The sequence below is a fragment of the Massilia atriviolacea genome, from assembly GCF_003953935.1.
Classification (GTDB): Bacteria; Pseudomonadota; Gammaproteobacteria; order Burkholderiales; family Burkholderiaceae_D; genus Telluria_A; species Telluria_A atriviolacea.
This window is the reverse complement of sequence record NZ_RXLQ01000022.1, coordinates 1-57,124: the sequence shown is the minus strand read 5'-3', so window position 1 is coordinate 57,124 and position 57,124 is coordinate 1. Positions and strand designations below refer to the sequence as shown.

Genomic DNA, 57,124 nt, shown 5'->3' with positions numbered 1-57,124 from the left:
ATATTCATGCTCGAAGGAATGGTCGGGCCTTTCTTGTTGGAAGCATCCGCATACAGATAAGTGCGTGGCGACAAGCTGTATTCATAGCCGATCGACATTTGTTTAGTCTTTTGCATGCCCTGGTTCAAAGCGCCCTGGTTTTTCTGGCCATAACCGGCCAGGATTTTGCCCGCGCCCATCTTGTAATTGGCGCCGACCACCCAGGAACGGGCTTCTTCGCTATTAAAGAAGGTGTGGCCGCGGTCCTGCTGGGTGCGCGAAGCCATCAGTTTCAGGTCCGGCGTGGCCATCACATAGCCGGCGACCGACCACAGGCGCGATTCGACCGCATTGCGTTCGGCCGCCAGCATCAGCGAGCCGGACACGCCGGTGTAGGTGGCCGAGACCGAGTACGGATTGGCCGACGCTTCCGAACCGATCCGGTATTGCGGATTGGCGGCGGTGCCGCGGCCGACGATGGCCGACGAACCCGAGCTCGCTTCCTTGGTGCCGACGGTGGCATTGATCTGGAAGCCCTTGTACACGTTCGAGTTATAGAACAGGGCGTTGGAGAAACGGTTGGTCGAATTGCCGACCAGGCCCAGCGGATCCGAAGTGTAGCCGGCCACCATCAGGTCGGTCTGGAAACCGGCCGGGCTCGGCACGCCGTGGAAGGGCTCGAACAGGGTGCTGGTTTCCTGGAACGCGGTCAGGCCGCGTCCGATGCGCACCATGCCGAAGCCGCCTTGCAGGCCGACCCGGCTCTGGCCCTGGAACAGGGGACGCTGGATGCCGTTCGCGCCCTGCTCGATGGTGCCCGAGTCCGGTTCATAACGAATTTCGAGCTGGAACAGGGCTTTCAGGCCGCTGCCGAGGTCTTCCACGCCTTTGAAACCGAGGGTGTTATTTGCGCGCTTGCCGATGTTCAAGGATTGGTCGGTACGTTTGATCATGCCGGCATCGACCGTGCCGTAGATGACCACAGAAGATTGTGCTTGTGCAAAGCCGGCGGTGGCGCCGAGAACTGCCAGAGCAAGCAGGGATTTTTTCATGTACACGTCCTTAAAAAGTGAATCAGTCGAATCCGCAAGTGCCTTGAGTTTTCCCTCTTCTGAACACGCGGATTAAGAAACCTTGATTGCCTGGCCATGTCTTGCTGGCTGTCCTGATCGATTATGAGGGGTAGAATTGGTTGAAAGCCAATCATTCCAGCAGTGTTGTTGTATTTATGAAACGTTACTGCGTATTGATACAGGCAAGAACATGCGCTTGTCGATGAAATCGGTTCATGCGGAATCTCATCTGTAATAAATGACAAGCTTTGTGCAAAATCAAGGAAGTCGCCATCTGCGGCCATGACGCCGCCCACCTGACGTAGACTTTATGACGTCGGCTGCACCCGCATCAGCCAGGCAATTGTTGTATGTTTGCAACTCGACCGACGCCATGCGGTGTAGCAGGCCCGACGGACTTATCTCCTCCGGGGGCCCTCCAACAAGGTGATGGCAAAAATCATGGCAAACCGTGAAGAACTAGCGCTCATACGTGGCGCGCGCGCAGGCCGCGCCCAGGCCCAGCTCGAACTGGGCACCCTGTATCTGTTCGGCAGCGCGGGCTTGCCCAAAAGCTTGCCGACGGCGCTGCACTGGCTCGACCGTGCCGCCCAGCAAGGCTGTACCGGTGCGAGCCAGCTGATCGGCACCCACATTCCCTTCGACGTGGCGCTGCAGAGCCAGCGCCCGGTGGCGTGCTGGTTCGAGCAAGCCTACGACGAGGGCAACCCGCGCGCCGGCCTGGTGCTGGCCCAGCTGATCCTGGGCGGGCATGGCGGCGACACGCCCGGCCCGGAACGGCGCGACAAAGCTTTCGCCGCGCTGGAAGCGGGCGCGGCGGCCGGGCTGGCCGAGGCGCAGTGGCTGCTGGCGCAGCACCGGCGCCTGGCCGGGGCGCTGGCGGCGCCCGAGGCGCAGGACGCGTCCCCGCGCGCGCCGGTCCCGCCGGCCGGTGCGCCGCAGCGCCTGGCCGAGGCGCGCTGGCTGCAGCGTGGCGCCGACAATGCCGCGCCCCAAGTCCAGTTATCGGAACTCGACAGCGACTGGGAAGCGGGCCTCCTGCAAGCCTACGCCGCGCGCGCGCTGCCGCTGGCGCGGGCGCTGCTGCGCCAGCTGGGCACGACCCCGCGCGCCGCCAGCCAGCTCGGGGCGGCGGACGTGACGCTGCTGTCGCGCTGCGCGCGGGCGCTGGCGGCCGTGGCGCACGCCACGGCGGACGAGGCCGAGGCCGAGGCCGTGAGTGCCGAAAGCCGTCATTTCTTCGAACTGGCCGCCGCCGAGCACGATGCCCATGCCCAGTTCGCCGTGGGACTGTGGTGCGCGCGCATGCAGGTCGACGGCAAGCGCATTGCCGTGGGCGAAGGCTCGGCCAACTTCAAGAAAGCCATCCGCTGGCTGACCCTGGCCGGCAACCAGGGCCTGGCCGAAGCCTGGTACGCGCTGTCGCGCATCTACATCAAGCCCGAATTCTCCCAGCGCAATGTGCTCGACGCCCAGCGCTACCTGGAGCGCGCCGCCGAGATGGGCTACCGCGACGCCCAGCTCGAATGCGGCAACAGCGCCTGGCGCGCGCGCCGCGAGAATGAAAACAACGATGTGCGCGCCGTGTACTGGCTGCAAAAGGCGGCGCTGCAAGGCTGCCCGCTGGCGGCCACGGCCCTGCACAAGATCGCCCCGCGCTGCGACGGCGCGGCCTATACCGAAACCGGGTCCCTGGCCGCGTACGAGCTGGGCGGCGCCCACCCGCTGCTGGCCGCGCGCCTGGAGCTGGCCGCCCTGTTCGGGCTGACCCGCGCCGAAGCGCTCCTGCTCGATGTCACGGCGGCCGACCAGGGGCATTGCCTGGTGATCGATATCCGCGGCAGTTACGGGCGCAGCAAGCGGCGTCTGGTGGTGATCGATTCGATGCACGAACGGCACGCGCTGGACCGCATCGTGCGCCTGTTCGACGGCATCGATTGCGGCCCGACCGGGCCGGAGGGCAATTACCGGCAGCGCCTGTACCGGCTCAAGACCCTGGTGCCCGAGTCCGAGCAGGCGGAGCAGGGCGAGGTGGAGGCCTACGAAATGGCGGCATGACGGCAAGCCGACGTATGACAGCGCCGGCCCCATGCCGGCGCCCGGCTCAGAGCGCGATCTCGCCGTCGAACACCGTCACCGCCGGTCCGCTCAGCATCACCGGCTGTCCGTCGCCTTCCCAGGCGATCGACAGTTCGCCGCCGCGCGCACTGACGCGCACCGGCGAATCGAGCAGTCCGCGCCGGATCCCGGCCACCACGGCCGCGCAGGCGCCCGAACCGCAGGCCAGCGTTTCGCCGGCGCCGCGCTCGTACACGCGCAGCTTGATGTGCTGCCGGTCCAGCACCTGCATGAAGCCGGCATTGACCTTGTTCGGAAAGCGCGCATGCGCCTCGATCAGCGGCCCGGTTTCCAGCACCGGCGCCAGGTCGACGTCCTCGACCACCTGCACCGCGTGCGGATTGCCCATCGATACCACCGAGACGAACACGGTCTTGCCGCCCTGGTATTTGATCGGCAAGGGCCACAAGGTGTCCTTGCCCTCGGCCCAGCCGCCCAGCCCGGCCGCATCGAAGGGCACCTGGGCCGGTTCGAGCACCGGCGCCCCCATGTCCACCGTGATGCTGCCATCGGCTTCCAGGCGCGGGGTGATGATGCCCTTCATGGTTTCCACACGGATGCTCGACTGCGTGGTCAAGCCCTTGTCTGTGACAAACTTGACGAAGGCGCGCGCGCCATTGCCGCATTGCTCGACTTCGCCGCCATCGTTATTGAAAATGCGGTAACGGAAATCGCAGCCTTCGCCCTGCGCTTGTTCGACCACCAGGATCTGGTCGGCGCCGATCCCGAAACGCCGGTCCGCCAGGCGCTGCCACTGGGCGGGCGTCAGGTCGACCTGCTGGCTGATGGCGTCGACGACGATGAAATCGTTACCGGCGCCGTGCATCTTGGTAAATTTGAGTTTCATGGGTGTCAGTATAGTGCGGGAAGATTATTGTTTCAGGTAAGGCGACGGTTCGCCTGGCGGACGGGTCTTGAAGCGCTTGTGCGTCCAGAAATACTCGGCCGGCGCCTCGCGCACCCGGTCCTCGATGAAGGCGTTCATGCGGCGGGCCGACTCGGCCATGTCGTCGCCCGGATAATCCTCCCAGGCCGGATAGAAGCTCACCTTCCAGCCCGTGTAATTCGGCAAGAAGGTGGCCACCACCGGAATCACCTGGGCCCCGGTGGCCGCCGCGATGCGCCCGGGCGCCGTCAGGGTGGCGGCGGGAATCCCGAAAAACGGCACGAAGGCGGCATCCTTGTCGCCGAAATCCATGTCCGGCAGCATAAAGTAGGGCACATGCTCGCGCATGGCGCGGATGATCGGCTTGACCCCCTCCTTGCGCGAAAACAGTTGCACCGGACGGAAGCGCGAGCGGCCCTTGCGCAAGACCTCGTCGAACACCGCGTTTTTCTGCGGCACGTAAATCGAGCACAAACCGGTTTCCAGCATCACCGCCACGCCGGCCACGTCCAGGCTCACGAAGTGCGGGCACAGCAGGATGGTCGGCCGATCCGCGATCTGCGCCAGCGGCACGCCCGGCTCGACACGGATCAGGCGGCGCAGGCGCGCTTCCGGCGCCCACCAGAGGATGCCGCGCTCCCACACGCTGCGCGAATACGACTGGAAATGCTGGCGCGCCAGCACCACCCTTTGCGCTTCCGACAATTCCGGCATGCACATGCGCAGATTGGTCAGGGCGATATGGCGGCGCTTGCGCAAGACCAGGAACAGCAGGCTGCCGACGCCCGTGCCGACCCGTCCCAGCAGGGGCAGCGGCAACCAGTGCATCAGCCACATCAGGCCAAGCAGCAACTTCATGCGTCCACCTGCGCGTCCGGCGCTGGCACGCCGCCGGGCTGCTTGTAGCGGTTATAACTCCAGAAATACTGGGCCGGGCAGCGCGCGATCAGCTGCTCCATGGCGCGGTTGATGGTCGTCGCCTGCTCGGCGGCGGTGCCGGCAAGTTCCTGGCCGAAAGGCACGAAACGCACGATGAAGCCCTTGCCCCCCGGGCGCCGCTCGGCGTACACCAGGATGATCTCGGCATTGCCCAGCTGCGCCAGCTTGGCCGGCAAGGTCATGCTGTAGGCCGGGCGGCCGAAAAACGGCGCCCACACGCCTTCGCCCTCCTGCGGCACCTGGTCCGGCAGCACCCCGATCGGCTCGCCGCGCTTGAGGCACTTGGCCAGGATCCGCACGCCCGACAGGTTGGCCGGGGCCAGGTGCAGGTTGTGGCGCGCGCGGGCGCCCTCGATCAGCGGTTTCAGGGCCGCCTGCTTGGGCGGGCGGTACATCACGGTCAGCTTGGTGCGCAGCGCGATCTGCTGCGCCGTGATCTCGAAGCAACCCAGGTGCGGGGTGAGGAACATGATCCCGCGCCCGCTGTCGATGACCGACTGGACGTAGTCCCAGTTCTCGTCGGTGGCCATGCCTGCCACTTTTTCGGGCGGCGCGCACCACACGAAGGCCAGTTCGATGATCGACTTGCCGGACTCGGCGATGGCAGCCGACAGGTGCTGGCCGAAGCCGGCCGCGCGCAGGTTGGTGCGCATCAGCTTGCGGTAAGAAGGGGAGGCGAGGTACACGAACCAGCCCAGGCCGGCGCCCAGGACATGCAGGGCCGGCAAGGGCAGTGTCGATAAAAGACGGAAAAGGGGAACTAACATGGTTTTTGACTGTGGTTCAACAAACGGCTAGTTGCTTAGCCAAAATTTCTCAAGGAGCGTAAAATACCACGTATGCAGTATCCGCCGAGTTAATAGACAACTTGCGAAGCGGAATATAAATGTCGCTAAAGCGTCGCAGGCAACCCGGTTACTGCGACTTCAATACCACACAGTAACAGGAGCATTGCATGTCAAACGACTATCTCTTTACGTCCGAATCCGTCTCGGAAGGCCACCCCGACAAAGTTGCGGACCAGATTTCCGACGCCATCCTGGACGCCATCCTCGAGCAAGACCCGAAAGCGCGCGTGGCCGCCGAGACCCTGTGCAACACGGGCCTGGTGGTGCTGGCCGGTGAAATCACCACCCACGCCAACGTCGATTATATTCAGGTTGCGCGCGAAACCATCAAGCGCATCGGCTACGACAACACCGACTACGGCATCGACTACCGCGGCTGCGCCGTGATGGTCTGCTACGACAAGCAGTCGCCCGACATCGCCCAGGGCGTCGACGAAGGAGCCGGGCTCGACCTGGACCAGGGCGCCGGCGACCAGGGCCTGATGTTCGGCTACGCCTGCGACGAAACGGCCGAGCTGATGCCGGCCGCCATCCACTACGCGCACCGCCTGGTCGAGCGCCAGTCGCAGCTGCGCAAGGATGGCCGCCTGCCGTGGCTGCGTCCGGATGCCAAATCGCAAGTGACCCTGCGTTACGTCGACGGCCGTCCGGTTGGCGTCGACACCGTGGTGCTGTCAACCCAGCACGCGCCGGAAGTGACGCACGCGCAGATCGAAGAAGCGGTGATTGAAGAAATCATCAAGAAAGTCTTGCCGGCCGAGTGGCTCAACAACACGCGCTACCTGGTCAACCCGACCGGCCGCTTTGTTATTGGCGGTCCGCAAGGCGATTGCGGCCTGACCGGGCGCAAGATCATCGTCGACACCTACGGCGGCGCGGCGCCGCACGGCGGTGGTGCGTTTTCGGGCAAGGATCCCTCGAAAGTCGACCGTTCGGCGGCCTACGCGGCCCGCTACGTGGCCAAGAACGTGGTCGCGGCCGGGCTGGCGCGCCAGTGCCAGGTGCAGGTCAGCTATGCGATCGGGGTGGCCAAGCCGATCAACATCACGGTGTACACCGAAGGCACGGGCGTGATCTCGGACGAAAAAATCGCCGCCCTGGTGATGGAGCATTTCGACCTGCGTCCGAAAGGCATCGTCCAGATGCTCGACCTGCTGCGTCCGATTTATCAGAAGAGTGCGGCGTACGGCCACTTCGGCCGCGAAGAGCCCGAGTTCACCTGGGAGCGCACCGACAAAGTCGCCCTGCTGCGCGCCGAAGCCGGCCTCTCCTGACAGCGACAGCGTCGCAAACCGCCTGCCAGCGCGGTTTGCACCCCCAACCGGGGTCAGAGCTTTAATTAGAAATATTTCTAGTTAAAGCTCTGACCCCGGTCTCGTTTTTCACCGTTTCCTGGTACGGCAAGGGCGGAGACTGGACGATTTCTGTTAAAAGACGCAATAGTCCTGTCGATGTGGCGCCCAGTCTTTCGCCTGGAAGCGCGCCGCAACCGGGGTCAGAGCTTTTAATTGAAATGTTTCTAATTAAAGCTCTGACCCCGGTTGTAGGACATGCGGAGGGCGGCTGTCGGCGTTTGCCACGTCGGAGAAATTTGGCTGGCGCAACTGGGCGTTAGCGGCTACACTTCTCTGTTCCGAGGAGCGTTGCGACGAAATGCCCATTTCGCCAGGCTCGGAATTTCCACCGCAACCGCGCTCACGTTACTTTTTTCTAACTGAAAGGAGGGCGTGATGAACGCCGTACTCAAAACTTCGCAAGACTTCCATATCGCCGACATCTCCCTGGCCGCCTGGGGCGACAAGGAAATCAAGATCGCCGAAACCGAAATGCCCGGCCTGATGGCCATCCGCGAGGAATTCGCCGCGGCCCAGCCCCTCAAGGGCGCGCGCATCACCGGTTCGCTCCACATGACCATCCAGACCGCCGTGCTGATCCAGACCCTGGAAGCCCTCGGCGCCAAGGTGCGTTGGGCGTCGTGCAATATCTACTCGACCCAGGACCACGCCGCCGCCGCCATCGCCGCCGCCGGCACGCCGGTGTTCGCCGTCAAGGGCGAAACCCTGGACGAATACTGGGATTACACCCACCGCATCTTCGAGTGGCCAAGCGACGCCGGCCAGCCGGTGTATTCGAACATGATCCTCGACGATGGCGGCGACGCCACCCTGCTGCTGCACCTGGGCACGCGCGCCGAAACCGATCCCTCGGTGCTGGCCAACCCCGGTTCGGAAGAGGAAATCTGCCTGTTCAACTCGATCAAGAACCACCTGGCGAAAGACGCCACCTGGTACTCCAAGCGCCTGCCGCAGATCCTGGGCGTGACCGAGGAAACCACCACCGGCGTGCACCGCCTGTACCAGATGCACAAGGAAGGCAAGCTGGCTTTCCCGGCAATTAACGTCAACGATTCGGTCACCAAGTCGAAGTTCGACAATCTGTACGGTTGCCGCGAGTCGCTGGTCGACGGCATCAAGCGCGCCACCGACGTGATGATCGCCGGCAAGGTGGCCGTCATCGCCGGCTACGGCGACGTGGGCAAGGGCTCGGCCCAGGCCATGCGCGCGCTGTCGGCCCAGGTGTGGGTCACCGAAATCGATCCGATCTGCGCACTGCAGGCGGCGATGGAAGGCTACCGCGTCGTGACCATGGATTACGCCGCCGAACATGGCGATATCTTCGTCACTTGCACCGGCAACTATCACATCCTGACCGAACAGCACATGCTGGCCATGAAGGACCAGGCCATCGTCTGCAACATCGGCCACTTCGACAACGAGATCGATGTCGCATCCCTGAAGAAATATCAGTGGGAAAACATCAAGCCCCAGGTCGATCATGTGATCTTCCCAAGCGGCAAGCGCATCATCCTGCTGGCCGAAGGCCGCCTGGTCAACCTCGGCTGCGGCACCGGTCACCCGTCGTACGTGATGAGCTCCTCGTTCGCGAACCAGACCATCGCCCAGATCGAGCTGTTCGCCAACACCGACAAGTACCCGGTCGGCGTGTACGTGCTGCCGAAGCACCTGGACGAGAAAGTCGCGCGCCTGCAGCTCAAGAAGCTCAACGCGCAGCTGACCGTGCTGACCGACGAGCAGGCCGCCTACATCACCGTCAATAAAGAAGGCCCTTACAAGCCCGACCACTACCGCTATTAAGCGCTAGCGACGGCGCGCATCCGCAAGGAGCGCGCCGTTTTCTTATCGACGATGGCTTTTTTCCTATCCACCGGACTTCCGCTTCCCTTATGCGCTTACTTTTGACGTGGTTGATTAATGCAGCGGCGCTGTGCGCGCTGCCATTCCTGATGAGTTCGGTTCAAGTGACGAACATGGCGTCGGCCCTGATTGCCGCGCTCGTGCTCGGGCTGGTGAATACCCTGATTCGTCCGGTTCTGGTCCTGCTGACCCTGCCCGTAACCCTGCTGTCGATGGGCTTGTTTATCCTGGTGATCAATGCGCTGCTGTTCTGGGCAGTCTCGTCCTTGGTCGATGGATTCCAGGTCTCGGGTTTCTGGTCGGCCTTCGGCGCCGCCATCCTGTACAGCATCATTTCGTGGGCGCTGTCCACCTTACTCCTTAAAAAAGATGGCAACTCCTGACTTCAGCATCGAATTCTTCCCGCCCAAGACGCCCGAAGGGGCGGACAAGCTGCGCGTGGCGCGTGCCAAACTGGCGCTGCTGCAACCTAAATATTTCTCGGTCACCTTCGGCGCCGGCGGCAGCACGCAGCAGGGCACGCTCGACACCGTGGTCGAGATCCTCGGCGAGGGCCATGAGGCCGCTCCCCACCTGTCCTGCGTGGGCGCCTCGCGCGCGTCGATCCGGGCGATCCTGAAACAATTCCAGTCGCACGGCATCAAGCGCCTGGTGGCCTTGCGCGGCGACTTGCCGAGCGGCTACGGCGGCGCCGGCGAGCTGCGCTATGCCAGCGAGCTGGTCGAGTTCATCCGGGCCGAAACCGGCGACTGGTTCCATATCGAAGTGGCGGCCTATCCGGAAGTGCATCCGCAGGCGCGCTCGCCGCAGGACGACCTGCAGAACTTCGCGCGCAAGGTGCAGGCCGGCGCGAATGCCGCGATCACCCAGTATTTTTACAACGCCGACGCGTATTTCGCCTTCATGGACCAGACCCGCAAGCTGGGGATCGATATTCCCGTCGTCGCGGGGATCATGCCGATTACCAATTACACGCAGCTGTTGCGGTTTTCGGATATGTGCGGCGCGGAAATTCCACGCTGGGTGCGCCTGAAGTTGGCCAGTTTCGGCGACGATAGCGCCTCGATCAAGGCATTTGGCCTCGATGTGGTGACGCAGCTGTGCGAGCGCCTGCTCGCCGGCGGCGCGCCGGGCTTGCATTTTTACAGCATGAACCAGGCTGTGCCGACCACGGCCTTGTGGGAGCGCCTGAAGGCCGGCTGATGTCGACGCGCCGTCGTTTCCTGGCGAAACGACGGTCGACATCATGCTTCCGTCAGCACCCTGTCGAGCGCGACATCATGCGGCCCGCCGGCAAACGCCACCTGGTCCGCCGCATACGCCACCCCCACCGTATACGGTCTCGGCAGCGCCTCCAGCGTGCGGTCGTAATACCCGCCGCCATACCCGAGCCGGTAGCGCTCGGCGGTAAATCCCAGGCAGGGCACCAGCAGCAGCGCCGGCCGCTCGACCAGCCGCTGCCCGGCCGGCACCGCCACCCCCATGCGGTCGCTGACCATCGCCTCGCCCGGCACCCATTCCACGAAGGCCAGCGCCGTATCCGGCGCCACCACCAGCGGCAAGGCCAGCGCCACGCCGGCGCGCGCCAGTTCGAGGTAGAGCGGCTGCAGGTCGGGCTCGCCGCGCAGCGGCCAGTACACGCCTAGCGCTCGCGCGCCGGCCGCGTCCAGCCCACGCCACCAGGCCAGCACGCGCGCGCCGATGAGCGCGTCGCGGCGCGCCTTTTCCGCAGGGTCGAGGGCGCGCCGGGCCGCCTTCAGGCTGGCGCGCAAGCTTGCCTTGTCGGCAATATGTGCAATTGCATCATTTGAGTGCGCCGGTGCTGGCTGCGCGGCATGCCCGCATGGTATTCTAGGTTCGCCAGTCATGTGTTAAATGAAGTATCCATGGAGAGTCGCATTCAGATGTTCCTGCCGAAATTGTTTGCCTTCGCGATTGTCGCCGGAGCCTGCCTGATTCCCGCCTACGCCCAGGCGCCGGCGCCGCCCTACGACCCGCGCGCCGACGACGATACCTTCCTGCTGCTGCGCGAAGCCGCGCGCCAGGACGACGCCGCCAAGGCCAATGCCTACGCCTCGCGCCTGCAGAACTATCCGGTGCCGTCGTATGTCGATTATTATCGGCTCAAAACCCGCCTGCGGGTCGCCTCGAGCGACGAATTCCGCGATTTCCTCACGCGCTACCAGGGCCTGGCCATCGCCGACCGCCTGCGCAACGACTGGCTGCTGGAACTGGGCCGCGCGCGCGACTGGGCCAATTTCGACCAGCAATATCCGCTGTTCGTGCTCAACGACGACACCCAGGTCAAGTGCTACGCCCTGATGTCGCGCGTGGCGCGCGGCGAAAAAGTGGCCGACGACGCCCGTGCGCTGCTGGTCAATCCGCCCGGCTATGGCGACGCCTGCGGTTCCCTGATTTCCACCCTGGCCCAGAGCGGCCAGTTCGACGCCAACGACTTGCTGGCCCAATTGCGCCTGGCTGGCGAAAGCAAGGCCACCGGCCCGGCCAAGCGCATCGCTGCCCTGCTCGGCGTGTCCGAACTGCACGCCTCGCAGGCGGTCGACCTGCCGGCGCTGGCCATGGCGCGCGGCATCGGCGAGACCCGCGCCGACCACGAAATCTATCTGATGGCCGTCTCGCGCATGGCGCGCACCAGCCAGAACCTGGCCGTGGTGGCCCTGAACAAGAACGCGCCGCGCCTGTCGCCCCAGGAGCAGGCCATCGGCTGGGCCGGCATTGCGCACGCCGCTTCGCTCACGCTGGCCCCGGAAGCCTACGAGTACTGGCGCAAGAGCGCCGGCGCGCCGCTCACGGCCGAGCAGATTCAATGGAAGACCCGCATCGCCCTGCGCCGCGCCGACTGGAAAACCGTCAAGGCCAGCATCGAGGCGATGCCGGCCCCGATGCGCGCGCAACCGGTGTGGACCTACTGGCTGGGGCGCGCGCTGCAGGCCGAACACGGCGCGCACGAAGCGGCCGTGGCCCTGTACCAGCGCATCGCCGACCAGAACAGCTTCTACGGCCAGCTGGCGCTGGAGGAACTGGGCCAGCTGATTTCGATCCCGCCGCCGGGACCGGCCCTCACGCCCGAGGAAATGGCGCCCATGGCCAGCAATCCGGGCCTGCGCCGCGCGCTCAAGTTCTTCAGCCTGCGCCTGCGCCTGGAAGGCACGCGCGAGTGGAACTGGGAGCTGCGCAAATTCAGCGAACGCGAACTGCTGGCCGCGGCCGAATTCGCGCGCGCGAACCAGATCCTCGACCGCATGGTCAATACCTCGGACCGCACCCGCACCCAGTTCGACTACACCCAGCGCTTCCCGTCGCCGCACAACGACATCCTGCACCCGACCGCGCAGCAGCTCGGCCTGGACCGGGCCTGGGTGTATGGCCTGATCCGCCAGGAATCGCGCTTCATCATGGATGCGCAGTCGAGCGTGGGCGCGTCCGGCCTGATGCAGGTCATGCCCGCCACCGGCGCTTACGTGGCGCGCAAGATCGGCCTGGGCGACTACGTCAAGAACAAGCTGACCGACGTGCGCACCAACATCCTGCTCGGGGCTAACTACATGAGCATGGTGCTGGAAAACGCCGACGGCTCGCAGACCCTGGCCACGGCCGCCTACAACGCCGGACCGGGACGCATGCGCAACTGGCGCGGCAAGCTCGACGAGCCGATGGAAGGGGCCATTTTCGCCGAGTCGATCCCGTATATGGAAACCCGGATCTATGTCAAGAATGTGATGTCCAACGCGACCAACTATGCCGCGCTGTTCGAGAACAAGCCGCAGTCGCTCAAGGCGCGCCTTGGCAAAATCACGCCGCGCAGCGCCCAGGGCAACGACCTGCCCTGATGCGCCTGCGGGCCATCATTGAAGGGTGTGCACGATGAAAGACATGACGGTAGTGGTATTCGGCGGCTCCGGTTTCATCGGCAGCCATCTGGTGGCGCGCCTGTCGCAGGAGGGCGCGCGCGTGATCGTGCCGACCCGCCGCGCCGAACGCGCCAGGCACCTGATCTTCCTGCCGCGCGTGGAGGTGGCAGCCGCCGATGTGGGCGACGACGCCACTCTGCGCCGCCTGCTCGCCGGGGCCGACGCCGCCATCAACCTGGTGGGCGTGCTGCATTCGCGCCGCGGCCAGCCGTACGGGCCGGACTTCAAGCGCGCCCACGTCGACCTGCCGCGCCGCATCGTGGCCGCCTGCGCCGCCGGCGGCGTGGCGCGCTACCTGCACATGAGCGCCCTGGGCGCGGCCGCCGACGGCCCCTCGATGTACCAGCGCTCCAAGGCCGACGGCGAAGTCGCCGCGCGCGCCGAAGCCTCGGTGGCCGCCACGATTTTCCGGCCCTCGGTGGTGTTCGGCCCCGGCGACAGTTTTCTCAACACCTTCGCGCGCATGCAGAAGTGGCTGCCCTTCATCCCGCTGGCCGGCGCCGCCACCGACTTCCAGCCGATCTACGTGGGCGACGTGGCCGACGCGTTCGTCCACGCGCTGGGCGACCTGAAAACGCGCCAGCAGGTGTATGCGCTGGGCGGGCCGCAAATCTATTCGCTGGCCGAACTGGTGCGCCTGGCCGGCCGCTATGCCGGCCATCCGCGCCCGGTGTTCGGCATTCCCGACCCGCTGGCGCGCCTGCAGGCCCTGTTGTTCGAACTGCTGCCGGGCGAGCCGCTGATCAGCCGCGACAACCTCGACTCCATGCAGGTCGATAACGTGGTCGATCCGGCCATCCAGGCCACCACCGCCGCCGCCCTCGGCCTGCAACTGCGCGCGCTGGAAGCGGTGGCGCCGCGCTACCTGGCGCCGCACGAACGCTTCGACGACTACCGCGCCCGCGCGGGACGCTGAACGCGGCGCCCGCGCCGGGCCCCGATTTTTTACTTTTCTCCGGAACCGTCATCATGCAAACCACCGAACTCGATCCGACCCTGTCGCACACCCTGGACGAGGCCAGGAAGGCCGGCCTGACCCTCATCATCGGCAACAAGAACTATTCGTCCTGGTCGATGCGGCCGTGGGTGGCGGCCACCGCCTTCGGCATTCCCTTCAACGAAGTGCGCGTGCTGCTCGACCAGCCGGATACCTCGGCGCGCATCGCCGAGTATTCGGGCGCGGGCCGGGTGCCGGTGCTGGTGGCCGGCGAAATGACGATCTGGGACAGCCTGTCGATCTGCGAATACCTGGCCGAACAGTTCCCGGAAAAGCATATGTGGCCGCAGGATGTGGCGGCGCGCGCCATGGCGCGTTCGGTCACGGCCGAAATGCACAGCGGCTTTGCCGACCTGCGCAGCGCCATGTCGATGAATATCCGCATGAGCCTTCCCGGGCGCGGGCGCACCCCGGGCGCGCAGGGCGACATCGGCCGCATCAGCGAAATCTGGGAAGAGTGCCTGTCGCGCTTCGGCCACCACCAGTTCCTGTTCGGCGATTTTTCGATCGCCGACGCGTTTTTCGCGCCGGTGGTGATGCGCTTCAAGATCTACGGCGTGGCGCTGGCGCCGGCCCTGCAAGCCTACTGCGAGCGGGTCCAGGCCCACCCGGCGGTGGCGCGCTGGGTGCGCGAAGCGCTGGCCGAAACCGAAATCGCCGCGCATCACGACGAAGAAATCCGCGGCAAGCCATAATAGCGGTTTTGGCAAGATCATCTTCAGCATGAAAACATACATCGTCGGCGGCGCGGTGCGCGACGGCCTGCTCGGCCTCCCGGTCCAGGACCGCGACTGGATCGTGGTCGGCGCCACGCCCGAGGACATGCTGGCCGCAGGCTTTCGCCCGGTCGGCAAGGACTTCCCGGTCTTCCTGCATCCCGAGACGCAGGAAGAGTACGCGCTCGCGCGCACCGAGCGCAAGACCGCGCCCGGCTACCGCGGCTTCGTGTTCCACACCTCGCCCGATGTCACGCTCGAAGAAGACCTGGTGCGGCGCGACCTGACCATCAACGCCATCGCGCGCGATGCCGACGGCGGCATCACCGACCCGTTCGGCGGCCGGCGCGACCTGGAGGCGAAGGTCTTCCGCCACGTCTCCGGCGCCTTTGCCGAAGACCCGGTGCGGATCCTGCGCCTGGCGCGCTTCGCGGCGCGCTTTCCCGGCTTTACGGTGGCGCCCGAAACCATGGAACTGATGCGCAGCATGGTGGCGGCCGGCGAAGCCGACGCCCTGGTGGCCGAGCGCGTGTGGCAGGAAGTGGCGCGCGGCCTGATGGAGCAAAAGCCCTCGCGCATGCTGGCCGTGCTGCGCGCCTGCGGCGCGCTGGCGCGCATCGTGCCGGAACTCGATGCCCTGTGGGGCGTGCCGCAGCCGCCCCTGCACCATCCCGAAATCGACACCGGCGTGCACATGGAGATGGTGATCGACTACGCGGCCGAACGCGGCTTCGCGCTGCCGGTGCGCTTCGCCGCCCTGATGCACGACCTGGGCAAGGGCGCCACCCCGCCCGGGCGCTGGCCCAGCCACCACGGTCACGAGCAGCTCGGCCTGGCCCTGATCGACGCCGTCTGCGCGCGCCTGAAGGTGCCGGGCGACTGCCGCGACCTGGCCGTGATGACCGCGCGCGAGCACGGCAACATCGGGCGCGCCCGGGAACTGCGCGCCAATACCCTGGTCACCCTGTTCGAACGCTGCGACGCCTTTCGCAAACCGGCGCGCTTCGCGCAGATGCTGCTGGCGGCCGAATGCGATTTTCGCGGGCGCGGCGATGGCGGCAGCGGCGACGACTTCCGCACCCGGCCGTATCCGCAGGGCCCCTACCTGCTCGCGGCCCTGGACGCGGCGCGCGCGGTCAACGCCGGCGAGGTGGCGCTGCGCTGCGGCGAGAACAAACAGCAGATCGCGCATGCCGTGCATACGGCGCGCGTCTCGGCCGTCAAGGCGGCGCTGCGCCTGGGCGACGACCCTGCTCAGGCGGACGACAGGAAAGACCCGAATCCTGCTATTCTTTGATCCGATATTGGCATTGACAGGGAGAAACAGGATGCTGTCCACCTTGCGCCGGTCCTTTGCCGCGCTCGCCTGCTGCTGGGCAGGCGCCGCTGCGGCCCAGGCGCTTGTCAATGAGCCGATCCGGCCGCTCCCCGTCAAGACGGTGGGCGACCCGGCGCGCATCGCGCTCGGCGCGCGCCTGTTCACGGACCCGCGTTTTTCGCGCGACAACACGCACAGCTGCGCCAGCTGCCACCAGCTGCGGCGCGGCGGCACCGACGGCAAGGCCCTTTCCATCGGGCCGGACGGCAAACCGGCGCGCTTTAACACGCCGACCGTCTATAACAGCAGTTTCAACTTCCGCCAGACCTGGACCGGGGCCTACACCGGGGTCGAGCAGCTGCTCGACCATGTGATCGCCAAGCCGGCCGTCTTTGCCGACAACTGGGACGTGGTGGCGGCGCGCCTGACCCGCGACGAGCGGCTCGCGGCCCAGTTCAAGGACGTCTACGGCGACGCCCTGCGCCCGGCCTACGTGCGCGACGCGCTCGACCAGTATCTGCGCTCGCTGGTGACGCCCTCGCGCTTCGACCGCTACCTGCGCGGCGAGGCCGGCGCCATCACGGCCGAAGAAGAGCGCGGCTACCTGCGCTTCAAGAGCTTCGGCTGCGCGGCCTGCCACCAGGGCATCAATGTCGGCGGCAACCTGTTCCAGAAGCTGGGGGCGATGCGCGAAATGCCGGGGCTGGAAGCGAGCGGCGCCGACCTGGGCCGCTACCAGATCACCAAGCGCAATATCGACCGCTATGTGTTCCGCGTGCCGGGCCTGCGCAATGTGGCGTTGACGGCGCCGTACTTCCATGACGGTTCGGTCGAGACGCTCGAGCAGGCGGTCGAACTGATGTTCCGCTACCAGCTCGGGCGCACCGCCTCGCAGCAGGACAAGGAATTGATCGTGCGCTTCCTGCACACCCTGAGCGGCGACAAGCTGGTGCCGGGAACGCCGCCATGAGAAGCCTGCTCGGCTCCTGGCGCCGGGTCGCCTCGCTGCTGCTGCTGATCGCCCTGATGGTGGTGCTCGGCGTGCTGTTCAACCGCACCCAGGCTGTCGACCTGGAGGCGCAGAACCGGGTCATGCTCAACCTGCGCGAGCTGGAAAAGCTCGATTCGGAGTGGAACGTCAACATCCTGCGCTCGCACATCGGGCTCAGCACCAATTACGATCCGCTCTCGGCGCCGCTGCCGCGCATGCGCCAATTGCAGCTGCGCCTGGCCGCCGCCCTGCCGATGACCGGCAACCCCAAGGCCGAGGATGCGCTCGAAGAGGTCAGGCGCGCGCTGGTGAAGAAGGAAGAACTGGTCGAACAGTTCAAGACCCAGAATGCGATCCTGCGCAATTCGCTGATCTTTTTCCCGCCCGCGATCACCGACCTGAAAACCGAACTGAACGGCATCGAAGGGGCGATCGTCCCGGGCCGCACGGTGCTGGCGCTCGATACCGCCCTGAACAGCCTGCTGAGCGACATCCTGCGCTATAACCTGGCGCCGTCGCCGGCGCTGGCGGCCCAGATCGAACGCACGATCGCCGCGATGCAGCCCCTGCGCGGCGATTTTTCCGACAGCGTGAGCGACACCATCGACGAACTGGGACGCCACGCGCACGCCATCCTGCGCTACCGCCACCTGGAAAACGAACTCGAAATGCAGATCGCGAACAGCCGCACGGCCGAGGCGATGGAAAAGCTGGGCAGCCTGTTCGACACCTCCTTCGACCAGGTGCTGATCGAAAAACAGCGCTACCGCACCTATCTGTTCGCGTATTCGGGTTTGCTGTTGCTGCTGCTGATGTACGTGGCGCGGCGCCTGCTGCGCAGCTACAGCATCATCGGCGAGGTCAATCGCAGCCTGCAGGCGGCCAACGAGACGCTGGAGCACCGCGTGGCCGAGCGCACCGCCGAGCTGGAAGCGCAGTCCGAGCGCCTCAAGCAGCTGGCGCAGCACGACAGCCTGACCGGATTGATCAATTACGGCGAGCTCACGCGCCTGCTGGCGCACGCGCTGGTGCGCGCCGGGCGGCGCGGCGACGTGGTGGTGGCGATGTTCATCGACCTCGATGGCTTCAAGGCGGTCAACGACACCTACGGCCACGCGACCGGCGACCTGGTGCTGTGCGAAGTGGCCAGGCGGGTGCAGGAAAAGCTGCGCAAGGAAGACGCGCTGGCGCGCCTGGGCGGGGACGAATTCGTGATCCTGCTGGAAGAGGTGAGCGGGCGCGATGGCGCGCTGCGGGTGGCGCAGCAGACGCTCGACGCGATCCGCTCGATCACCGAGGCGGGCGGCTTCCCGGTGCGCATTTCGGCCAGTATCGGCGTGGCCAGCGCCAGGGGCAAGGAAGGCTTCATGCGCGGCGCGCCGGCCTTGCTGGCCGATGCCGACCAGGCCATGTACCAGGCCAAGCAGGGCGGCAAGAACGGGATTGCCTTCAGTCCGGAGGCGCAGTGGAACGAGACGCCGCTGGCGCCGGCGGTCACGTCGGCGATGTGAGGGCGCGCCAGCCGGCGGGACGACGCTTGGAGCGGCTGGCATCGTCAGTTAGCCCGAGAAGGCGTCGTTCCCGCCTTCGCGCGAACGACGGCCGATGGAATGCGCTACAATGGTTCAATTGGTGCACTGCACAATAGACCTCACGGAATCCGGTCCCGATCATGTTCACAAACCCCTTCAGCAACTGGCTCGGCGCCCGCAAGAGCAGCAAAACGCGGCGCAAGGTGCTGGTCAAGCAGCTCCACGAACGCGACCGCCGCCGCGTGCTCAGGCATTTCCTCGCGCTCGACGATAGTGACCGCTTGCTCCGTTTCGGCACCAAGCTGCCCGACGAACTGGTCGAAACCTACGTCGGCAAGATCGATTTCGTGCACGATACCGTCTACGGCGTCTACAACCCGGTCTTCAAGCTGGTCGCGGTCGGCCACCTGGCGTTTGCGCCCAAGGAATCGACCCACGCCCTGAGCAACACCACCAAGGACATCGTGGCCGAATTCGGGGTGTCGGTGTCGGCCTCCGCGCGCGGCAAGGGCATCGGCTCCAAACTGTTCGAGCGCGCCGCCATCCGCTGCCGCAACCTCGATGTCGACACCTTGTACATGCACTGCCTCTCGTCCAACCAGACCATGATGCACATCGCCAAAAAGGCCGGCATGGAAATCCAGCGCGACTACGGCGAAGCGGACGCCTACCTGCGCCTGCTGCCGCCCGACCCGGCCAGCATGCTGCGCGAAGCCATCGACGAGCAGGTCGCCACCATCGACTACACCCTCAAGGCCAACACCCGCGCCGCCGTCAAGTTCTTCGTGCCGAAGAAGTAAACCTCCTCTGTGTTGCTGCAATAATTGGCCTCTAGCGATAGCGCTGATGGCGTCCCCCGCCTGCACTGGACCAGATCGACCGGTGGTCGATCTCGACACGCTCAGCGCCCGCGCAGAAATAAGTGCGAGATGTTGGCGAATATAGCCGGATGCGATGCCAGGCGCCCGACGCGACGCAGTGCGGGCACGGCGAGTGGAAGGCAAACACGCTCTTTTCCTTGAGGCTGCCAAAGGCGCTCATGAACTTCGCCAAATCCGGCGACTGAGAGTAATGGCGCTAACTTAAACCCGTCATTTCCGCGCAGATGAGGCTCGGGGCAAAAGGGCTTATCTTAACGGCATTAGCGACTGCGGGGGGCAGCGACAGCAGGCACCTGCGCTTCGGGCTTCACATCATGTAACGTCATTCACTTCGAGCGACGTGCCGCGCAACATCCGATGAAGGCGAGTCGATGCCAGCGAACGCCAGTGACGAGCCTCGCCAATGGCGGCCTCATACCAGCGGCAGCGCGGTCGTATCCTTGATCCGCTGCAGCGCGAAGCTGGACTTGACGTCGGCCACCGCCGGGTGGCTGAGCAAGGTCTGCATCATGAAGCGCGAGAAGTGGTCCATGTCTTCCACGTGCACGCGCAGCAGGTAATCCATTTCCCCCGTCATCGCGTAACAGGCCACCACTTCCGGCCAGTGCTCGACCGACAGCGCGAAGTCGGCATGCGGCGAACTGGTGGCGCGGCGCGCCCCGGCCGCGTTGCTGGACGCTTCGCTGTGCTTTTCCAGCCGCACGTTCACATACGCCAGCAGGCCGAGCCCGATCTGGGCCGGATCGAGCAGCGCCACGTACTGGCGGATCACACCCGCCTCTTCGAGCCGCTTGATGCGCCGCAGGCAGGGCGAAGGCGACAGGCTGACCCGGTCGGCCACGTCCTGGTTGGACAGGCGCCCATCCGCCTGCAAGATCGCCAGAATCTTCCGATCTGTTTTATCGAGCACAATTTTTGGCATATTTCCTCCGAAAGCCGCATTCCCACGCAATATTATTGCTCAAATTGCCGCCCCTTGGACAGTGTTTGAAATTTAATGCCGGTGTCGCGGGACTATACTGTGCCCTATTAAAATAGGAGACTGTCATGCAATTTACGCCTTGGGAAAACCCGATGGGGACCGATGGATTCGAATTCGTCGAGTACGCGGCCCCGGATCCGAAAGCGCTCGGCGCGCTGTTCGAGCAGATGGGCTTCACCGCCATCGCACGCCACCGCCACAAGGACGTGACCTTGTACCGTCAGGGCGACATCAACTTCATCATCAACGCCGAAAAAGACTCCTTCGCCCAGCGTTTCGCGCGCAGCCACGGCCCGTCCGTGTGCGCCATCGCGATCCGCGTGGACGACGCCGCCATGGCTTACCGCCGCGCGCTCGAACTGGGCGCCTGGGGCTTCGACAACAAGACCGGTCCGATGGAACTGAACATCCCGGCCATCAAGGGCGTGGGCGACTCGCTCCTGTATTTTGTGGACCGCTGGCGCGGCAAGGGCGCCAACGCCGGTTCGGCGCCGGGCACCATCGGCGACATCAGCATCTACGACGTCGACTTCGTCGCCATCCCGGGCGCCGTGGCCAACCCGGTCGGCAACGGCCTGACCTACATCGATCACCTGACCCATAACGTGCACCGCGGCCGCATGAAGGAATGGGCCGAGTTCTACGAGAACCTGTTCAACTTCCGCGAAGTGCGCTACTTCGACATCGAAGGCAAATTGACCGGCCTGAAGTCGAAGGCGATGACTTCCCCGTGCGGCAAGATCCGCATTCCGATCAACGAATCGTCGGACGACAAATCGCAGATCGCCGAATACCTCGACGCCTACCACGGCGAAGGCATCCAGCATATCGCGCTCGGCACCGACAATATCTACCAGTCGATCCAGGGCATGCGCGACACCGGCATCGTGTTCCAGGACACGATCGAAACCTACTATGAGCTGATCAACCGCCGCCTGCCGGGCCACGGCGAGAACCTCGACGAACTGCGCCGCCTGCGCATCCTCATCGATGGCCACAGCAACGAGAACGAGCGCGAACTGCTGCTGCAGATCTTCACGCAGACCGTGATCGGCCCGATCTTCTTCGAAATCATCCAGCGCAAGGGCGACCAGGGTTTCGGCGAAGGCAATTTCCGCGCGCTGTTCGAGTCGATCGAACTCGACCAGATCAAGCGCGGCGTCCTACAGGACACCACCACGGCGTAAAGGCCCGGGCGGCGTCCACAAGGCGCCGCACCGGCCCGCCGCACGAGAATAACGGAGACAAAGACAATGAACGCACCACTAGACCGGGCTCACCTCGATGCCGAGCCGTCGCACGAGATTTCGCTCGACGACAAATGGACGCTGGAGCGCGGCCGCGCCTTCATGACCGGCACCCAGGCGCTGATCCGCCTGCCGATGATGCAGCGCGAACGCGACCTCAAGGCCGGGCTGAACACCGCCGGCTACATCACCGGCTACCGCGGCTCGCCGGTGACTTCGGTCGACATGACCGCGATGAAGGCCAAGAAGCACCTCGACGCCCACCACGTCAAGTTCCATCCCGGGATGAACGAAGACCTGGCCGCCACCGCCGTCTGGGGCACCCAGCAAACGAACCTGTTCAAGGACGCCAAGTACGACGGCGTGTTCTCGATGTGGTACGGCAAAGGCCCCGGCGTGGACCGCTGCGGCGACGTCTTCAAGCACGCCAACAATGCCGGCAGCGCAAAGCATGGCGGCGTGCTGGTCCTGGCCGGCGACGACCACGCGGCCAAGTCCTCGTCCACCGCGCACCAGTCCGACCACATCCTGAACGCCTGCGGCATTCCGGTGCTGTACCCGGCCTCGGTGCAGGAATACATCGACTACGGCCTGCACGCCTGGGCCATGAGCCGCTACACCGGCCTGTGGGTGTCGATGAAGTGCGTGACCGACATCATCGAATCGGGCGCCGTGGTCGACTTCGACCCGGACCGCGTGCAGATCGAGATGCCGACCGACTTCGTGCTGCCCGAAGGCGGCCTGAATATCCGCTGGCCCGACACCGTGCTCGATATGGAAGTGCGGATGAACAGCTTCAAGTGGTACGCGGCGCTGGCGTACGCGCGCGCCAACAAGCTCAACAAGATCATCTGGGACAGCCCGAAGCCGAAGATCGGCATCATCACCGCCGGCAAATCGTATCTGGACACGCGCCAGGCGCTGGCCGACCTGGGCATCGACGAGCAGGCCGCCGCCGACATCGGCATCCGCCTGTACAAGATCGGCATGACCTGGCCGCTCGAAGCGGAAGGCGTGCACGAATTCGCCAAGGGCCTGGACGAAATCCTGGTGGTCGAAGAGAAGCGCCAGATCCTCGAATACGCGCTCAAGGAAGAACTGTACAACCTGCCGGACGGCCAGCGTCCGCGCGTGGTCGGCAAATTCGACGACACCGGCGAATGGTCGAACAAGGGCGGCACCGGCCACGGCGACTGGCTGCTGCCGGCCACCTACGAGCTCAATCCGGCCCAGATCGCGCGCGCGATCGCCAGCCGCATCTCGCACTACTGCGCCGGCCATCCGGTCGAGCAGCGCGTCAAGGAGCGCATCGCCTACCTGGAAGCGAAGGAACTGGTGCTCAAGAGCGCCGGCCTGAAGCCCAATCCGGCCACCGACCGCACCCCGTACTTCTGCTCCGGCTGCCCGCACAATTCCTCGACCAAGGTGCCGGAAGGCTCGCGCGCGCTGGCCGGCATCGGCTGCCACTACATGGTGCTGTGGATGGACCGCGAAACCTCGACCTTCACCCACATGGGCGCCGAAGGCGTGACCTGGGTCGGCCAGGCGCCGTTCACCAACGAAAAGCACGTGTTCACCAACCTGGGCGACGGCACTTACTTCCACTCGGGGATCCTGGCGATCCGCGCGGCGGTGTCGGCCAAGGTCAACATCACCTACAAGATCCTGTTCAACGACGCGGTGGCGATGACCGGCGGCCAGGAATTCGACGGTCCGCTCGACCCGGGCATGATCAGCCGCCAGATCGCGGCCGAAGGCGTGACGCCGATCATCGTGGTCACCGACGAACCCGAAAAATACCCGGCCGACTACAAGTGGGCCGAGGGCGTGACCGTGCGCCACCGCAGTGAATTGATGGACGTGCAGCGCGAACTGCGCGACAAGCCGGGCGTGTCGGCCATGATCTACGACCAGACCTGCGCGTCCGAAAAGCGGCGCCGCCGGAAGCGCAAGGAATACCCCGATCCGGCCAAGCGCGCCGTCATCAACGAGGCCGTGTGCGAAGGCTGCGGCGACTGCTCGGTGCAGTCGAACTGCCTGTCGGTCGAACCGCTGGAAACCGAACTGGGCCGCAAGCGCCAGATCAACCAGTCGTCCTGTAACAAGGACTTCTCGTGCGTGACCGGCTTCTGCCCGAGTTTCGTCACGGTCGAAGGCGGCGCGCTCAGGAAGCCGAAGAAAGCCGCCACCGGCGACGCGGCCCCGCCGCAGCTGCCGACGCCTGTGCTCAAGGGCACGGCCGCGCCGTACGGCATCCTGATTACCGGGATCGGCGGCACCGGCGTGGTCACCGTCGGCCAGATCCTGGCGATGGCGGCCCACGTCGAAGGCAAGGGCGCGATCGTGCTCGACATGAGCGGACTGGCCCAGAAGGGCGGCCCGGTGATGTCGCACGTGCGCCTGGCCGACAAGCAGGCCGATTTGCATTCGACCCGCGTGGGTACCGGCAGCGCCGACCTGGTGATCGGCTGCGACCTGATCGTCACGGCCAGCCGCGACGCCCTGTCGCGCATGGGCGAAGGGCGCACCTACGCGGCCATCAACTCGACCGGCTCGTCGACGGCGGCGTTCGTGAAGAACCCGGACTGGCAGTTCCCGGGCGCGTCGTCGCAGTCCGAGATCGTCAAGGCCTGCGGCGCCGAGCGCGTGGACTTTGTCGACGCCGGCCAGATCGCCACCGCGCTGATGGGCGACTCGATCGCCACCAATATGTTCATGCTCGGCTACGCGTGGCAAAAAGGCCAGGTGCCTTTGAGCGAAGCGTCGATCATGAAGGCGATCGAACTGAACAACGTGTCGGTCGCTTTCAACAAGAGCGCCTTTACCTGGGGCCGCACGGCGGCGCACGATCTGCAGTCGCTGGTGAAGATGACCACCCCGGCCAAGGTGATCGAATTCAAGCGCACGCAAAGCCTGGACGAAATCGTCAACAAGCGCGTGGAACTGCTCACCGCTTACCAGGATGCGGCCTACGCCAACCAGTACAAGAGTTTTGTGGACCAGGTGCGCGCCGAGGAAGCGAAGCTGGGCAAGGGGACGCGCCTGAGCGAAGCGGTGGCGCGCTACTACTACAAGCTGATGGCGTACAAGGACGAGTATGAAGTCGCGCGCCTGTACACCAACGGCGCCTTCCAGGAAAAGATCGCGGGCATGTTCGAGGGCGACATCAAGCTCAAGTTCCACCTGGCGCCGCCGCTGTTCGCCAAGCACGACGCCAACGGCCACCTGATCAAGCAGGAATTCGGTCCGTGGATGATGAAGGCCTTCGGCCTGATGGCCAGGATGAAGGGCCTGCGTGGCGGCGCGTTCGACATCTTCGGCTACACTGCGGAGCGCAAGATGGAACGCGCGCTGATCGGCGAGTACCGCAACACGGTCGGCGGCCTGCTGTCGAAGCTGAACGCCGAGACCTTGCCGCAGGCGGTGGCCATTGCCAGCATCCCTGAAGACATTCGCGGCTACGGGCATGTGAAGGAGCGCCACCTGAAGGCGGCCAAGGAGAAGGAAGCGGCGCTGCTGGCGGCCTTCGGCAAGCCGGCCTCGCCGGACGGCGTGATCCAGATCCACCGGGTCGCGTAGAGCGCTTGAAGCACGATCGATGGCCCGCCCTCCAGCGGGCCATTTTTTTCATGGCCGGGTTATCATGGCGACATCGTCATCGACCGGGCAGACCACCATGTTCATCACCGCCAAAGGCACTTTCGAGATCACCATGCAGGCGCCGCCGGCCGGGGAGGGCGCCGGCCGCGTCTCGCTCGGACGCATGCTGATCGATAAATACTACAGCGGCGACTTGATCGGCATCGGCCAGGGCGAGATGCTCTCGGCCGGCAATCCCGCCGCCGGATCGGCCGGCTACGTGGCCATCGAACACGTGACCGGGACCCTGGACGGCATGAGCGGCAGTTTCGCGCTGCAGCACGCGGGCACCATGCATGCGGGCGCCAGCCATCTGTCGATCAGCATCGTGCCGGGGTCCGGGACGGAGGGACTGGCCGGCATCCAGGGCAAATTCAAGCTCGACATGATCGACAACACCCACTACTACGAACTTGAGTACACGATGGACCTGCCGTAATCCGGCGCCGGCACTTTAGGGCAGCAGAATCGCCGCCAGCACCATCCCCAGACCCGCCATCGACACCGTCCACGCGAGCGAACGCACCAGCGGAACGCCGGCCGCGTACAGCGGCACGTACACCACGCGCGCGATCAGGTAAGTCCACGCGCCCCACAAGGTCAGGTCGCCCTCGCGTCCGCCCACGTGGGCGATCAGCACCGCCGCCGCGAACAGCGGCAAGGTCTCGAACAGATTGGCCTGCGCCCGTTGCAGGCGCGCCGTCACCACCCCCGGCGGAGGCGCCGGCGTGTCGCGCGCGCTCATGTTGTAGTCGATTCCCGTTTCCTTGTTGCGCAAGGCGCTGGGCGCCATGATCTGCACCAGCGCCAGCACCAGGGTCCAGCCCAGGATCATCAATTCGGTCGTCATCGCGTGTTTTCCTCTGAACGCCGGCGCTTGCCGGCAATATGGCCAGATTAACAAAGAAAGCGCCACAGCTGTGCACGCTTTGTGTTGCTTTATGTGCATATAAATTGCGCTTAAGTAAATCCAGCCTGAGTTTCTCCTTTAAAATTGAACGTTTTTCATATTTACACCATTCTTTTCCCTGGAGAACGTCATCAACGCCCCGATCAATGCCCCGTCGCCCGAGCTGACGGCCCGCCTGACCGCCCCGAGCGCCGCCTACAAGAACAGCGCGCGCCTCGCCGTCGCGGGCCTGCTGCTGTTCGTCGCGCTGTATTGCGGCCTGGCCGGCTGGTTCCTGTACACCCCGTGGCAGGTGTTCGTCGAAGGCGCCGGCAGCGACCTGGGCATTTTTGCCTACGTCATGTCGATCTGTTCGCTGTTCATCGCGGTCATGATGATCAAGGCGATTTTCTCGGTCAGCAACGCCAAGTACGACGACCTGCACGAGGTGAGCGCGCATGACCAGCCGCGCCTGTTCGCCTACCTGTTCGAGCTGGCCGACGCCGCCGGCGCGCCGCGTCCGCACCGGGTGTTCCTGTCGGCGACCGTCAACGCCGCCGTGTTCTACGACCTGTCGCTGTTCAACCTGATATTCCCGTCCAAGAAAAACCTCCTGATCGGCCTGCCGCTGGTAAATACCCTCTCGCGCGGCGAACTGCGCGCCGTGCTGGCGCACGAATTCGGCCACTTCGCGCAGCGCTCGATGGCGGTCGGGCGCTGGGCTTACGTGGCCCAGCAGATCGTCGGCCACATGGTCACGCGGCGCGACGCCTTCGACGATTTTCTGGTCGGGATCGGCCGCATCGACTTGCGCCTGACCATCGCCGTCGGCGTCCTGCAGATCATCATCTGGTCGATCCGTTCGCTGCTCGACTCCGTGTTCCAGGTCGTGATGCTGATGCAGCGCGCGCTGTCGCGCGAGATGGAAATGCAGGCCGACCTGGTGGCCGTCTCGCTCACCGGCAGCGATGCGCTGGTCCACGCGCTGCACCGCACGCGCGGGGCCGACGACGCCTGGGACCGCGCGCTGTCGTTCGTCCAGGGCGAATACGCAGCCGGGCGCGCCACGCGCGACGCCTTCGCGGTCCAGTCCCACATCCTGCAGCGCATGAGTAACATCCTCAACGACCGCAGCTACGCCAACGTGCCGCCGCTGCCCGAGCAAGGGCGCCACGCGCACCGGGTGTTCAAGGCCGAACTGGCGCAGCCGTCCAAAATGTGGCTGACCCACCCGCTCAATCACGAACGCGAGGCGAACGCCAAGCGCATCTACGTGCAGGCGCCGATCGACCCGGCCAGTGCCTGGTCGATCTTCGAGCAGCCAGCGGCGCTGCGCGAACAGCTCACGCGCAGCCTGCTGGTGGGCGACCACAAGCCCACCTTCGTCGACCTGGAAGAGTCGCTCAAGACCCTGGCGCGCCCGTTCAAGCGCGAACAGTTCAGCCGCCGCTATTGCGGCATCTACTTCAGCCGCGCGCTGACGCGCCATGCATCGGACCTGACGCAACTGCGCGACGCCCATTACGCCGCCTCGCCCGACAGCCTGGCCAGCCTGTACCCGGCCACGCTGACGGACGACGTGCACCTGCTGCGCACCCTCAAGGACGAACGCAATCAGCTCGACGCCCTGATCGCCGGCCGCCTGACCGCGCCCGGCGGCGTGGTGCGCCTGCGCGGCGAAGAATTCCGCAAGAAGCGGCTGCCCGCCGCGCTGGCGCGGGTGCGCACCGAGATCGACGAGGTCGAGGAACGCCTGCACAGGCACGACCGGCTTTGCCGCAGCTGGCACCAGGACATGGCGCGCCAGCTGGGCAGCGGCTGGCAAGCTTATCTCGACGGCCTGCTGGCGCTGGTGCACTACGCCGAACACCGCCTGGCCGACCTGTACGACGCCCAGGGGATGATGCACAACGCGGCGGCGGTGGTTACCGCCGTGAACCGCGTGACGGCCGACGGCGTCGCCCGCGTGGTCGGGCAGGGCGCCGAGCTGTATAGCGTGATGGACCGGATCTACCGCGAAGCGGCGCAGGTGCACATCGACCCGCGCCTGGCGGCGCGCCTCGGCATCGACACGGATTGGCAAACGGCGCTCGGCAAATTCACCATGACGCCGCCCCATGCCGAGACCATCAACGACTTCATGCACTACTCGGATGGCTGGGTCAACGCCGCATCGAGCTGGCTCGATGGCCTGCGCGCGGATGCCCTCGAAGAATTGCTGCTGACCGAAACCATGATCGCGCGCTGCGCGCGTGGCGGCGAAGCGATGGTGGCCGCTCCGGCGCCGTCGCGCGCGCCCGAGTCCTACCCGCTGCTGCTCGACGGCGCCGAACGCAAGCGCCAGCAGCAGCTTGGCTGGTGGGCGCGCTTCCAGCGCGCCGACGGCATGGTGCCGGGCGCCGCGCGCCTGCTGGTGGCGGCGTCGATCGTGGTGGCCGTGCTCAGTGCCGGCTCGTTTACCAAAGGCGGCGTTTCAGCCTACGGCAGCGACCCGGTGATCATGGTGTACAACGGCCTCGGGACCAATGTCACGGTGAACATCGACAGCCGCTCGAAGGTGGTACCGGCGCGTGCGCATGCCGAGATCAGCGTGCCCGCCCTGGGCAAGCACCATATCGTCACCACCACCAGCGACGGACGGGCGATCGAAACCTTCGACGCCGAGTCGAAGCGCGGCGGCCACCCGGTCTACAACGTCGCCTCGGCCGCTCCGCTGGTGCGCTGGACGGCCGTCTACGGCAGCATCAGGGCGGTACCCGAAGAAGTGCTGGGTACCCCGCGCTGGAGCGATAGCAGGGTCGATTTCCTGTTCGCCAAACCGCCCGAGTCGATCTCCGGCAAAGGCAGCGGCGGTTCGCGCAGCGTCCTTGACGGCATGGGCGACGCCGCCCCGCAAACCCAGGTCATGCTGCTCAAGGACGAGGCCCAGGCCAAGAACATGGGCCTGATGCACGCGCGCTTCGACGACCTCGATTCGGTCGACGCCGAAACCTGGCTCGCTTACGCGCACCAGTTCCCGGAGTTCGGCGCGCTGTTCAAGGAGCGCCTGCGCCGCGCGCCGCGCGACGTGCTGTTGCGCCGCATCGAGATGAGCGAGGCCAGCCCCGAACGCAAGCCGGCCCTGTGCGCCGAACTGGCGGCGGAATCGGACGCGCGCCCCGAGGACGGCGACCTCAAATACCTGGCGCTGCGCTGCCGCGACAAGAGCGCGGACATCAAGCGCCAGATGGCGCAGGCGCGCGAGCACTGGCCCGACAACATGTGGCTGGTGCGCTGGAGCGCATACGACAAGATGCAGGCCAGCGATTTCAGCGGCGCGGCGCCGGAGCTCGCGCTGCTGGTACGCAGCTCGCCTGCGAATGCCGACGACGCGGCCGTCAACCTGGCGCGCATCCGGCGCCTGATCGAACCGGGCGCCGACACGGCCACGCTGGGCAGCAAATCGCGCCGTCTGAACCGCCTGCTGGAAATCGAGAACGGCCCGCTGCCGACCGATTCGCCGCTGCGCGCCTACCATAAGCTGGCGACCGGGCGCCTGAACGAAGCGAGCGACGCGGTGACCGACGATCCGGCGCGCGCGGCGCACATCCTGCGCCTGGCGGCCGCGTCGGACGGGGCCGACGCCGGCATGATCAAGCGTGCCATGGCGCTGCCGTTCGGGCAGGGCCTGGACAGCGCCACCATCTGGGCCGGGCTGGCGCTGGCGACCCGGCACGGCTATGACACCAGGCAGTACCGCGAGGCTGCGCGCGCAGCGGCGGGCCATACACAGGAACAGATGCTGGCCTTCTTCGACAGTGTCGCCGCCGGCAAGGACCCGCGCGCGGCGGACCGCCGTCTCACCGGCATCGACCCCGAAGAACGCGCGCACGCATGGAGCACGGCGCTGATCCTGCTGGGGAACAAGGCGCCGGCCGAATGGCGCACCTCGGTCAAGCGCTTGCTGTTTTCATCGGAGCGGCCTTACTTCAAGGCCGCGTAAGCGACGCCGGATTGCCGGTACAGGGCGCGAAAGCGGACTATAATTTCCGGTTCGCGCGCATCACGCGCCCTGTATTGACAACTTTGCCGGAGCTTTACCGATGATCCGTTCTGCGCTGCTGCTTGCCCTGCTGTCCGCCCTTTCCCTGTCCACCGTCCATGCCGCTCCCGACCTGAGCACCGTCGCCGAGCGCTCGCAATTCCAGAAGACCGGCCGCTACGACGAAGTCATCGCCCTGTGTTCCGCCTTCCAGAAGGCCTATCCGAAGCAGGTCAGGTGCATCGAGTTCGGACGCACGCCGGAAGGGCGGCCGATGCAGGCGCTGGTGGTCACGCGCAGCGGCGCATTCACGCCGCAGGCAGCGGCGGCGCGCGCACTGCCGGTGGTGCTGGTCCAGGGCGGCATCCACGCCGGCGAAATCGACGGCAAGGACGCCGGTTTCCTGGCGCTGCGCGAGGTGCTGGAAAACCGCGCCGCGCCGGGAGCGCTGGACAAGCAGGTGCTGCTGTTCGTCCCGGTCTTCAACGTCGACGGGCATGAGCGCTTCAAGCAATGGAACCGCCCGAACCAGCGCGGCCCGGTCGAAATGGGCTGGCGCACCACCGCCCAGAACTTCAACCTGAACCGCGACTACGCCAAGGCCGACTCGATCGAGATGCAATCGATGCTGGCGCTGGTGAACGCCTGGGACCCGCTGGTCTACGTCGACCTGCACGTGACCAACGGCGCCAAGTTCGAACACGATATTTCGATCCAGGTGGAGCCGGTGCACTCGGCCGACGTGGAGTTCCGCAAGGCCGGGCTGGCGCTGCGCACCGGCGTGCTGGCCGATATCACCAAGCTCGGCTCGATTCCGCAGCCGTTCTACATGTCGTTCGCCGAAGAAGACAATCCGCAATCGGGCTTTGCCGACGGCGTGTCGGACCCGCGTTTTTCGACCGGCTACTTTGCCTTGCGCAACCGGATCGGCGTGCTGGTCGAGACCCATGCGTGGAAGGACTATCCGACCCGCGTGCGCATCACCCGCAACTCGGTGGTGTCGGTGCTCGACCAGGTGGCGCAGCACGGCAAGGCGTGGCAAACGGCGGCGCGCGAGGCCGATGCGCGCGCGGCGCGCCTGGGCGGCACCGAGCTGCCCATGACCTACAAGGCGACCGATAAAAAGCGCATGATCGACTTCCGCGGCTACGCGTACACGCGCACGCTGTCGGACGTCTCGGGCGCCCTGATGACGCGCTACGACGAAACCACACCGCAGATATGGACCGTGCCGCTGCGCGACGAGATCGTGCCGGACGTGATGGTCAGCGCGCCGAAAGCCGGCTATATCGTGCCGGCGGCGCATGCGGCCATGGTGGCGCGCAAGCTGGGCCAGCACGGGATCAGCTACCGCACCCTGGGCGCGGCGCAGGCCAGGGCGGAAGTCGAGACCTTCCGCGCCGAGAAGGTGACGTACGCACCGGTCTCGCTCGAATCGCATGTGCGCGTGAGCGTGCAGGGAGGGTGGAAGGCGGAGCCGCGCGCGATCGAGAAGGGCGCGCTGTTCGTGCCGGTGGCGCAGGCCAAGGCGCGCCTGGTGGTGGCCCTGTTCGAACCGGCCGGTCCGGACTCGCTGCTGCAGTGGGGGATGTTCAACACCGCCTTCGAGCGCAAGGAGTACATGGAGGATTACGTGGCCGAGGAGGTCGCGCGCGAGATGATGGCGGCCGATCCGGCGCTGGCGGCGGCGTTCAAGGCAAAGGTGGACAGCGATCCGGCATTTGCGAAAAATCCGGACGCGCGGCTGGCGTTCTTTGCGAAGCGGCATACCTCGTATGACGAACGCCTGAACCTGTATCCGGTGCTGCGCACGGCGGTGACGCCGTAAGGGGGCGGAGGAAAAACAGGGCCGTGGAATCGGCCCTGTTTATTCAGTAGTGATAGCGGCAAGAAATGATGGTAAGAAGCTCATCGTCAGCTTCATAAATCAGACGATTGGTATCGTCGATTCGTCTGGACCAGTATCCCGACAAGTTCCCCTTGAGCGGCTCTGGTTTGCCGATTCCTTCGAACGGATTCCGCAGAGCTTCCATAATTAAAGCATTGATACGCTTTAACGTTTTTTTGTCCTGAGTTTGCCAATAAACATAGTCGTTCCAGCACTCATCCGTGAATTGCAGGTTTCGCATGTGAATTTTCCTCAGCGCCGGACACCTCGATCAGCTCCCGATGCTTCGCTTTACCAGCACGCGCTTGCTCAAGCGATCTCGCCAGGTGCGCAGCGTTAGCCGGCGAACTAAGCAGGTAAACTGTCTCGATTAAACTACTGTAGTGGTCGAAGGACATGACGACGGCATCCGGCGCATCCCTGCGTGAAATCACCGTGACATCCGCATCCTCTACAACCTGATCGATCACCGCCCTCAGGCTGTTGCGGGCATCGGAAAAATTTATGATTCTCATCTTTTGTGCTCCTTGTCCCGTCTGCGATGCTGTGACTTTCAGATCGATCAGGTGATAATTCCTTGAATGAGCTGGACGATACTTTCGGTGGATAATATGTACAATAAATCGTACATGTTGCATTGTAGCGTAGTCGGCGATGGGCGCAAGCAGTTCACACTGAGGCAACTCAAGCGTTCCCCCGGCGTCTAATACTGATCGAAACAGGCCTGAGATCGATGTTCCGACTGTTGCCGGAACCACGCATGTGGTATAGCCGGCGTAAAAAAGCCCGCATCAGCGGGCTTCCGGTCGAAACGGCAGGGATTCACATCGGCTGCAGCGCAATCGTCCCCATCACCGGCGTCGAACACGGCTCCTCGTCGAAGGCGATATCGCCCAGCGGGCTGGCCACGCCATCGGCCTTGATGTCCTTGAACCCGAACAGATCCTGGTCCATCAGGTGCGACGGCACCACGGTCGACAGCGACGAGAAAATGCTCTCGACCCGGCCAGGATATTTTTTCTCCCATTCGCGCATCAGGTTCTTGATCTGCTTGCGCTGCAAATTCTCCTGCGAGCCGCACAGGTCGCACGGGATGATCGGGAACTGCTTGACCTCGGCGTAGCGCTCCGAATCGGCTTCCTTCACATACGCCATCGGGCGGATCACCATGTGCTTGCCGTCGTCCGAGACCAGCTTGGCCGGCATGCCCTTGAGCTTCCCGCCGAAGAACATATTCAGGAAGAAGGTCTCGAGGATGTCGTCGCGGTGGTGGCCCAGCGCGATCTTGTTGCAGCCCAGTTCATCGGCCACCCGGTACAGGATCCCGCGCCGCAGGCGCGAACACAGCGAGCAGGTGGTCTTCCCTTCCGGGATCAGGCGCTTGACGATGCTGTAGGTATCCTGGTTCTCGATATGGAAAGGCACGCCCAGTTTGGTCAGGTAGGCCGGCAGGATATCGGCCGGGAAGTTCGGCTGCTTCTGGTCCAGGTTGACGGCCACGATCTCGAAATGGATCGGTGCGCGCTCGCGCAGCGTCAGCAGGATATCGAGCAGCGCGTAGCTATCCTTGCCGCCCGACAGGCACACCATCACCTTGTCGCCGTCTTCGATCATGTTGAAGTCGCCGATGGCCTGGCCGACCTGGCGGCACAGGCGCTTGTGCAGCTTGTTGTTTTCGTAGGCGACCTTGTCTTCGCTGCGCTCGCCGCGTTCGATGGTGTCCGCTTCGCTCATGCTGTTTCCTTGATCTGGAATACTTCGACGCCGACGCCTTCGCAGTCGGGATACACATCCGGCTTCATGGTCGACACCCGCACCGCGTGCACGTTCGGGTGCGCCAGCATCGCCCGCACCACGTCGTCGCACAGGGTCTCCTGCAGATGCACGTGGCCCTGGGCCATGCGGCGCGCGATGGTTTCGCGCATGAAGTCGTAGTCGACCACTTCGGCCAGCTGGTCGTCCTTGGGCGTGGACAGCGCCAGCGGAATGTACAGGTCGACGTTGATCAGGACGCGCTGCTCGCCCTTTTTCTCGAAGTCGTGCACGCCGATGTTGATCATCACTTCGTAATTGCGCAGGAACAGGCGGCGGCAGGCGCTCAGCTTGGGGTGGGACAGGGCGGACAGCATAGGGAGTCTTTCAGGTTGTTTTATTTGGTAAGGAACATCACGTCGCGCGCCAGCGGCACCAGGTGCTGGCCGCCGTCGACCACCAGGGTGGTGCCGGTGACGGCGCGCGCGCCGGCCAGGTAGCACACCGCGTCGACGATGTCGTCCGGCGTGCTCGATTGCCCCAGCGGCGTGGCCTGGTGGGCTTTGGCGAAGCCGGCCTCGGTCTGTTCGCCCGAGACCATGGTGATCCCGGGCGCCACCCCGACCACGCGCACCGTGGGCGCCAGCGCTTGCGCCAGCATGCTGGTGGCAGTGTGCAGGGCGGCCTTGGACAGGGTGTACGACAGGAAGTCGGGATTGAGGTTGTACAGCTTCTGGTCGAGCAGGTTGATGACCACCGCCTGGCTGCCTGCGGGGGTGGCCGCGTGCAGGGCCTGGGCCAGCAGGATCGGTGCTGCCACGTTGGCCTGCATGTGCTGCGCCAGCAGCGCCGGCGAAAAGTCGGCGGCGCTGTCGAAATCGAACTGGGAGGCGTTGTTGACGACGCAGCCGACCGCGCCCAGCTCCTGCGCCGCGCGGCCCACCAGGGCGCGCACGCCGGCTTCGTCGGCCAGGTCGCATTGCAGCAGGGCGGCGCGGCGGCCCAGTGCGCAAATCGCGTCGGCCACCTCGCGCGCCTGCGCTTCCGAGCTGCGGTAGTGCAGCGCCACGTCCCAGCCGGCGCGCGCCAGGCCGAGCGCGATGGCGCGGCCGATGCGGCGTCCGGCGCCGGTCACGAGGGCGACCGGGGGACGTTCAGTGGGTGCGGCGTGTTGCATATATGAGCAGAATGATAAGCGGATGAACAGGCGGATCGGGCGCCGTGCCGGCGCGAGCCGCTATTATCGCCTAAAGTTCGCTCAAGCCATCCAAAACGGCTGCCGGATGCCGCCTTTATGCTCCCAAGCGTTGTTCCGTGGCCGGATCGAACAGGATCGCATGCGACAGGTCGAAGGCGAGGCTGATGCGCTCACCCGGCATGGCATGCGCGCGCGGGTGCGTGCGGCAGGTGGCGCGCACGCCGCCGACCCAGGTAAACACCAGCGTATCGGGACCGGTCGGTTCGGTCATTTCGACCAGGCAGGTCACCTCGGTCGGCGCGTAGCCTTCGTGGGCGCCCGACTGGCGCGCGCTCAGGGCGTCGGTGACGTGCTCCGGACGGATGCCGAGGATGACTTCGCGCCCGTGCCAGGCGCCGTATTCCTTGCCGCCGGCCGGCAGCGGCAGCAGGGCGATGTCGCCGTCGACGTCGAGCGTGAAGGCGGTGCCGCCGCCGTGCTGCACCAGTTTGCCCTTCAGGAAGTTCATCGACGGCGAGCCGATGAAGCCGGCCACGTACAGATTGTCCGGACGGTCGTAGATCTCTTGCGGGGTGCCGTACTGCTGCACCACGCCGTCGCGCATGACGGCGATCTTGTCGCCCAGGGTCATCGCTTCGATCTGGTCGTGGGTCACGTAGACGATGGTCGTGCCCAGGCGCTGGTGCATCAGCTTGATCTCGGCGCGCATCTCCACGCGCAGCTTGGCGTCCAGGTTCGACAGCGGTTCGTCGAACAGGAACAGCGACGGGTCGCGCGCAATGGCGCGCCCCATGGCCACGCGCTGGCGCTGCCCGCCCGACAGCAAGGCCGGCTTGCGGTCGAGCAGGTGGGTCATCTGCAGGGTTTCGGCCACGCGCGCCACGATCTTTTCCTGTTCCGCCTTGGGCACCTTGCGGATGCCCAGGCCGAACGAGATATTCTCGCGCACCGTCATGGTCGGATACAGCGCGTACGACTGGAACACCATGGCGATGTCGCGCGACTTGGGCGGCACGTCGTTGACCACGCGCTCGCCGATCAGGATTTCGCCTTCCGACACCGACTCCAGGCCGGCGATCATGTTCAGCAAGGTCGACTTGCCGCAGCCGGAGCCGCCGACCAGGATCAGGAACTGTCCATCCTCGATTTCGAGGTTGATGCCTTTTAAAATTTCAGCGCCGTTCGGGTACACCTTGCGCACATTGCGAATCGATAAACTGGCCATCGTTGTGTTTCTCCTGCCTTGAATGAGTTGAAATCAGCCCTTGACCGCGCCGGCGGTCAGCCCGCGCACGAAGTACTTGCCGGCCACCAGGTACAGCCCCAGGGTCGGCAGAGCGGCGATGATGGCCGCGGCCATGTTAACGTTGTATTCGGTGACGCCGGTCGAGGTGTTGACCAGGTTGTTCAGCGCGACCGTGACCGGCTGCGCATCGGCCCCGCCGAACACCACGCCGAACAGGAAGTCGTTCCAGATCTGGGTGAACTGCCAGATGAAGCACACCATGAAGATCGGCAGCGACAGCGGGAAGATCACGCGGCGGTAAATGGTAAAGAAGCCGGCGCCGTCGATGCGCGCGGCGTTGACCAGTTCTTCCGGTACCGTGACGTAGTAGTTACGGAAGAACAGCGTGGTAAACGCCACCCCGTAGATGATGTGGACGATGATCAGGCCCGTGGTGGTATTCGACAGCCCGAACATGCCGAGCAGGCGCGCCATCGGCAGGATCACCACCTGGAAGGGGATGAAGCAGCCGACCATCAGGGCCGTAAACACCACGTTCGAACCGCGGAAGCGCCAGTGCGCCAGCACGTAGCCGTTGATCGATCCGATCAGGCTCGAAATGAGCACCGCCGGAATGGTCATGCTGACCGAGTTCCAGAAGTAGGGCGCCAGGCCCTCGCAGCGCACGCCGGTGCAGGCGCCGCTCCAGGCGCGCGTCCAGGCCTCGGTGCTCGGCTGCATCGGCAGGTCGAGGATGGTGCCGGTGCGGATCTGCTCGAGCGACTTGAAGGACGTGGTCAGCATCACGTACAGCGGCGCCAGGTAGTACAGCGCCACCAGCGCCAGCAGCGCGTAGATGAGAATCCGCCCGGGGGTGAGGCGGCTTTGTTCAGCGACCATGGCGGGCTCCTTTGGTTTCGAGGTACATGAGCGGCACCAGCACCGCCAGCACGGTGGCCAGCATCATCATGGCCGATGCCGCGCCCAGGCCCAGCTGGCCGCGCGTGAACGAGAACTGGTACATGAAAATGGCCGGCACGTCGGACGAGGTGCCCGGTCCGCCGGCGGTCAGCGCCATCACCAGGTCGAAACTCTTGATGGCGATGTGCGACAGCACCAGCAGCACGCTGAAGAACACCGGACGCAGCGCCGGGATGACGATGCGCAGGTAGATCGTCGGCAGGCTGGCGCCGTCGACCATGGCGGCCTTGATGATGGCGTCGTCGACGCCGCGCAGGCCGGCCAGGAACAGCGCCATCACGAAGCCGGACGATTGCCACACGCCGGCGATGACGACCGTGTAGATCGACATCTCGGAGTCCACCAGCCAGTCCAGGCGGGCGTTCGTGAAACCCCAGTCGTGCAGCATTTTTTCCAGCCCGAGGCCGGGGTTGAGAATCCACTTCCAGGCCGCGCCGGTGACGATGAACGACAGCGCCATCGGATACAGGTAGATTGCGCGCAGGGCGCCTTCGGCGCGGATGCGCTGGTCGAGCAGGATGGCGATGGTCAGGCCGATCGCCAGGCACAGCACGATGAACAGGCCACCGAAGATGCCCAGGTTGGCGGCGGCGGTCCACCAGCGGTCCAGGCCGAACAGGGCGGTGTACTGGCCGAAGCCGGCGTATTCGAAGCGCGGCATCATGCGCGATTCGGTCAGCGACAGGAATGCCGTCAGCACGATGAAGCCGTACACGAATACCAGCGACATCAGGATGGTGGGCGCGAGCATCAGGCGCGCCATCGCTGCGTCGACGCGGGCGGCCCAGCGCGAGGGAACCGCGGGGGCGCGCGTGCGCGCCTGCGGCCCTTGACTGGAAGTCAGGGAGGAAGCGGACATGAATTAGATCTCCAAAAGACGGGTGCAGGCCGGCCTCGTGCCTGAACAGATGCGCGAGCCGGCCTGGCAGGTGCGCGCGCGGCCGTGGGCCGCGCGGAGGTGCTACGGGAAGCTTATTGCGTTTTTGCCGCTTTGGCCAGTGCCTGCACCGCTGCCTGTGGCGTCATGGCCGAGTTCATGAACTTGGCGATCACGTCCTGGATCGCGCCGGCCTTGGCCGAGTCGAGCGCCATGCCGTGGGCCAGGCTCGGCAGCAGGGCATTGCCCTTGTTGCTGGTGGCCATGTCATCCATCGACTTGGTGGCGCAGCTGTCGAACTTGGTGCGGGCGATGTTGGCGCGCGCCGGGATCGAACCCTTGTTCAGGTTGAACACTTCCTGGAATTCCGGGCTCATCACGGCCGACGCCAGGGTCAGCTGGGCTTTCTGCTCTTCCGGATTCTTGACCGTGAACATGGCCAGCGAATCGATGTTGAAGGTGAACGATTTCTCGGTGCCCGGTGCGGCCACGCACAGGAAGTCCTTGCCCGCGACCTTGCCGGCGGCGGTGAATTCGCCCTTGGCCCAGTCGCCCATGAACTGCATGCCGGCCTTGCCGTTGATGACCATGGCGGTGGCCAGGTTCCAGTCGCGGCCGGCGGCATCCTTGTCGATGTAGGTCTTGATTTTCGCCAACGTTTCGAAGGACTTGATCATGGTCGGGCCGGTCAGGCTGGCCTGGTCGAGCTTGACGAGCGACTTGTTGTAGAAGTCGGCGCCGCCGACGCCCAGCACCACCGTTTCGAAGATGGTCGCGTCCTGCCATGGCTGGCCGCCGTGGGCGATCGCCACCAGGCCGGCCTTCTTGATCTTGTCGGCGGCGGCGAAGAATTCGTCGAAGTTGGTCGGGGTCTTGGCGCCGGCCTTGGCCAGCACCGCCGGGTTGATCCACAGCCAGTTGACGCGGTGCACGTTGACCGGTGCGGCGACGTAGTGGCCCTTGTATTTCATCACGTTGGAGATGACCGGGGGCAGCAGGCTGTCCCATTTGCCGGCGGTGGCGGCGCTGTCGATATTGGCCAGCACGCCTTCATTGCCCCATTCCTGGATGGCCGGGCCCTTGATCTGGGCCGAGGTCGGCGGGCTGTTGGCGATCACGCGCGCTTTCAGGGCGGTGGTGGCGTTTTCGCCGGCGCCGCCAGCGACCGCGAAGTCTTTCCAGACGACGCCTTTGGCTTCCATCATTTTCTTCAGTTCGGCGATCGATTTGGCTTCGCCGCCGGAGGTCCAGTAGTGCAGCACTTCGACCTGCGGTGCGGCTTGCGCCGCGCCTGCCAGGGTGACCAGGCCGGCCGCGGCCAGGAAGAATTTGATTTGTTTGAGTTTCATCTGCTTCGTCTCCAACGATTTTTTGGTTTGACTGCGAGTGTGATTGCAAGGATGCGCGGCCTGCGCCGCGCACCCCTGTTACTGGATTGCTGCTGTTACCACCAAGCTTCCAGGTGGATGCCGTACGAGGTGCCGCTGGTCTTGTCGCCATACACCGGGCCGCCATTGTTGAAGGCGTTCACGGCGCCCTTGGCGGCGTCGTTCCATTTGCCGTAGCTGACAAAGGCGCGCAGTTCCGGACGCGCGTAGTAGTCGCGGCCCAGGGTGATGGTCGGGGCGATGGTCAGCTTGGTCAGGCGCTGGGCCGATGGGTTGGCCTTGTCCTTCAGGCGCGTCACGCCCAGTTCGGCTTGCATCTTGAAGTTCTCGGCCAGGGCGTACACGGGGCGCGCGCCGACGGTGGTCCAGGTGGCGCTGCCGTTCTGGTCCGACTTGTCGCGCTGGTACAGGGCCACGAATTCCATGCTGAAGTCGCGCGTCGGCTGGATCACGATGTCGTTGAACACGCGCACGCGGGTCACGTCCGAATCGAGCAGGGTGCTGCCCGACGGGCCGATGCGGGCGCAGCAAGGACCGTTGATGCCGGTGCCGGGGCCGACGCCGTATTGCACGCCGAAGGTGTTGCCGCCGCCGAGGATCTTGGCCTGGCGGTGGAACAGCGAGACCTGGTAGCCGTCGTGGGTCTTGACGTTGTCGAGGTCGTCTTGAGCATGGATCAGGCTGACAGCGATGTCCAGGGTGCCGTTCGAGTTGACCGGCAAGCCTTCGTACACGATGTTCTGGCGCAGCGCGGAATTGGTGCTGCGCAGGGTGCGCACGCCGGTCAGCGGGTCGGTGGAGTAGACATTGTCGTCGTTGTCCTTGAACACGGCGTAGCTGATCTTGCCCGGGCCCATAGGGTAGCCGTCGACGCCGCCGCCGGTGCCGTTCATGTTGATGTACTGCATGTCCAGCATGTGGATGTCGGGACGGTAGTAGTGACGCTTACCGGCCCAGATAATGCCGCCGTTCATGAACGGCAGGTTTTTCGCTTCCACATAGGCTTTCGAGACGGCCAGTTTGGCGTCGCCGAAGTCCGAGCTGTTCTTGTAGGCGTCGACCCAGAAGGTGCCGACGAAGGTGGCGCCGTTGGCGGCCTTGGCCAGGGCGTGGGTGTAGCCGAGTTCGGTGAAGCTGTCGCACTCGTTGCCGAGGCGGTAAGACATGGTGATGCCGCCCAGGCCGTAGCAGCTCTGCGAGCCGCCATTCGTGGCCGAACCGATGCCCGCGCGCAGGTAGCCATGGAATCCCTCGGTCTCATGGTCGCCCGCGATGGCGCCGCCGCTGGCGAAGGCGAGCAGCAAGGCGGTTGCTAAAGTACTTTTTGTAATACGTTTCATTTAGTCTCCTTATTAGTATGTAAAGTAGCGAGGCGAGGTGGCGCTACCTTGGTCAGCACGCTAGTGGCACTGTTTCGTCGACATCCCGGCCACCATAGAGCGTGTTCAAGCGACAACGTGGGCGACAGTAGCATCGTGTCGGCCGCTTGGGCCATTTCTCGCATATCCGTATGAGTAATATTGCAAGTGACTGATTTGTATGAAAAAACTTTATTTGGGGCGGGTGCGGCTGCAATATAACTTTACAATCGGGCGAGGCCGGTAAGCGGCGCTGTCCGCTGTGCCGCAAGGGCGCGGAGACAGGGCAACATCGGCTCGTCCGGCTGCAACAAAACGAAACAATTCGCAAAAGAACTTTGCATAGTGCTGTAGTAAAATTACATTTTACGTGTGGAATTTTCGTTATACACTGTCCCGCAAACAGGAGAGCGTGATAGAGGCGCAAGCGACAAGGAACAAGGTGCCCCGGCAGACGAGCGCCCGCAGGGACGGGCGCGGCAAGCGCCTGGCGGCGCTGTTGGCGCTGGCCCTGCCCTTGCTGGCGGGCGCCGACGCCAAGGCCGGCACCAGGGCCGATTCCCTGCAGGTGCTGCACTGGTGGCAGTCGGCCAGCGAACGGCGCGCGGTCGACCTGCTGGCCGAGCGCCTGGGCCAGCAGCACGTCGAATGGCGCGACACGATGGTGCCGGGCGGCTCCGGCATCGGCGCCGGGATCGTGCTGCGCAGCCGGGTACTGGCCAAGGATGCGCCCGAAGTCGCCCAGCTCAACGGCATCGTGGTGCGCGACTGGGCCCGCCTCGGGCTGCTGGCCGACCTCGACAAGGTCGCCGCGCGCGGCGACTGGGATCGCCAATTGTTGCCCGGCGTTGCGGCCGTGATCCGGCCCGGCCAGCATGTGGTGGCGGCCCCGCTCGGGATCCACCGGATTAATATCCTGTTTCACAACCGCGCCCTGTTCGCCCGCCACGGCCTGGCCGCGCCGCTGACCTGGCCCGAGTTCGAACGCGCCGCCGAGGTCTTGCAGCGCGCCGGCGTCACGCCGCTGGCGCAGAGCAGCGAACCGTGGCAGGTCGCGACCCTGTTCGAAGCGCTGGTGCTGGCCGAAGGCGGGGCCGGGTATTTCCGCCAGCTGTTCCAGCAACGGGAGCCTGCCGCGTTTACCGATCCGCGCCTGGGCCGGGCGCTGGCGCGCCTGCGCGCGCTGAAAAAATGGATGGGCTCGCCCGTGCGCGAGTTGACCTGGGCCGAGGAAGCGCGCAAGCTGGCTGAGGGCAGCGCCGCCATGCTGGTCATGGGCGACTGGGCCAAGGGCGAACTGAACGCGCTGGGCTTGAACAGCGAGCGCGATTTCGGTTGCGGCGCCGTGCCGGGCACCGCTGCCTTTCACCTGTACACCATCGACACGCTGAGCATGCTGGCCGCGCACCCGGCCCAGCGTGCCGCCCAGGAAACCCTGGCGGCGATGGTCATGCAGCCGGCTCTGCAGCGCGATTACAGCAGGGTCAAGGGCTCGGTGCCGGTCCTGCGCGAGCCCGACCTGGGCGCCATGGATGCCTGCGGGCGCGCCTCATGGAAGCTGTTCGCGACCTCGGCGGCGATCCATGCGCCGAGCATGGCGCACCGCATGGCCACCGATGAAACCGCACGCGACGCCATGGTGGCCGAGCTGCACCGCTTTTTTCTTAACGAAAGGGTCAGCGTTGCCGACACCCAGCACCGTCTGGGCGTGATCGGCCGCCGCCCGCAAGACAGGTAACAGACTGACAATGCGAAACATCCTTATCGTCGACGATGACCAGAAGATCAGGACCCTGCTCAAGACGTACCTGGAAAAGAACCAGTATTCGGTGACCCTGGCCCACAACGGCGCGTCCTTTTTTACTGAATTCAACCGCAGCGTGGACACCCTGTCGCTGGTGATCCTCGACGTCATGCTGCCCGACACCGACGGCTTCGCCCTGTGCCAGGCGGTGCGGCGCCGCTCCAACGTGCCGATCATCATGCTCACCGCCAGCTCCGACGAAGCCGACCGCGTGGTCGGGCTCGAACTCGGCGCCGACGACTATATTTCCAAGCCGCACAGTCCGCGTGAGTTGCTGGCTCGCATCAAGGCGATCCACCGCCGCACCGGCATGGAAGCGGCGGCGCCGCCGCGCTACCACCGTTTCGGCGGCTTTACCATCGACGTGGTCGAGCGCAGCGCGGTCGACCATAACGGCACGCCGGTGCCGCTGTCCGGGCTCGATTTCCAGTTGCTCAAGTATTTCATCGACCACGCCGGCGAAATCCTCGACCGCAGCGTGCTGTGCGAAGCCACGCGCGGGCGCGACGCCGGGCCCTTCGACCGCTTTCTCGATGTCCAGATCAGCCGCCTGCGCCTGCGCTTTAACGATTGCGGCAAGCAACCCTGGCTGATCAAGACCGTGCGCGGGGCCGGCTATGTGTTCGCGGCCAGCGTCATGAGCAGCCATGAATAAGCGGCCGCGCGGCTGGGCGCGCTGCCTGCCGCAATCGCTGCTTGGCCGGCTGACCCTGCTGATGGTGGCCGGCGTCATGCTGACCCAGCTGGCCGGCAACTATATCTGGGCCAGCCAGCGCCGCGCCGAGTCGCAGGTCGAGGTCGCCAACGCCGCCCAGCAGCTCGGCCACAGCGCCGCCAGCGCGGTGCGCTTTTTCGTCAGCCTGCCGCCGAATTACCGTCCATTGATCATCCAGCAATTCGGCGAAATGGGCGGCACCCGCTTTTTCGTCAACCTGAACCGCGCGCCGGTGGCGGCCGAGAGCATCGGACCGCAGCCGCTGGCCGACATCGCCCTGGCCAATGTGCAGTCGACCCTGCACGCCGACCTGCCCAACCACCGCAACGTGCGCCTGGCCTTCGTGTGGCCCGAACAGCTGGTGGTCGGCGACGACGGCACGCGCCTGTCGGCCCTGCCCGAAAACCGGGTGCGCCAGATCGTGCTGGCCAAGCCGGCCCCGGTGCTGCTGATGCAGGTCGAAATGGAGCCGGGCCACTGGCTGTATCTCGCCACCCTGATGCCGAGTCCGTATTTCCTCGACAGCGGTAAACTCTTCACGCGCGACCACCTGCTGCTGCACGCGCTGTCGCTGCTGGCGGTGGTGATGCTGTCGATTCCCGTGGTGCGCTGGACCACGCGCCCGCTGGCGGCGCTGTCCGAGGCCGCCACCGCCTTCGGCAACGGCGAGCGCATGCCGGCCCTGCCGGAAACCGGCAGCCGCGAATTCGTCAACACCGCGCGCGCCTTCGGCGCCATGCGCGAGCGCATCGGACGCTACATCGACGACCGCGAACGCCTGTTCGTGTCCATTTCGCACGACCTGCGCACGCCCATCATGCGCCTGAAACTGCGCGCCGAACTGCTCGACGACGACACCCTGCGCGCCGAATTCCACGAAGATATCGACGAACTGGAAATGATGGTCAAGGGCGCGCTGCAATGCGTGAAGGACAGCGACATCCACGAGACCCCGACCGAAATCCGGCTCGACGCCTTTTTGGCGCGCATGGTGCGCGGCGCCCAGCTGGCCGGGCACGAAGTCTCGTTCGACCCGGTCGGGCTGTCGGTGACGGCCAAGCCGCTGGCGCTCAAGCGCGCCATCGGCAACCTGCTGGAAAACGCCCTGCATTACGGCGAACGGGCCCAGATCGCGGTGCGCGCGGTCGGATCGAGCATCCGCATCGCCGTGCGCGACCACGGCCCGGGCGTGCCGGAAGACGCGCTGGCGCAGTTGTTCGAACCGTATGTGCGGCTGGAACACGGGCGCAAGCAGAACAGCAGCGGCATGGGGCTGGGGCTGGGCATCGCGCGCGGCATCGCCCAGGCCCACGGCGGCCAGCTGCTGCTGCAGAACGCCGAGGGCGGCGGCTTCTGCGCCACCCTGGTGCTGCCCAACGGCTCGGCCTCCGGCGCGGCCGGCTGACGCAATTGTTCAACCCTGCGCTTGTCGCTACAATGCCCGCATGACCCTACCTGTCCCCGATAGCGACGCGCTGGCCGCGTCCCACGCCCTGCAACACCGGATCGCCGCCGAGATCGCGCGGCACGACGGCGCCATTTCCTTCACCCGCTTCATGGAACTGGCCCTGTACGCTCCTGATCTGGGCTACTACAGCGGCGGCGCGGCCAAGCTGGGCGCGCCCGGCGACTTCGTCACGGCGCCCGAAATCAGTTCCCTGTTCGGGGCCGCGCTGGCGCGCGTGGTGGCGCCCCTCATGGCGCAGAGCGCGCCGGCGATCCTGGAGTTCGGCGCCGGCACCGGCAAGCTGGCGCGCGACGTGCTCACCGCGCTGGCGGCCGAGGGCGTGCAGGTGGCCAGCTACGCCATCATGGAACTGTCGGGCGAACTGCGCGCGCGCCAGCAGGAAGCGCTCAAGGACTTCCCGCAGGTGCGCTGGCTCGATGATTTTCCGGCCGCGTTCGACGGCGTGGTGCTGGCCAACGAAGTGCTCGACGCCATGCCGGTGGCGCTGGTGCGCAAGGATGCCGGCGGCTGGCGCGAGCTGATGGTGACGGTCGAGCAGGGCGAGTTCGCCCTGGTGCCGCGCGCGCCCGATGCCGCGCTGGCGGCCCACATCGCGCGCCAGGTTCCCGAGGCCGACCTGCTGCCGGACGGTTACCTGACCGAAGTGCATCCGGTCGCCTGCGGCTTCATGGGCTCGCTCGCGCGCATGGTCGGCAAGGGCGCCGCCATCCTGCTCGACTACGGTTTTCCGGCGCACGAATACTATCTGGACCAGCGCATGGGCGGCACCTTGATGTGCCATTACCGCCACCATGCCCATCCGGAGCCGTTCTACCTGCCCGGTTTGCAGGACATTACCGCCCACGTCGACTTCACCGCCATGGCGCTGGCCGCCCAGGATGCCGGGCTCGACGTGCTGGCCTACATGAACCAGGCTTCCTTCCTGCTCGGCGCCGGCATCGGCGAGCTGCTGCTGGAGCGGCACGACCCGTCCGACCTGCTGCGCTACCTGCCGCAGTCGAATGCCCTGCAAAAGCTGGTCTCGCCGGCCGAAATGGGCGAATTGTTCAAGGTGCTGGTGGTGGGGCGCGGCGTGACCCTGCCGGATGCGCTGCTGCGGGCCGACCGCAGCCATCGCCTGTAGAAACTCTGACAACTTGCACTACGGCTACAATACGGACTTCCTGTTACGCCGGGCGAGCTTGCCGGCATGACGACATCGGCTATCATGGACGACTGCCCGCTTCTCCTACCCGACGACAATGGCCAAGATCCACACACATTATGACAACCTGAAGGTCGCGCGCCTGGCGCCGCAGGAAGTCATTCGTGCCGCCTACAAGGCCTTGAGCCAGAAGTACCATCCCGACAAGAACCCCGGCGACGACAAGGCCGCGCGCATCATGGCGATCCTCAACAGCGCCTATGGCACGCTGTCCGATCCGGTGCGGCGCAAGGAGCATGACGAGTGGATCGCGGCCGAGGAATGGGAAATCGAATGGCTCGAAAGCACCCGCGAGGAAGGGCGCGACAAGTCGCGTTCCGAACCGGCATCGGCCTGGGATGCGCCGCCGGTCGAGGTGCTGGCGCCGTACCGGGCGGTGCGCGACCCGCGCTGGTGGTTCGGGCTGATGCTGTGTTTCGGACTCGGCTGCGTGGCCGGCGCGTTTTTCCTGGGGCAGGAGCGGGTGATGCCGGAGGCGCTGGCGTCGGCGCTGGGCACGCAGCGGGCGGCGGCCTCGGCCTCCGCTTCCGCCACGGCGCCGGCGCGCGCCGAGCCGGCGCCCGATGCGCGTGCCGACAGCTGGGCCGTGGCCAAGCCGCACGTGGCCGACGCCGGCGCCCGTCCGCCCGATATCCGTGCGCTGGGGGTGACCGAACTGGTGGTGCCGGCGCGGGTGGCCGACTGCGAGACCGAATTGCATTCCCTGATCGCGCCGAATGGCGAGCCGTGGCCGGTACAGTCGGGCTATGTGGACGGCTTCCCGATCGGCAACCAGGGGCCGGAAACCCAGATCAGCATCGACAACACGCGCAACGGCTCGCCGGTGCTGGTCAAGATTTTCGACCTGGACCGGCGTTCGAACGTGCGCCATGTGTACGTGCTGGCGCGCGAGACCTTCGTGGTCGACCGCCTGGCGGCGGGCAAGTACGAGGTGCGCTACCAGAATGTGGAGGTGGGCGGCAGCCAGGCCGAATGCGTGGGGCGGCGCAAGCAGGCGGCGGCGCGTACTCCGGAGCCGGGTTAAGCCGGATTTTTATCCTGCTCTGTTCGGATCTGCGTGAGCTTTCATGCTGTCACTGGCGTGGGTGTCTGCACTAATGAACCATCATTTGGCGGGCCACCGTCGCGCCGTGTGCTTAATCCGCAAGATCTCGACTTCTGTGGCGGACACGCGGTAGATGATGACATAGTGTTCATGTGCGATGAGTTCATAAGTCCCGCGCTTGTGGCCTGGGCGGCCGAGGCGTGGATAGGTAGCCAGTGGCTGCAATTTTCCCTGGATACGCTCGATCATTTTTTTCGCATGCGCCGGGCTGTCCCTGGCGATGAACTGGCCGATTTTGATCAAATCGTTGATGGCCTGTTTTTTCCAGTGGACCACATGCATGTAGTCTCCTTACGAGAGCTTTAGTGCGGCGCGAATCTGGCGCATTGCCTCGTCATGCGGAACGCTGGGGCTGGTATCGTCCATCGCCTCCTGCACCTCTGCCTTAAGCCATTCGGCGTAGGCGGCAGCAGAATGAGCATCCGGTATCACTGCAGGGCGGTCCGAGCCCTTGGTGTGGGAAATAGTCGCCGGACTTACATTCCCGGCATCCACGTGAAAACGGACGATTCCGATCTCCCTCAGGTAGGCGACGAGTGTATCGAGCTTCGGAAAAATGCGAACCTGCCCGTTGCGATCCTCAGTTAGCGTCTGTTCGGCCATGCCGTGCGTCACTAGTATGCTCCAGCCTTCTGCCTGTGCTACTACGCGCGCATTGCTTACTTCGCCAGACTGCGCCAAGCTGGTAAGTGTCGTGTGGTCGATGACAGATGTTGTCATGATGTGCTCCATATGCGTGACTTCTACCTGACCGATTATCCGCAAATGAGATGCGATTGCAAGCGCCACGCAGGATACTCTGAAATCGGTTCTTCGCTGGCATTCTGGTGGTTTTCGCGAGCGCATATAATGCTGAAGCGGCTTGGTACGAAAGCCTGATTTCCACTCATTGTCATGCTTTTCGAACTTTTTCATAGTGAACGAACTTTCCAAAGCCCGCCAACTGGTCGACCAAGCCTGGCAGCGCCTCGAACATTGGGAGCGCAACATCGCCGCCGCCCAGGCATTGCTGGAGGACGCACGCGCCAGCCGTCCGCACGATCCGCAGGTGCTGACCTGCCTCGGCGCAGTGCTGTGCGACCGCGCGCTGTATCACGAGGCCGAAGCCGTGCTGCGCGATGCGCTGGCGCAGGGATCGCTGGATCGCCATACCACGTTGAATCTGGCTGTCGCCGTGTTCCATACCGGCACCCGCAGGCAGGCGCTGGCGCTGTTCGGCGCTGCCGCGAAGCTGCAGCCTTCCGCCTCCACCTGGGCCGCGTATTTCGATCCGCATGGAACCTGAACCGCGCCGCCTGCTTATTTTCGATCTCGACGAAACGCTGGTGCACGCCAGCGCGTTTCCGCTTGCCCATCCCTGCGACTTCGAAGTGGGACCATACCTGGTCTACCAGCGTCCGTTCGCGCGCGAATTGATCGACTTGGCCGCCGCGCGCTTCGACCTGGCGGTGTGGTCGTCGTCGAGCGCGGCGTATGTGGCGGCGATTGTGGAACGCCTGTTCGCTGGTGTGCCGCTGCGGTTCGCCTGGTCGGTGGAACGCTGCGTGCAGCGCGCAGACGCGCGTAGCAACAGCTATGTCTATATCAAGGATTTGCGCAAGGCGCAGAAGTTCGGCTATACGCTCGAACGCATGACCATCATCGACGACAGTCCGGAAAAGATTTGCAGGCAGCCGCGCTGCCACCTGGCGGTGGCGCCATTCACGGGAGCGCGCGACGATGTGGCACTGCTGGTGCTGGGGCAAATACTGCGGCTTGCCTGATTGGCAAAAAATGGATGTGGTTGCGTAACGTCTACCGAGGTCTTTGAAGATCCCAATATACGTCGAAAGCCGCCTGGAGGCGCAGGCTGCAAAAGTCGCTGACCAGCTTCGAGGAATGATCAACATCGAAGATGCCATGGCTTACATCGAGGAGTATTTCAAGCCTGGACAAAACGTCACTGAACACTTTGCGCGAGTTGCATACAATGACCGTCTGCGAGCTTGAGCGTGAAGGCGACGCCATGCCAGGAGCGTACAGTTGTTAAGAGGTGTAATCCGGGCGCTCTCGTCGGAGGGCTTCATCCCCGACGCGATAAGCTGTAGTAAGCGCACTCCGGAGCGCATAGTCGGTCATACCGTTTGCAGGCGGCCCTCAGGCGCGACAAGGCCGAGCGTAACACCACTGCCGATGCTGCAATTAGTGCGACGCCTCTTTGATCATCGCCGTCAGCTCCTTGTTGCGCTGCTTGGTCATCCCGTACAAACACGATGAGTGGACCAGCGGCTGCATGCTGCCCCCTTCGTACCGGTCCGACTCGTAATTGCATTGCAGGTCGCGGAACTTGATCCAGGCCAGCTGGACAGTCTTGATCTGCGCTTTTTCCTGCGCGTCGACCTTGCCCATCAACTCCTTGTAGTTTTTGTTCAGCAGGGCGTCTTCGCGCCCGGCATCCTTGGCCGAACAGCGGTTCATGTCGTACTGCGTCATCGGATCCTTGCAATCGTCGGCCGCCGCCGCCGGATTGGCCATGGCGATCGCGCTGAGAAAGCCCACGCACAGGGCGCGCACTGGAAATGTCATCATTTTTTTTCAAAATTGGCTAAAAAGAAATCCTATCACGTTCGTTCCCGATCCCGCCTCCGGGCATGCAGGGCAAGCGCAGGGCAAGCGCAGGTTAAGATAGCCGGCTTGTGTCCGCGCGACACCGAATGGAACATGTACATGGAACTCGATACTGCATTACACAACTTTGCCAGCGCCTTCGCGGCGGCACCGGACAACGTCGGGGCCTTTCAGGTACGCGCGCCGCGGCCGGTCGCCGAACCGGTTGCGCTCGGCGCCGTCCTGCGCGATTACTATGCCAGGGTGCTCCTGAGCGATGACGCCATGGTCGCGGGAGCCCTGCAGCTGGACCTCTACACGCTCGAGGTACTGGAGGCCCGCCAGCACGGATGGCGATGGGTACGCGGCAAAGGCGGGGCCCTGACCGAAAGCAGGCACTGGGACAAACACCGGATCGTGATCGGCGAGCGCAATGGCGACGCGATCGCGGTCGACAGCAGCACCCCCGGCGGCGCCGTGTACGGCCACATCGGTTCGTACAGCTGCATGATTGCCGCCGACCTGGCTAGCTTCTTCCAGCTCATGGCCGAGGCGATGGTGGTGGAGGCGCACACCTACGACTACGAGGTCTACGACGACGATGACAATCCGCTGCCGGCCTTCCTCGACCAGCTGCGCGCCATCGCCCGCCGCCTGCTCGGTCCCGATGGCGAAGCAGGCTTCATGACGTTCTTTTTCGACTGAGCGCCTGCGCGTCAGCTCGCCAGCGACTCGATCAGCCCCATGTCGCTTGACGACATCAGCTTGTCGATATCGACCAGGATCAGCATGCGCTCGTCGATGGTGCCCAGCCCGATCAGGTAGTCGGATCCGAAGGCGGTGCCCATTTCCGGCGCCGGCTTGACCTGTTCCGGGCGCAGGGTGGTCACGTCGCTGACGCTGTCGACCACCATGCCCATCACGCGTCCGGATATATTGAGGATGATGACCACGGTGAACTGGTCGTACACCGGCGTGCCCAGATGGAACTTGATGCGCATGTCGACCACCGGAATGATGATCCCGCGCAGGTTGATCACGCCCTTGATGAATTCCGGCGCGTTGGCGATGCGCGTAACCGCTTCGTAACCGCGGATTTCCTGCACCTTGAGGATGTCGATCCCGTACTCTTCCGAGCCCAGTGTGAACGCCAGGAACTCGTGGCCCGCAATATCCTTGCCGGATGGCCCGCCACCGGCTACAGTCGAAGAAGGAACTTGCATAAGTTGTCCTTGTCAAAGCGGCGCCGCGGCGGACGCCTGTGCTTTCCAAGAGTAGCAGATGCGGCGCCAAATGACGAGCGGTGCTGTTGCCATCTCGCAAAATATGAATGCGGTCGTGCTCGACTTGGACGAAACATTGTTTATAATTTGATTGGTAAAAAGCCGATGGTGCCGATGTCACAGTTGCACTGTTTGCTGATAGTTACGGTCGGGCAGGAAGCAGCTGTTTTGATTCGCATCGCGTACGCCGCCCCGCAGGGGGCCTTCATGGAGCCCGTATGACCGACCCCTCAGATGCCCCGGACGCCTCGGACGCCTCGGACGATAACTGGCTGCTCGACGAAGACGACGAGTCCGGCGCCGGCGCGAACGCCGCGCCGATCGACCAGCGCCTGTGGCGCGTGCTGATCGTCGACGACGATGTCGACGTGCACGCGGTCACCCGTCTGGCGCTGCGCAACGTGGCCTTCAAGGGCCGCGAGCTGGAACTGTTTTCCGCCTACAGCGGGGCCGAAGGCTTCCGCATCCTGCGCGACACGCCCGACATCGCCCTGGTCCTGCTGGACGTGGTGATGGAAACCGATGACGCCGGCCTGATCCTGGCGCGCCGCATCCGCGAAGAATTGAACAACCATCTCGTGCGCGTGGTGCTGCGCACCGGCCAGCCGGGCCAGGCGCCCGAGCAGCGCGTGATCATCGAATACGACATCAACGACTACAAGGCCAAGACCGAGCTGACCACGCAAAAGCTGTTCACCACGGTCATCTCGGCCCTGCGCGCCTACGAGAGCCTGATGATGCTCGAACGCAGCCGCATCGGCCTCGGCAAGATCCTGGCCGGCGCCACCAATCTGTACCAGGTCCATTCGCTGCGCGAGTTCGCCTCGGGCGTGCTGAACCAGGTCAGCGCCATCCTCGACGTCGGCGCCGACGGCGTGCTGTGCGTGATGTCGGCCGTGAGCGGGCCGACCGTGGTGGCCGCCACCGGCCACTACAGCGCGCTGGCCGACAGCGAAGCGCTGCCGCCCGACCATCCGCTGATGCCGGCCATCGCCAAGGCTTTCCGCGAAAAGCAGAGCCAGTTCGAGCATCCCGCCAATGTGCTCTACATCCACACCCAGGAAGAGCGCCAGCTGTGCATTTCGGTCACGCCGCCGTGGCCGCTGGCGCCGATCCAGCGCGACTTGCTGGAAGTCTTTTGCCAGCGCATCGCGGCCGCCTTCGACAATCTGTACATGTTCGGCCAGCTGCGCCGCGCCCAGGAAGCGACCGTGGTGGCCCTGGCCGACCTGGCCGAGTTCCGCGACCACGGCACCGGCGGCCATGTGCGCCGGGTGCAGGATTTGTCGAGCCGCATCGCCCAGCGCATGAAGCAGCGCGGGGTGGACGACCCCGGCCTGTCGCCGCAGTTGCTGGAAATGATCGGCCTGGCCAGCATCCTGCACGACGTGGGCAAGGTGTCCACGCCCGACCAGGTGCTGCTGAAACCGGCCGCGCACACGCCCGAGGAGCGGCGCGTGATGCAGACCCATGCCCAGATCGGACGCGCGATCCTGGAACGCGCCGCCAGCATGGTCGACGGGGTCAGCTACCTGACCTACGGCGCCCAGATCGCCGGCGCCCACCACGAGCATTTCGACGGCGCCGGCTATCCCGAGGGCCTGTCCGGGCGCAGCATTCCGCTGGCGGCGCGCATCGTGGCCGTGGTCGACGTGTTCGACGCGCTGCTGCACCGGCGCCCGTACAAGGAGCCGTGGCCGTATCCGGACGTGGTCAGCTACATCGCCGCGCGCAGCGGGACCCAGTTCGATCCCGAGGTGGTGGCCGCCCTGCTGGAGATCATCGAGAGCGGCCCGCCGATGCAGGCCGATGCCGACGATAATTGATCCGCCGCGCCGGTGTCGTATTCCTGCATCGGCGTCGCCGTTCCGCAGGGCGGAATTCAACTATTTCGTTCCTCTGCCGTAATATACTGAGACCAGCGTGCCGACGTAGTCAGCGGACCCATGGACCGCCACAAGCTGATCGGAAAAACAAGAGATGAACGAACTCGAGGGACTGACCGCGTTGATTGTCGAGCCGCATGCGGGCATGCGCGCAAGCATCCACAACATGCTGACCCTGTGCGGCCTGACCAAGATCGACCATGCCGCCAGTTCGAATGCCGCCATCAAGCACCTGGGCCTGAAAGCCTTCGACGTGGTGCTCTGCGAATACGACCTGGACGGCGGCCAGGATGGCCAGCAATTGCTGGAAGACTTGCGCCACCATAAGCTGATGACCCTCTCGACCATGTTCATCATGGTCACCGCCGAAGGCAATTACAGCAAGGTGGTCAGCGCGGCCGAGCTGGCGCCCACCGATTACATCCTCAAGCCCTTTACGGCCGACCTGCTGCTCGAACGCATCGGGCGCGCGCTCGACAAGCGCAATGTGTTCATGCCGGTCTATCAACTGATGGACGCAGGCAACCAGCGCGACGCGATCGAGGCCTGCATCGACGGCATGCGCCTGCACCCGCGCTACGCGGTCGACTTCATGCGCCTGCGCGCCGAGCTGCACATGTTCCTGGGCGAGCCGGAGCTGGCCGAGCCCATCTACCAGCAATTGTTCGACGCCAAGGCCATCGCCTGGGCCCGCCTCGGCCTGGCCAAGACCCTGTTCCTGCGCGAGCGCTTCGAGGAAGCCAGGGAGATCCTGACCTCGCTGGTCGACAGCAACAAGAAATTTGTCGACGCCTACGACTGGCTGGCGCGCACCCACGCGGCCATCGGCGAACTGGAGAAGACGCAGGCGGTGCTGACCGAGGCGGTGGCGGTGTCGCCGCACGCGGTGCGCCGCCTGCGCAAGCTGGGCGAGGTGGCGATGGAGACGGGCGATACCGAGACCGCCGAAAAAGTCCTCAAGCAAGTGGTGAGCAAGGCCAAGTATTCGACCTTCCGCGATCCGGAAGACCACGTCAAGCTGGTGCAGACCCTGGTGAAGAAGGGCGACCCGGTGCAGGCGGCGGCCGTGATCCGCGACCTCGACAAGTCGATGGGCGGGCAAAAGAACACCGCCGTGTGCAGCGCGATTTCCTCGGCCATGGTGCATGAGTACACCGGCAACGATGCGCGCCTGGAAGAGTCGCTCGGCGCCGCGCTGACGGCCTGCCGCCTGAGCAGCGGGCTCTCGCCCGAGGTCAAGATGGAGCTGGCGCGCAACTGTTTGCAAAATAATATGGAACAGGGCGCGGCCGAGGTCATGAGCGAGGTGATGCGCAACGCCGCCAACGGCGCCGTCATGGCCAAGGCGATGGCGGTGTTCGAGCAGGCCGGGCGCACCGACCTGGCGCTGTCGGTGGCGCACGACAGCCGCCAGGCCGTGGTCGACCTGGTGGCGGCCGGCGCGGCCAGGGCCAACCAGGGCGATTACCGCGGCTCGGTCGAGCTGATGCTGGAAGCGGTCGGCAAGCTGCCCGACAATCCGCAAGTGGTGTTCAACGCCGCCGTCGCCGTGCTCAAATGCCTGGAAAACCTCGGCTGGGACGAACTGCTGGCCCAGGATGCGCTGGCGCTGATCGACAATGTGCGCCGGCTCGATCCGGTCAACCCCAAACTGCCGGCCCTGGCCGGCCTGCATCAGCAGATCCTGACCAAATACGATAAAGGTGCGCGCAGGAAATCCGCTGCGAGCGCTTGAGATTGCCCATGCCCAGCGTTTCTCCCCCTCCCGGCTCGTCCGCCGCGTCCGCCGCGTCCGCCGCGTCCGCCTCTCCCGCCTACGCCGACGGCGACACGCGCCGCGTGCGCGCCTCCCTGATCCACAAGGTGTGCGGCGACGAAGACATGTTCGCGCTGGGCGCCTCGGTCGCGCGCGTGGTCGAGATGGCCTCGTCCGACGACGAGGGCACGCACGACCTGGCCTATTACGTGCTGTCGGACGTGGCCCTGACCCAGCGCATCCTGCGCCTGTCCAACACGCCCACCTACCGCACCAAGTCCGGCACCACGGTCACCACGATCTCGCGCGCGATCTCGCTGCTCGGCTTCGACAATGTGCGCACCACGGCGCTGGCGATGCTGCTGGTCGACGCGCTGTCGAACAGCGCCCACGCCACCAGCGTGCGGATTGAGCTCGAAGCGGCCCTGTGCGCCAGCCTGGTGGGGCGGGAAATGGCGCGCCACAGCTTTTACCAGGGCGCGGAGGAAGCCTCGATCGGGGCCTTGTTCAAGAACCTGGGGCCCTTGCTGGTGGCTTCGCACGAGCACGACCGCTACCGCGAGATCAACGCCCTGGTCAAGGGCGGCACCCACAGCGTGGGCCAGGCTTCGCAAATGATCCTGGGATCGAGCTACGACGCCCTGTCGCAGGCGGTGATGGCGGAGTGGAAGATTCCGGATGTCATCGTCCGCTCGCTCAGCCCGCTCCAGGCGGGGGCGCAGAAGGTGGCGGTCAACCGTGGCGAGTGGATGCGCCAGGTGGCGTCGTTCTCGATGGAAGTGTCGCGCCTGCTGGGGCGTTCCGCCAGTCCGGCCGAGAGCAAGGAGTTCCAGGCCTTGCAGCTGCGTTATGGCGTGGCCCTGAACCTGACCGCGACCCAGATGGAGGATTTGTTCGAGACGGTCCAGGGCGAGATGGCGGAGCTGCTGCGCAGCATGAACATGGAGCCGCAGCCGCGCGACGAGGAATCGCTCGACAGCGGCGGACTGCCGAATGTGCTGTTGCTGGCCACCATGGACGCCGGCGAGAGCGGGGAGGGCAAGGTCCATCCGAGCGGCAAGCCGCACAATGCGCGCGAACTGCTGCTGGCCGGGCTGCAGGATGTGACGCAGCTGCGCGCCGCGGGCGACGCCAAGGTCAACGATGTCATCCTGGCGGTGCTGGAGACGGTGTACAGGAGCATGGGCTTTCGCTTCGCCACGGTGTGCCTGAAAGATGCGCGCAGCGGGCAGTACCGGGCGCGGGTGGCCTTCGGCGAGGACCATGCGCGCCTGCAGGCGGGGTTTGCCTTTCCCATGGGCGCGGCGCGCGACCTGTTCCACCTGGCCATGGAAAACGATGCCGACCTGATGATCGCGGACGCCGCCAGTCCCAAGATCCGCGACCTGCTGCCGGCCTGGCACCGCACCCTGCTGCCGGACGCCAAGAGCTTCATCGTGCTGCCGCTGGTGGTGAGCAAGGTGCAGGTGGGCCTGTTCTACGCCGACCGCGCGGTGCCGGCTCCCGAGGGCGTGCCGCCCGACGAAACCTCGCTGATCAAGGCCCTGAAAGGGCAGGTGCTGCTGGCGCTGGCGCCGTAGTGCCCTGGCGCCCGCCGCACCCACTTGGAGCGACGGCTCACCTGGAGGCCGTCGTTCCCGCGCAGGCGGGAACCCAAGATAGCAGAGCCGCCTACGACTACGGAACAAACCTGGATTCCCGCCTGCGCGGGAATGACGGCTCCAGCACCCCTCCAAAAAAAGATTTCACATTTTTTCGCCAAGCCCTTGCACATCCCGATATCTTCCCGTTACAATCACGCCCCGAAGCAAGACGTCAATGACATCGCAGAAAACACCCTGCAAATATAATTGACAGCATGTTGATCTTGCTTCATACTCTGCGGTTCCTCGCGGAGGGGTGGCCGAGTGGTTAAAGGCGACAGACTGTAAATCTGTTCTCTATGAGTACGCTGGTTCGAATCCAGCCCCCTCCACCAAGTTGTTGCAGAAGATGTTGTAGTCGGTGAAGTAGTAACTCGCGGGTGTAGCTCAATGGTAGAGCAGAAGCCTTCCAAGCTTACGACGAGGGTTCGATTCCCTTCACCCGCTCCAGTGCTTCATGCAATGCGCGATCGGTGGCAGCAAGATCGCAAAATCGTAATACCATAATCGCCCTTTTAGCTCAGTGGTAGAGCACTCCCTTGGTAAGGGAGAGGCCACGTGTTCAATCCACGTAAAGGGCACCAGAATTCGGTGCTTCACGGCACTCGCAACATTCGCAGTATTCAATAGTTAGTCAGGCGCGTGCCTGGGCACACTCAAAAATCGTTAGGAGTCTAAAATGGCAAAAGGTAAATTCGAACGGACCAAGCCGCACGTCAACGTCGGTACCATCGGACACGTTGATCACGGCAAGACCACCCTGACGGCAGCGATCGCAACCGTTCTGTCGAAGAAATTCGGCGG

50 protein-coding genes, 3 tRNA genes and 1 riboswitch (1 of these 54 cut by a window edge) are annotated in these 57,124 nt (G+C 64.9%); of the genes, 32 read left to right on the top strand and 21 right to left on the bottom strand.

Annotation, left to right across the window (positions count from 1 at the left end; translation table 11 throughout):
- Positions 1–1,031, bottom strand: partial view of a porin gene (locus EJB06_RS28055; protein WP_126077331.1) — the 5' portion only. It extends 31 nt beyond the left edge of the window; 1,031 of the gene's 1,062 nt are visible here — the first part of the coding sequence; its start codon is at positions 1,029–1,031; the stop codon falls past the left edge of the window.
- 462 nt (positions 1,032–1,493) lie between these two features.
- On the opposite strand from EJB06_RS28055, the gene EJB06_RS28050 reads away from it, so the two are divergent.
- The gene (locus tag EJB06_RS28050; RefSeq protein ID WP_126077330.1) at positions 1,494–3,110 is read left to right on the top strand and encodes a tetratricopeptide repeat protein; all 1,617 of its coding nucleotides are present in this window, start codon (positions 1,494–1,496) and stop codon (positions 3,108–3,110) included.
- 46 nt (positions 3,111–3,156) lie between these two features.
- On the opposite strand, the gene dapF is transcribed toward EJB06_RS28050, so the two are convergent.
- Genes dapF through EJB06_RS28035 form a run of 3 tightly spaced genes read right to left on the bottom strand, consistent with a single transcriptional unit; the run spans position 3,157 to position 5,762 of the window.
- Positions 3,157–4,017 (bottom strand): diaminopimelate epimerase, encoded by an 861-nt coding sequence (gene dapF, locus EJB06_RS28045; protein WP_126077329.1) that lies wholly within the window; start codon positions 4,015–4,017, stop codon positions 3,157–3,159.
- Positions 4,018–4,041: 24 nt separating this feature from the next.
- A complete protein-coding gene (locus EJB06_RS28040) occupies positions 4,042–4,914 on the bottom strand; it encodes an LpxL/LpxP family acyltransferase (protein WP_126077328.1) in 873 nt (290 codons plus the stop codon).
- Positions 4,911–5,762 carry a lysophospholipid acyltransferase family protein gene (locus tag EJB06_RS28035; RefSeq protein WP_126077327.1) on the bottom strand — a complete coding sequence of 284 codons (852 nt, stop codon included), beginning with the start codon at positions 5,760–5,762 and terminating at the stop codon, positions 4,911–4,913. The genes EJB06_RS28040 and EJB06_RS28035 overlap by 4 nt, the downstream gene beginning before the upstream one ends.
- A gap of 188 nt (positions 5,763–5,950) precedes the next feature.
- Between EJB06_RS28035 and metK the strand changes: the two genes are divergently transcribed.
- From metK to metF, 4 genes are all read left to right on the top strand, one after another.
- Entirely contained in the window at positions 5,951–7,117 is a 1,167-nt protein-coding gene (gene metK, locus EJB06_RS28030) for a methionine adenosyltransferase (RefSeq protein ID WP_126077326.1), read from the top strand.
- A gap of 355 nt (positions 7,118–7,472) precedes the next feature.
- A riboswitch (S-adenosyl-L-homocysteine riboswitch) is annotated at positions 7,473–7,547 on the top strand.
- 26 nt (positions 7,548–7,573) lie between these two features.
- Complete coding sequence (gene ahcY, locus EJB06_RS28025) at positions 7,574–8,998, top strand: adenosylhomocysteinase (RefSeq protein ID WP_126077325.1); 1,425 nt, start codon at positions 7,574–7,576, stop codon at positions 8,996–8,998.
- 89 nt (positions 8,999–9,087) lie between these two features.
- Positions 9,088–9,441: a phage holin family protein gene (locus tag EJB06_RS28020; protein WP_126077324.1), complete on the top strand. Its 354-nt coding sequence runs from the start codon at positions 9,088–9,090 to the stop codon at positions 9,439–9,441.
- A complete protein-coding gene (gene metF / locus EJB06_RS28015) occupies positions 9,428–10,261 on the top strand; it encodes a methylenetetrahydrofolate reductase [NAD(P)H] (protein WP_126077323.1) in 834 nt (277 codons plus the stop codon). The genes EJB06_RS28020 and metF overlap by 14 nt, the downstream gene beginning before the upstream one ends.
- A gap of 41 nt (positions 10,262–10,302) precedes the next feature.
- Here the strand turns inward: metF and EJB06_RS28010 are convergent, their stop codons facing one another.
- Positions 10,303–10,926, bottom strand: a complete 624-nt coding sequence (locus EJB06_RS28010) for a 5-formyltetrahydrofolate cyclo-ligase (protein ID WP_126077322.1) — start codon at positions 10,924–10,926, stop codon at positions 10,303–10,305.
- Between the two features lie 18 nt (positions 10,927–10,944).
- Between EJB06_RS28010 and EJB06_RS28005 the strand changes: the two genes are divergently transcribed.
- The 7 genes from EJB06_RS28005 (at position 10,945) to EJB06_RS27975 (ending at position 19,344) form a co-directional block, all read left to right on the top strand.
- Positions 10,945–12,909 (top strand): lytic transglycosylase domain-containing protein, encoded by a 1,965-nt coding sequence (locus EJB06_RS28005; RefSeq protein ID WP_229427328.1) that lies wholly within the window; start codon positions 10,945–10,947, stop codon positions 12,907–12,909.
- A gap of 34 nt (positions 12,910–12,943) precedes the next feature.
- Positions 12,944–13,906 (top strand): complex I NDUFA9 subunit family protein, encoded by a 963-nt coding sequence (locus EJB06_RS28000; RefSeq protein ID WP_126077321.1) that lies wholly within the window; start codon positions 12,944–12,946, stop codon positions 13,904–13,906.
- A 53-nt stretch (positions 13,907–13,959) separates the two neighbouring features.
- On the top strand, positions 13,960–14,682 hold the full coding sequence (locus EJB06_RS27995; RefSeq protein WP_126077320.1) for a glutathione S-transferase family protein: 723 nt from the start codon (positions 13,960–13,962) through the stop codon (positions 14,680–14,682).
- A 28-nt stretch (positions 14,683–14,710) separates the two neighbouring features.
- Complete coding sequence (locus EJB06_RS27990; RefSeq protein ID WP_126077319.1) at positions 14,711–16,000, top strand: multifunctional CCA addition/repair protein; 1,290 nt, start codon at positions 14,711–14,713, stop codon at positions 15,998–16,000.
- 31 nt (positions 16,001–16,031) lie between these two features.
- Complete coding sequence (locus EJB06_RS27985; RefSeq protein WP_126077318.1) at positions 16,032–16,991, top strand: cytochrome-c peroxidase; 960 nt, start codon at positions 16,032–16,034, stop codon at positions 16,989–16,991.
- Positions 16,988–18,523, top strand: a complete 1,536-nt coding sequence (locus tag EJB06_RS27980; RefSeq protein WP_126077317.1) for a DAHL domain-containing protein — start codon at positions 16,988–16,990, stop codon at positions 18,521–18,523. Before EJB06_RS27985 ends, EJB06_RS27980 begins: the two co-directional genes overlap by 4 nt.
- Positions 18,524–18,684: 161 nt before the next feature.
- Positions 18,685–19,344, top strand: a complete 660-nt coding sequence (locus EJB06_RS27975) for a GNAT family N-acetyltransferase (protein WP_126077316.1) — start codon at positions 18,685–18,687, stop codon at positions 19,342–19,344.
- A gap of 493 nt (positions 19,345–19,837) precedes the next feature.
- Here EJB06_RS27975 and EJB06_RS27970 read toward each other — a convergent pair whose 3' ends face one another.
- Positions 19,838–20,347, bottom strand: a complete 510-nt coding sequence (locus tag EJB06_RS27970) for an Lrp/AsnC family transcriptional regulator (protein WP_099873715.1) — start codon at positions 20,345–20,347, stop codon at positions 19,838–19,840.
- Between the two features lie 125 nt (positions 20,348–20,472).
- Between EJB06_RS27970 and hppD the strand changes: the two genes are divergently transcribed.
- The 3 genes from hppD to EJB06_RS27955 all read left to right on the top strand — a co-directional run bounded on the left by hppD (position 20,473) and on the right by EJB06_RS27955 (position 25,732).
- The gene (hppD, locus tag EJB06_RS27965) at positions 20,473–21,594 is read left to right on the top strand and encodes a 4-hydroxyphenylpyruvate dioxygenase (RefSeq protein ID WP_126077315.1); all 1,122 of its coding nucleotides are present in this window, start codon (positions 20,473–20,475) and stop codon (positions 21,592–21,594) included.
- Between the two features lie 66 nt (positions 21,595–21,660).
- Positions 21,661–25,233 carry an indolepyruvate ferredoxin oxidoreductase family protein gene (locus EJB06_RS27960; protein WP_126077314.1) on the top strand — a complete coding sequence of 1,191 codons (3,573 nt, stop codon included), beginning with the start codon at positions 21,661–21,663 and terminating at the stop codon, positions 25,231–25,233.
- A 64-nt stretch (positions 25,234–25,297) separates the two neighbouring features.
- On the top strand, positions 25,298–25,732 hold the full coding sequence (locus EJB06_RS27955) for a DUF3224 domain-containing protein (RefSeq protein WP_229427327.1): 435 nt from the start codon (positions 25,298–25,300) through the stop codon (positions 25,730–25,732).
- Between the two features lie 15 nt (positions 25,733–25,747).
- On the opposite strand, the gene EJB06_RS27950 is transcribed toward EJB06_RS27955, so the two are convergent.
- Positions 25,748–26,143 (bottom strand): MAPEG family protein, encoded by a 396-nt coding sequence (locus EJB06_RS27950; RefSeq protein WP_126077313.1) that lies wholly within the window; start codon positions 26,141–26,143, stop codon positions 25,748–25,750.
- 352 nt (positions 26,144–26,495) lie between these two features.
- On the opposite strand from EJB06_RS27950, the gene EJB06_RS27945 reads away from it, so the two are divergent.
- The gene (locus EJB06_RS27945; RefSeq protein WP_126077312.1) at positions 26,496–30,164 is read left to right on the top strand and encodes a M48 family metallopeptidase; all 3,669 of its coding nucleotides are present in this window, start codon (positions 26,496–26,498) and stop codon (positions 30,162–30,164) included.
- Between the two features lie 100 nt (positions 30,165–30,264).
- Entirely contained in the window at positions 30,265–32,031 is a 1,767-nt protein-coding gene (locus EJB06_RS27940) for a M14 family zinc carboxypeptidase (protein ID WP_126077311.1), read from the top strand.
- Between the two features lie 43 nt (positions 32,032–32,074).
- Here EJB06_RS27940 and EJB06_RS27935 read toward each other — a convergent pair whose 3' ends face one another.
- The 10 genes from EJB06_RS27935 to EJB06_RS27890 all read right to left on the bottom strand — a co-directional run bounded on the left by EJB06_RS27935 (position 32,075) and on the right by EJB06_RS27890 (position 40,852).
- Positions 32,075–32,332, bottom strand: a complete 258-nt coding sequence (locus EJB06_RS27935; RefSeq protein ID WP_126077310.1) for a Txe/YoeB family addiction module toxin — start codon at positions 32,330–32,332, stop codon at positions 32,075–32,077.
- The gene (locus EJB06_RS27930; RefSeq protein WP_126077309.1) at positions 32,307–32,606 is read right to left on the bottom strand and encodes a type II toxin-antitoxin system Phd/YefM family antitoxin; all 300 of its coding nucleotides are present in this window, start codon (positions 32,604–32,606) and stop codon (positions 32,307–32,309) included. The genes EJB06_RS27935 and EJB06_RS27930 overlap by 26 nt, the downstream gene beginning before the upstream one ends.
- 307 nt (positions 32,607–32,913) lie before the next feature.
- Positions 32,914–33,825, bottom strand: coding sequence for a tRNA 2-thiocytidine(32) synthetase TtcA (gene ttcA, locus EJB06_RS27925; protein WP_126077308.1), 912 nt, complete (start codon positions 33,823–33,825; stop codon positions 32,914–32,916).
- Positions 33,822–34,220: a dihydroneopterin aldolase gene (locus EJB06_RS27920; protein ID WP_126077307.1), complete on the bottom strand. Its 399-nt coding sequence runs from the start codon at positions 34,218–34,220 to the stop codon at positions 33,822–33,824. Before EJB06_RS27920 ends, ttcA begins: the two co-directional genes overlap by 4 nt.
- Positions 34,221–34,240: 20 nt before the next feature.
- On the bottom strand, positions 34,241–35,020 hold the full coding sequence (locus EJB06_RS27915; RefSeq protein WP_126077306.1) for an SDR family oxidoreductase: 780 nt from the start codon (positions 35,018–35,020) through the stop codon (positions 34,241–34,243).
- Positions 35,021–35,135: 115 nt separating this feature from the next.
- On the bottom strand, positions 35,136–36,266 hold the full coding sequence (locus tag EJB06_RS27910) for an ABC transporter ATP-binding protein (protein WP_126077305.1): 1,131 nt from the start codon (positions 36,264–36,266) through the stop codon (positions 35,136–35,138).
- Positions 36,267–36,299: 33 nt separating this feature from the next.
- The gene (locus tag EJB06_RS27905; RefSeq protein WP_126077304.1) at positions 36,300–37,166 is read right to left on the bottom strand and encodes a carbohydrate ABC transporter permease; all 867 of its coding nucleotides are present in this window, start codon (positions 37,164–37,166) and stop codon (positions 36,300–36,302) included.
- Entirely contained in the window at positions 37,156–38,010 is an 855-nt protein-coding gene (locus tag EJB06_RS27900; RefSeq protein ID WP_229427334.1) for a carbohydrate ABC transporter permease, read from the bottom strand. The genes EJB06_RS27905 and EJB06_RS27900 overlap by 11 nt, the downstream gene beginning before the upstream one ends.
- A gap of 209 nt (positions 38,011–38,219) precedes the next feature.
- Complete coding sequence (locus tag EJB06_RS27895) at positions 38,220–39,473, bottom strand: ABC transporter substrate-binding protein (protein ID WP_126077302.1); 1,254 nt, start codon at positions 39,471–39,473, stop codon at positions 38,220–38,222.
- A 95-nt stretch (positions 39,474–39,568) separates the two neighbouring features.
- Positions 39,569–40,852: a maltoporin gene (locus EJB06_RS27890; protein ID WP_126077301.1), complete on the bottom strand. Its 1,284-nt coding sequence runs from the start codon at positions 40,850–40,852 to the stop codon at positions 39,569–39,571.
- Between the two features lie 460 nt (positions 40,853–41,312).
- On the opposite strand from EJB06_RS27890, the gene EJB06_RS27885 reads away from it, so the two are divergent.
- The 5 genes from EJB06_RS27885 (at position 41,313) to EJB06_RS27865 (ending at position 47,085) form a co-directional block, all read left to right on the top strand.
- Positions 41,313–42,608, top strand: coding sequence for an ABC transporter substrate-binding protein (locus EJB06_RS27885; protein WP_229427326.1), 1,296 nt, complete (start codon positions 41,313–41,315; stop codon positions 42,606–42,608).
- Between the two features lie 10 nt (positions 42,609–42,618).
- A complete protein-coding gene (locus EJB06_RS27880; protein WP_126077300.1) occupies positions 42,619–43,329 on the top strand; it encodes a response regulator in 711 nt (236 codons plus the stop codon).
- A complete protein-coding gene (locus tag EJB06_RS27875) occupies positions 43,322–44,794 on the top strand; it encodes an ATP-binding protein (RefSeq protein WP_126077299.1) in 1,473 nt (490 codons plus the stop codon). Before EJB06_RS27880 ends, EJB06_RS27875 begins: the two co-directional genes overlap by 8 nt.
- A 40-nt stretch (positions 44,795–44,834) precedes the next feature.
- Positions 44,835–45,980, top strand: coding sequence for a class I SAM-dependent methyltransferase (locus tag EJB06_RS27870; RefSeq protein WP_126077298.1), 1,146 nt, complete (start codon positions 44,835–44,837; stop codon positions 45,978–45,980).
- A gap of 118 nt (positions 45,981–46,098) precedes the next feature.
- A complete protein-coding gene (locus EJB06_RS27865) occupies positions 46,099–47,085 on the top strand; it encodes a J domain-containing protein (protein ID WP_126077297.1) in 987 nt (328 codons plus the stop codon).
- 81 nt (positions 47,086–47,166) lie between these two features.
- On the opposite strand, the gene EJB06_RS27860 is transcribed toward EJB06_RS27865, so the two are convergent.
- Together EJB06_RS27860 and EJB06_RS27855 are read right to left on the bottom strand one after the other, a co-directional pair.
- On the bottom strand, positions 47,167–47,448 hold the full coding sequence (locus EJB06_RS27860; protein WP_126077296.1) for a type II toxin-antitoxin system RelE/ParE family toxin: 282 nt from the start codon (positions 47,446–47,448) through the stop codon (positions 47,167–47,169).
- Positions 47,449–47,457: 9 nt separating this feature from the next.
- Complete coding sequence (locus EJB06_RS27855; protein WP_126077295.1) at positions 47,458–48,081, bottom strand: antitoxin PaaA2 family protein; 624 nt, start codon at positions 48,079–48,081, stop codon at positions 47,458–47,460.
- Between the two features lies 1 nt (position 48,082).
- On the opposite strand from EJB06_RS27855, the gene EJB06_RS27850 reads away from it, so the two are divergent.
- Positions 48,083–48,451: a hypothetical protein gene (locus tag EJB06_RS27850; protein WP_198420937.1), complete on the top strand. Its 369-nt coding sequence runs from the start codon at positions 48,083–48,085 to the stop codon at positions 48,449–48,451.
- The gene (locus tag EJB06_RS27845; protein ID WP_126077294.1) at positions 48,441–48,929 is read left to right on the top strand and encodes an HAD family hydrolase; all 489 of its coding nucleotides are present in this window, start codon (positions 48,441–48,443) and stop codon (positions 48,927–48,929) included. Before EJB06_RS27850 ends, EJB06_RS27845 begins: the two co-directional genes overlap by 11 nt.
- Before the next feature lie 418 nt (positions 48,930–49,347).
- Here the strand turns inward: EJB06_RS27845 and EJB06_RS27840 are convergent, their stop codons facing one another.
- Positions 49,348–49,734 carry a lysozyme inhibitor LprI family protein gene (locus tag EJB06_RS27840; protein WP_198420936.1) on the bottom strand — a complete coding sequence of 129 codons (387 nt, stop codon included), beginning with the start codon at positions 49,732–49,734 and terminating at the stop codon, positions 49,348–49,350.
- 138 nt (positions 49,735–49,872) lie between these two features.
- Between EJB06_RS27840 and EJB06_RS27835 the strand changes: the two genes are divergently transcribed.
- Entirely contained in the window at positions 49,873–50,457 is a 585-nt protein-coding gene (locus EJB06_RS27835; protein WP_126077293.1) for a hypothetical protein, read from the top strand.
- Positions 50,458–50,468: 11 nt separating this feature from the next.
- Here the strand turns inward: EJB06_RS27835 and EJB06_RS27830 are convergent, their stop codons facing one another.
- On the bottom strand, positions 50,469–50,975 hold the full coding sequence (locus tag EJB06_RS27830) for a chemotaxis protein CheW (protein WP_126077292.1): 507 nt from the start codon (positions 50,973–50,975) through the stop codon (positions 50,469–50,471).
- A gap of 278 nt (positions 50,976–51,253) precedes the next feature.
- On the opposite strand from EJB06_RS27830, the gene EJB06_RS27825 reads away from it, so the two are divergent.
- From EJB06_RS27825 to EJB06_RS27795, 7 genes are all read left to right on the top strand, one after another.
- On the top strand, positions 51,254–52,861 hold the full coding sequence (locus EJB06_RS27825; RefSeq protein WP_126077291.1) for a DUF3369 domain-containing protein: 1,608 nt from the start codon (positions 51,254–51,256) through the stop codon (positions 52,859–52,861).
- A gap of 154 nt (positions 52,862–53,015) precedes the next feature.
- Positions 53,016–54,656, top strand: coding sequence for a response regulator (locus tag EJB06_RS27820; protein ID WP_126077290.1), 1,641 nt, complete (start codon positions 53,016–53,018; stop codon positions 54,654–54,656).
- 8 nt (positions 54,657–54,664) lie between these two features.
- Positions 54,665–56,257, top strand: coding sequence for an HDOD domain-containing protein (locus EJB06_RS27815; protein WP_126077289.1), 1,593 nt, complete (start codon positions 54,665–54,667; stop codon positions 56,255–56,257).
- A 313-nt stretch (positions 56,258–56,570) separates the two neighbouring features.
- A tRNA-Tyr gene (locus EJB06_RS27810) sits at positions 56,571–56,655 on the top strand.
- Between the two features lie 41 nt (positions 56,656–56,696).
- Positions 56,697–56,770, top strand: a tRNA-Gly gene (locus EJB06_RS27805).
- A 59-nt stretch (positions 56,771–56,829) separates the two neighbouring features.
- Positions 56,830–56,904, top strand: a tRNA-Thr gene (locus EJB06_RS27800).
- A gap of 95 nt (positions 56,905–56,999) precedes the next feature.
- On the top strand, positions 57,000–57,124 hold a 125-nt coding region (locus tag EJB06_RS27795), incomplete at its 3' end, for a GTP-binding protein (RefSeq protein WP_229427325.1).

Coding starts and splice junctions, on each gene's coding strand:
- EJB06_RS28050 (WP_126077330.1), top strand. CDS start 1,494: ATGGCAAACCGTGAAGAACTAGCGCTCATACGTGGCGCGCGCGCAGGC.
- dapF (WP_126077329.1), bottom strand. CDS start 4,017: ATGAAACTCAAATTTACCAAGATGCACGGCGCCGGTAACGATTTCATC.
- EJB06_RS28040 (WP_126077328.1), bottom strand. CDS start 4,914: ATGAAGTTGCTGCTTGGCCTGATGTGGCTGATGCACTGGTTGCCGCTG.
- EJB06_RS28035 (WP_126077327.1), bottom strand. CDS start 5,762: ATGTTAGTTCCCCTTTTCCGTCTTTTATCGACACTGCCCTTGCCGGCC.
- metK (WP_126077326.1), top strand. CDS start 5,951: ATGTCAAACGACTATCTCTTTACGTCCGAATCCGTCTCGGAAGGCCAC.
- ahcY (WP_126077325.1), top strand. CDS start 7,574: ATGAACGCCGTACTCAAAACTTCGCAAGACTTCCATATCGCCGACATC.
- EJB06_RS28020 (WP_126077324.1), top strand. CDS start 9,088: ATGCGCTTACTTTTGACGTGGTTGATTAATGCAGCGGCGCTGTGCGCG.
- metF (WP_126077323.1), top strand. CDS start 9,428: ATGGCAACTCCTGACTTCAGCATCGAATTCTTCCCGCCCAAGACGCCC.
- EJB06_RS28010 (WP_126077322.1), bottom strand. CDS start 10,926: ATGACTGGCGAACCTAGAATACCATGCGGGCATGCCGCGCAGCCAGCA.
- EJB06_RS28005 (WP_229427328.1), top strand. CDS start 10,945: ATGGAGAGTCGCATTCAGATGTTCCTGCCGAAATTGTTTGCCTTCGCG.
- EJB06_RS28000 (WP_126077321.1), top strand. CDS start 12,944: ATGAAAGACATGACGGTAGTGGTATTCGGCGGCTCCGGTTTCATCGGC.
- EJB06_RS27995 (WP_126077320.1), top strand. CDS start 13,960: ATGCAAACCACCGAACTCGATCCGACCCTGTCGCACACCCTGGACGAG.
- EJB06_RS27990 (WP_126077319.1), top strand. CDS start 14,711: ATGAAAACATACATCGTCGGCGGCGCGGTGCGCGACGGCCTGCTCGGC.
- EJB06_RS27985 (WP_126077318.1), top strand. CDS start 16,032: ATGCTGTCCACCTTGCGCCGGTCCTTTGCCGCGCTCGCCTGCTGCTGG.
- EJB06_RS27980 (WP_126077317.1), top strand. CDS start 16,988: ATGAGAAGCCTGCTCGGCTCCTGGCGCCGGGTCGCCTCGCTGCTGCTG.
- EJB06_RS27975 (WP_126077316.1), top strand. CDS start 18,685: ATGTTCACAAACCCCTTCAGCAACTGGCTCGGCGCCCGCAAGAGCAGC.
- EJB06_RS27970 (WP_099873715.1), bottom strand. CDS start 20,347: ATGCCAAAAATTGTGCTCGATAAAACAGATCGGAAGATTCTGGCGATC.
- hppD (WP_126077315.1), top strand. CDS start 20,473: ATGCAATTTACGCCTTGGGAAAACCCGATGGGGACCGATGGATTCGAA.
- EJB06_RS27960 (WP_126077314.1), top strand. CDS start 21,661: ATGAACGCACCACTAGACCGGGCTCACCTCGATGCCGAGCCGTCGCAC.
- EJB06_RS27955 (WP_229427327.1), top strand. CDS start 25,298: ATGGCGACATCGTCATCGACCGGGCAGACCACCATGTTCATCACCGCC.
- EJB06_RS27950 (WP_126077313.1), bottom strand. CDS start 26,143: ATGACGACCGAATTGATGATCCTGGGCTGGACCCTGGTGCTGGCGCTG.
- EJB06_RS27940 (WP_126077311.1), top strand. CDS start 30,265: ATGATCCGTTCTGCGCTGCTGCTTGCCCTGCTGTCCGCCCTTTCCCTG.
- EJB06_RS27935 (WP_126077310.1), bottom strand. CDS start 32,332: ATGCGAAACCTGCAATTCACGGATGAGTGCTGGAACGACTATGTTTAT.
- EJB06_RS27930 (WP_126077309.1), bottom strand. CDS start 32,606: ATGAGAATCATAAATTTTTCCGATGCCCGCAACAGCCTGAGGGCGGTG.
- ttcA (WP_126077308.1), bottom strand. CDS start 33,825: ATGAGCGAAGCGGACACCATCGAACGCGGCGAGCGCAGCGAAGACAAG.
- EJB06_RS27920 (WP_126077307.1), bottom strand. CDS start 34,220: ATGCTGTCCGCCCTGTCCCACCCCAAGCTGAGCGCCTGCCGCCGCCTG.
- EJB06_RS27915 (WP_126077306.1), bottom strand. CDS start 35,020: ATGCAACACGCCGCACCCACTGAACGTCCCCCGGTCGCCCTCGTGACC.
- EJB06_RS27910 (WP_126077305.1), bottom strand. CDS start 36,266: ATGGCCAGTTTATCGATTCGCAATGTGCGCAAGGTGTACCCGAACGGC.
- EJB06_RS27905 (WP_126077304.1), bottom strand. CDS start 37,166: ATGGTCGCTGAACAAAGCCGCCTCACCCCCGGGCGGATTCTCATCTAC.
- EJB06_RS27900 (WP_229427334.1), bottom strand. CDS start 38,010: ATGGCGCGCCTGATGCTCGCGCCCACCATCCTGATGTCGCTGGTATTC.
- EJB06_RS27895 (WP_126077302.1), bottom strand. CDS start 39,473: ATGAAACTCAAACAAATCAAATTCTTCCTGGCCGCGGCCGGCCTGGTC.
- EJB06_RS27890 (WP_126077301.1), bottom strand. CDS start 40,852: ATGAAACGTATTACAAAAAGTACTTTAGCAACCGCCTTGCTGCTCGCC.
- EJB06_RS27880 (WP_126077300.1), top strand. CDS start 42,619: ATGCGAAACATCCTTATCGTCGACGATGACCAGAAGATCAGGACCCTG.
- EJB06_RS27875 (WP_126077299.1), top strand. CDS start 43,322: ATGAATAAGCGGCCGCGCGGCTGGGCGCGCTGCCTGCCGCAATCGCTG.
- EJB06_RS27870 (WP_126077298.1), top strand. CDS start 44,835: ATGACCCTACCTGTCCCCGATAGCGACGCGCTGGCCGCGTCCCACGCC.
- EJB06_RS27865 (WP_126077297.1), top strand. CDS start 46,099: ATGGCCAAGATCCACACACATTATGACAACCTGAAGGTCGCGCGCCTG.
- EJB06_RS27860 (WP_126077296.1), bottom strand. CDS start 47,448: ATGCATGTGGTCCACTGGAAAAAACAGGCCATCAACGATTTGATCAAA.
- EJB06_RS27855 (WP_126077295.1), bottom strand. CDS start 48,081: ATGAAAAAGTTCGAAAAGCATGACAATGAGTGGAAATCAGGCTTTCGT.
- EJB06_RS27845 (WP_126077294.1), top strand. CDS start 48,441: ATGGAACCTGAACCGCGCCGCCTGCTTATTTTCGATCTCGACGAAACG.
- EJB06_RS27840 (WP_198420936.1), bottom strand. CDS start 49,734: ATGATGACATTTCCAGTGCGCGCCCTGTGCGTGGGCTTTCTCAGCGCG.
- EJB06_RS27835 (WP_126077293.1), top strand. CDS start 49,873: ATGGAACTCGATACTGCATTACACAACTTTGCCAGCGCCTTCGCGGCG.
- EJB06_RS27830 (WP_126077292.1), bottom strand. CDS start 50,975: ATGCAAGTTCCTTCTTCGACTGTAGCCGGTGGCGGGCCATCCGGCAAG.
- EJB06_RS27825 (WP_126077291.1), top strand. CDS start 51,254: ATGACCGACCCCTCAGATGCCCCGGACGCCTCGGACGCCTCGGACGAT.
- EJB06_RS27820 (WP_126077290.1), top strand. CDS start 53,016: ATGAACGAACTCGAGGGACTGACCGCGTTGATTGTCGAGCCGCATGCG.
- EJB06_RS27815 (WP_126077289.1), top strand. CDS start 54,665: ATGCCCAGCGTTTCTCCCCCTCCCGGCTCGTCCGCCGCGTCCGCCGCG.